Here is a 53083-nt window from a genome sequence, read left to right on the forward strand (position 1 = left end):
GGACGCGCTGCGGGCGGCGATCCGAGATCTGGTCGAGCGGCACGAGGTGCTGCGGACCAGCTATCCGGAGCGCGACGGGACGGGCAGCCAGCGGGTGCACGCGCTGTCGGAGCCGGGCGCGGTGCCCGAGCTGCCGGTGCTCGACGTCGCCGAAGCCGAAGTCCTCGAGCACACGGTGGCCGCGGTGGTCGAGGGCTTCGATGTCACGGCCGCGCCGCCGCTCCGGTTGCGTCTGCTGCGTTCGAGCGAGTCCGAGCACGTGCTGGTCGGCGTGGTCCACCACATCGCCGCCGACGGCTCCTCGATGGGCCCGCTGACCGCCGATCTGATGAGCGCGTACTCGGCCAGGACCGAGGGCCACGCTCCCGCTTGGCAGCCGTTGCCCTTGCAGTACGCGGACTACACGTTGTGGCAGCGCGAGATGCTCGGCGCCGAGAGCGATCCGGACTCGACGCTCGCCCGCCAGCTCGGTTTCTGGCGGCAGCGGCTGGCGGACCTGCCGGAACGGCTGGACCTACCCGCCGACCGGCCGCGCCCCGCGGTGTTCTCCGGTCGCGGCGCCACCCACGAATTCAAGATCGACGCGGCGGTGCACGCCGCACTGGACCGGCTGGCACACCGCCACGACGCGACGTTGTTCATGGTCGCGCACGCCGCGTACACGGTCTTGCTGGCCCGGCTGTCGAACACCCGCGACATCACCGTCGGCGCGCCGGTGGCCGGTCGTGGCGAGGCCACGGTGGACGGCCTGATCGGCATGTTCGTCAACACCCTCGCGCTGCGTACCGAGATCGACCCCGGCCACAGCTTCACCGAGCTGCTCGAGCAGGTGCGCAGGCGGGATATCGAGGCCTTCGGCCACGCCGACGTGCCATTCGAACGCCTGGTGGAGGAGCTCGACCCGGTGCGGTCGAGCGCGCATCACCCGCTGTTCCAGACCATGCTGACCTTCCAGAACTTCGCGCCGACGACACTGGAACTGCCCGGGCTGCGGGTTTCCGCGGTGGACTTCGCGCTGCCGCTGGCGAAATTCGACCTCGAGCTGACCATGGTGCCGCACGAGGACGAGCGGACGCCGCTGGGCATCTCGGCCGCGTTCACCTATTCCACCGACCTGTTCGACGAGGCCACGGTGGCGGGATTCGCCCGGCGGCTGTGCGTGATCCTCGCGGCCGTCGCGGATTCGGCGGATCGGGCGGTCGGGGAGATCGACTTGCTCGATTCCGCGGAGCGCGCCGCGATCCTGGCCGGGTGGAACGACACCCGGCACCCGATCGCGGCGGGGCTGGTGCTCGACGGGTACCGGCGTGCGGTAGCCCGGCACCCGGACGAGATAGCGGTCGTCCACGCGGATACGCAGTTGACCTACCGCGAGTTCGACGAGCGGGTCAACCGGCTCGCCCGGGTACTCGCCGATCACGGCGTCGGCGCGGAAACCCTTGTGGCGCTCGCGGTCCGGCGGTCGGTGGATCTCGTGGTCGGCATGTACGCGATCCTCACCGCCGGTGGCGCGTACGTACCGCTCGACCCCGATCACCCCGCCGAGCGGATCGCGCACGTGCTCGAGGTCGCGAAACCGGTCTGCGTGCTCACCACTTCCGCCGACGCGATCCCGATACCCGATCATGTCGCCGTCCTGTCCCTGGACGCCCTCGGCGCGGACCAGCGCTCGGGAGCTGCGATTCGTTCCGACGAACTGAGGCGGGCGGTGCTGCCGCAGCACCCCGCCTATGTGATCTTCACGTCCGGTTCGACCGGGCGTCCGAAGGGTGTGGCGGTCTCGCACGCCGCGATCGACAACCAGATCGAGTGGATGCTCGCCCAGTACCCCATGGGCCCGCGGGACGTATACCTGCAGAAGACCGCGGCGACCTTCGACGTCTCCTTGTGGGGCTACCTGATGCCGTTGCGCGCGGGCGCGAAACTCGTGCTCGCCGACCACGACGGGCATCGTGACGCCGCCTACCTCGCCGCGGCCGTCGCCGCGCACCGTGTGACGGTCACCGATTTCGTGCCCTCCATGTTGACCGAGTTCGCCGCCCATGCGACGGCGGAAAGTCTCGCGACACTGCGGGATCTGTTCGTCATCGGGGAAGCTCTGCCGCCGGAGACCGTGCGCGCGGTCCGCGCGGTCTCCGGCGCACAGGTGCACAACCTGTACGGACCCACCGAGGCGGCGGTCTCGGTGACGTACCGGCCCGCCGGAACGGGCGACGATGTGACGGTGCCGATCGGGCAGCCGCAGTGGAATACCCAGGTATACGTGCTGGATTCGCGCCTGCGGCCGGTTCCGGCCGGGGTACCGGGCGAGCTGTACCTGGCCGGCGAACAGCTGGCCCGCGGATACGTGCGGCAAGCGGCGCTGACCGCGGACCGTTTCGTCGCCAACCCGTTCGGCCGCGGAACCAGGATGTACCGCACCGGCGACCTGGCGGTCTGGCGTGCGCCTCGCGCGGACGAGCCGCAACGCCTGGAATACCTCGGGCGCACCGACTTCCAGGTGAAATTCCGCGGCCAGCGCATCGAACTCGGTGAGATCGAGACGGCGCTGCTCGCGCAGCCGTCGGTGAGCCAAGCGGTCGCGGCGGTGGTGGCATCGCCGTCGGGAGATCGGCTGGCGGCCTATGTCGTCGCGCGTCCGGGGCAGGTCATCGATCATGGCGAACTCGTTGCCGGGATGTCGGCGGTCCTGCCCGCGTACATGATCCCGTCCGCGCTGGTGGAGCTGGCGGCGCTGCCGCTGAACGCGAGCGGGAAACTCGATCGCACAGCGCTGCCCGAGCCCGCCATCGAGACCACGGCGTTCCGAGCGCCGCGCAACCCCGCCGAACAGGCCGTCGCGCAGGTGTTCGCCGAACTGCTCGGCGTCGAGCGAGCGGGCATCGACGACGACTTCTTCGCGCTCGGCGGCAATTCGCTGCTCGCCACCCGGGCCGTCGCACGGGTCAACGAGGCGCTCGGATCGCGGGTCACCGTGCGGGATCTGTTCGAGGCGCCCGCGGTGTGGGCACTCGCCGCGCGGGTGGTCGCCGGTGGGACGGGCGTGGCTCGCGCGCCCTTGGCGCGAGTGCGACGACCGGATCGCATCCCGCTGTCGCCTGCGCAGCAGCGGATGTGGTTGCTCAACCGCATCGAGCCGGACTCGCCCGCCTACAACATGCCCTTCGCCGTCCGGCTGACCGGCACTCTCGATCTGTCCGCGCTGCGCCACGCGCTCGCCGACGTGATCGAACGGCACGAGGTGCTGCGCACCCGCTACCCGGTCGACGCCGACGGGCAGCCGTATCAGGAGATCCTTCCGACCGATGCGGTCCTTCCCGACGGCATCGTGATCGAGCACGGTGTCACGGATGCCGCGGCCATGGTGGACGCGCTGATGTCCGCGGGCTTCGACGTGACCGCGGACGCGCCCGTGCGCCTGCGGCTGTTCACCTCGGGCCCAGATCATCTGCTCGTCATCGTGACCCACCACATCTCGGCGGACGGGTCGTCGCTCGCGCCGCTGGCCCGCGACCTGGTGACCGCCTACGTGGCCAGGCTCGGCGGCGGCGCGCCGGACTGGTCGCCGCTGCCGGTGCAGTACGCCGATTACGCGATCTGGCAGCACGGCACGATCGGATCCGAGGACGACGAGTATTCCGTTGCGGCGCAACAGCTGTCGTATTGGCGCGGGCAGCTGTCCGGGCTCACCGGACCGCTGGAACTGCCAGCCGATCGCCCGCGCTCGTCGACAGCCTCGACGCGCGGCGCGTCGACCGGCTGCACGATCCCGGCGCGGGTACACGAGCGGCTGACCGGCATCGCGCGCGAGCACAACGCGACGCTGTTCATGGTGGTGCACGCGGCCCTCGCCACGCTGATCGGACGCCTCTGCGGCGCCACGGACGTCGTCATCGGGACCCCGGTGGCCGGGCGGGGCGAACATGCGCTGGACGACTTGGTCGGGATGTTCGTCAACACGCTGGCGTTGCGCGTCGACGTCGACCCCGACGTGCGGTTCCACGATCTCGTCCAGCGCTCCCGTGAAGTCGCCGTCTCGGCCTTCGCCAACGCGGACGTTCCTTTCGAGCGAGTGGTCGAGGAGGCCGATCCCGCGCGCAGCGGAGCGCGCACCTCGCTGTTTCCGGTGATGCTGTCGTTCCAGAACCTCGAGCAGCCCACCCTGGAGTTGCCGGATCTGACGGTCACCGCCGTCGACAACGGCGAGATCACGGCCAAATTCGATGTGCAAGTGGTCGTCGAGCCGCGGGCGTGCGGCGACGGCCGGACGGAATCGGCGGTGACCTTCACCTACGCCACGGACCTGTTCGACGAATCGACCGTCCGCGCCTTCGCGCGCCGGTTCGAGCGCATCGTGTCCGCGGTCGCCGAAGATCCCTCGGCGCGGGTGTGGGACATCGACATCCTCGACGAGAGCGAACACTGCCCGGCGGTCGCGCACGAGGCGCGGGCCGGGACCGAACCGGTGGCGACCCTGCCCGAGCTGATCGGCGAGCAGGCACGGCGCAGGCCGGAGGCGGAGGCCGTCCGGTTCGGTGCCACCACACTGAGTTTCGGCGCGTTGTACAAGCGCGCGAATCGAATCGCCCGCGCGCTGATCGCCGCCGGAGCGGGGCCGGAAACCCTGGTCGCCGTGGCGATCCCGCGCACCGAGGACCTACCGGTCGCGTTGCTCGGAGTGCTGGCCGCCGGTGCCGCGTACCTGCCGATCGACCTCGGCTATCCGGCGCAGCGGCTGGCGTTCGTGCTCGCCGACGCGGCACCGGTGTGCGTGCTGACCACCGCCGCCGAGCGCTCCGCCATCCCGGACACCGACCTGCCCACCGTGTTGCTGGAGCAGACGGCGGAGTTCGCCGACGATCCGATCACCGACGCCGACCGGGCGTCGCCGCTGCTGCCGGACAATCTCGCCTACGTCATCTACACGTCGGGTTCGACGGGCGTGCCGAAGGGTGTCGGCGTGACGCATCGCAATGCGGTGCGACTGTTCACCGAGGCGCGGCCGCTGTTCGAATTCGGCGAGCACGACGTCTGGACGTTGTTCCACTCCTTCGCGTTCGACTTTTCGGTGTGGGAGCTGTGGTGCGCGCTCGTGACCGGCGGCACCGTCGTCGTGGTCGACTACGCGACCTCGCGCTCACCGGAATTGTTCCGCGAGCTGCTGATTCGCGAGCAGGTGACGGTGCTGAACCAGACGCCGTCGGCATTCTGTCAACTGGTCGAAGCCGATCGGGACGCCTCGGCCGCGTCCGGCGAATTCGCGCTGCGGTATGTGATCTTCGGCGGTGAGGCGCTGGATCTGCGGCACCTGCGACGCTGGCGTGAGCGTCGTCCGGGGGAATCGCCGCGACTGGTCAACATGTACGGCATCACGGAGACCACCGTGCACGTCTCCTTCCTGGACGTCGGCGCGGAGCTGATGGAAAGCCCGGCCAGCCTGATCGGACGAGCGCTGCCCGGGCTGGACACGCACGTGCTGGACATTCGTCTGCGACCGGCGCCGGTCGGTACGCCCGGTGAGATCTATGTCGCGGGCGGTCAGCTCTCCCGCGGCTACGTGGGGCGGCCCGGGCTCACCGCGACGCGGTTCGTCGCGAATCCCTTCGGGCCGCCGGGATCGCGGATGTACCGCTCGGGTGACCTCGCGCGCTGGAACCGGTTCGGCGGCGACGCCGGCCTCGCCTACTCCGGTCGCGGCGACCAGCAGGTGCAGTTGCGCGGGTTCCGGATCGAACTCGGGGAGATCGAATCGGCGCTGGTGCGGTGTTCCGGCGTGCGTCAGGCCGTCGCGCTGGTCCGGACCGATCCGACGCTCGGTGACCAGCTCGTGGGTTATGTCCTGCCCGAACCGGGGGCGCGGCCGGACCCGGCCGAGTTGCGCGAACAGGTGGCCGAACACCTGACCGGCTACATGGTGCCCGCCGCGATCGTGGTGATCGACGCCATCCCGTTGACCCCCAACGGCAAGCTCGACAAGCGGGCGTTGCCCGCGCCGGCGTTCCGCGCGCGCGAGTTCCGCGCTGCTGTCACTCCCGTGGAGGCGACCGTCGCGGCCGCCTTCGCCGCGGTGCTCGGCGCCGAGCGCTTCGGCATGGACGACAACTTCTTCGAGCACGGCGGCAACTCACTGCTCGCCGCGAAGCTGACTCTGCGGCTGTCCTCCGCGCTGGGCACCCGGATTCCGGTGATGCGGGTGTTCACCGCGCCCACACCCGCGGAACTGGTCGCCGACCTGGCCCGCCGGGCGAGCGGCGAAGTCCAGACCGAGGCGGCCTTCGACATGCTGCTGCCGCTGCGTCCCGGCGGTTCGGCCGCGCCGCTGTTCTGTGTGCATCCCGTGTCGGGCATCTCCTGGTCGTATGCGGGCCTCGCCGCCTACCTCGACCCGGAACGGCCGCTCTACGGCCTGCAAACGCCCGTGCTGGCCGGCGATGAGGTGATGCCGGATTCGATCGAGGAATGGGCCCGCCGCTACCTCGAGCTGATCCGCGCGAAACAACCGACCGGTCCTTACCATCTGCTCGGCTGGTCCTTCGGCGGCGTCATCGCGCACGAGATGGCGGTCCAGCTGCAACGCGAAGGCGAGCCAGTCGCGCTGCTCGCGGTGATGGACAGCTACATGGCGGATCCGCCCGGCACGCCGCCGGGTGACGCGGGCCAGGTCCCGGTGGCCGAGTTGATCGGCGGCCTGCTGGGTGAGCAGGCGGGCGACCTCGGCAACGTCGCGGAGGTGGACTGGGTCGCGCTGCCGCAGAAGATGACCGAACTTCCGGAGCCGTTCGCGTCGTTCGGCTCCGACCGCGTCACCCGGATCCTGGACGCGGCGGTGCACTCGGTCGCGCTGCGCGGCGCCTACGTCCCGCCGGTGTACCGGGGAGATGTCCTCTATTTCACCGCCGCGCTCGACGATCCGACCGGCTGTGTCGGCGCGTCGATCTGGAGCGAGGTCGTCGACGGCCGCGTGCACAACCATCCTGTGTCGACGACGCACTGGCGAATGACCGTCGCGTCCGGCCTGGCCGAGATCGCCGCGGTGCTGACCCGCGCGTGGCGAGCGGGCGAGCCGGGCGGTGAGGACTCGGTCAGCCGGTGAACCAGCGGTGCAGCCGGGCCTCGGCGGCGGCGGCCTTCTCCCGGGCGAGTTCCACCGAGGGCACGCTGAACGGTGCGACCGGCGCGGGACCGGAGAGGAAATCGGCCTCGACCTTGCCGACCAGCCCGCCTCCGAACTCGATATGGCAGGTGCCCCGCCCGCGATACTGTTCCTGCGGCGCCGAGCCGCCGAACCCGGCCTCGATGCCCGCGGCGACCGTGCGGGCGGCGTCCTCGGCGAACACGCCCGCCCGCGGAACCGGCGCGTCGGCGCAGTCGCCGAGGGCGTAGACGCCCGGATACGGCGTCTCGAGGGTGTGCGGGTCCACGGCGATCCAGCCGTCGGTCCCACCCTCGGTGAGCCCCGACACCTCGACGACCGCGGGAACCCGGTGCTTCGGGATTCCGATGAACAGGTCGTAGGGCACCTCGCCGGTCCTGGTGACCGCGATGTGGCGGTCCGGGTCGAGCGCGTGCACCCGGCGCCCGGGCGAATAGGCGATGCCACGCCGCGCCAGCGCTTCGACGATGGCGGCGGAGGTTTGCGCGGACACCGGAATCGGTGCGTCCATGGGGGTGAAGAACTGCATGTGGGTACGGTTCCGGATTCCGCGCCTGGTGAGCGCTTCGTGCAGGAGCATCGCGCCTTCGTAGGGCGCGGGCGGGCACTTGAACGGGACGCTCAGCACCGCGAGGACGACGGCTCCGCCGTCGAAACCCGCCAGGCGTTCGCGCAAGCGACGGGCGCCGTCGATCGAGTAGTACTCGTAGCCGTCCTCGACGAAGCCGGGGGTGGCGCCGGGATCGTAGTCGGCGCCCAGCGCGACGACGAGGATGTCGGGGTCGTACACCGCCTGGTCGGTACGGACGCGGCGTGCTCTCGGGTCGATCTCGGTGACCTCCTCCTGTCGGAATTCGACGCGCGGATGGGTGAAGCGGGAATACGGCACCCGCGCTGTCTCCGGGGGCAGGTCACGGAACAGAATGTCCAGTTTGGCGAAGCCGAAGGTGAAGGAGTCGTTTCGGTCGATGATGACGACACGGAGTTCGTCGGCCGGCGAACCCGACAGACGGGTGGCCAGCTCCAGCCCTCCGAACCCCGCACCGAGAATGAGTACGGTTCGCATACGCCGATTCTTCCCCTGGTGACGCCGCCGAGTCGAGGGTTGCTTCCAAGCCTGCCGACGGCCGAGTCCCGGTCCGGCGACGGGCGCGCCGTGGCCGGAGTGCCCTGCGTTCGGTGACCTTCGGCCATCATCTGAACCGACGCTTCGCGCGATGCTGGAGAGACGAAGCGACTCGAATGAGCATCCCCATGACAGAACTACGACCCCTCGATTCCGGCTTCATGGAACTGGAGGACTCCGACCGGCATATCAGTCTCGGCATCGGCGCGGTGGCGATCATCTCCGGTGCCCCACCGAGCAGGTCCGAGCTGAGCGGCGTAGTCGCCAAGGGCGTGCAGCGGAACGCGCGCTTGCGCCAGAAGGTGCGGCGGGCGCCGCTCGACCTGGCCACGCCGGTGTGGGAGGACGACCCCAATTTCGATCTCGCACACCATATTCGGTGGACCGCACTGCCCGCGCCGGGTGACGAGGCCGCGTTGTGCGAATTGGTGGCGACGGAACTCGAGGAGCGACTCGATCGCGACCATCCGCTGTGGCAGTGCGTCGTCGTCGAACACCTCGCGGCGGACCGCTGGGCACTGCTGGTCAAAGCGCATCACAGTCTGGTGGACGGCGTATCCGGCATCTCGGTGTTTCGAAGTTTCTGCGATGCCGTGGCCGAGGAGCCGAACGATCCGGTGACCGAGCCACCGAGCCGTACCGAGGTGCGCCGGCCGGATCTGGTTCGAGAACTGTCGCGGCTACCCGTCGTCGTGCCGCGGTCGGTGGTCGCCATGACGCGCGGTCTGGCGCCGCTGCTGTCCGCCGTCGTGTCGCCGGCCACCGAGTGCTCGCTGAACGGCCCCATCGGACGCCAGCGCCGGTATGTCGTGGCCCGGGCCGCCCTGTCGGATGTCCATGAGATCGGCGCGGTGTTCGGCGTCACGGTCAACGATGTCGTCCTTGCCGCGGTCGCCGCCGCTTATCGTGAACTGTTGGTCGGCCGCGACGAACGGCCGTCTCCGGACAAACTGCGTATCCTCGTCCCGATCTCCATGCGCTCCGAACAAGCGAAATACACACTGGACAACCGAGTTTCGGCGGTGCTGCCGTTCCTGCCGATCGAGGTCGCCGACCCGGTGGAGCGGCTGAGGGCGATCCGGGAACGGATGAACCGGCACAAGTCGGGAGGCGAAGCGCAGGCGGAGAAATCGGTGCTCGCGCTGGCGGGCTTGCTGCCGTTCGCGCCCCTGGCGTGGAGTCTTCGTCTGCTGGCACGGTTTCCGCAACGAACCGTGGGGGCGCTGGTGACGAATGTGCCCGGCCCGCGTGAACAGCTGACCGTGCGCGGGCGTGTGGTGTCGGAACTTCTGCCTGCCATGCCGATCGCCATGCGGTTGCGCACGGCGGTCGCGGTCCTCAGTTACGCGGGCCACCTGACCTTCGGTATCACCGGAGACTATGACACCGCTCCCGATATCGCCGTGCTCGCCGAAGGCATCGAGCGGGAGATCCGGCGGCTGCGGGAGCGGGCCGGGATCCGGCGAGCGTCCCGGCCCGAGGAGATCCGACCGTGACGCGCCTTCACGGCGGTGCGGCCCGAGCCGCCGGGACCGGCTGCGCGAAGAGGACGGATCGGGGACTTTCTGCCCTGTCCGGCAGTAGGACTCGGTGATGATATGGGAGGCCGTGGTGTCGAGTGAAGACCGGAGAGCGAAGTTGTTGCCAGGTGGATGCACGCGCGATGTGCCCCGGCCCGAGATCATGATCGCCTCGAACGGCCGTGTCGCTGACCGCGGCGTAGCGGGCCGCACAATGGTCGAGATCGACCGCGAGGAGGCGCTGCGGCTGCTGGCCGGCGTCGCCTACGGACGCGTGGTGTTCACTCGCGACGCACTGCCCGCGATTCGCCCGGTCAACCATTTCGTCGACGGCGGTGTGGTCATCGTGCGTACCCGGGTCACCTCACGGCTCACCGACACCGTTCGTGCCGATCCGTCCGTCGTCGTGGCGTACGAGGCCGACGACATCGACGCGGTGAGCCATGTGGGCTGGTCGGTCGTCGTGACCGGTCTCGCGCGTACGGTCACCGACCCCGAACGGATCGCGCGCTATACGCGGCTGCTGCGCCCGTGGGCCGATGGGCTCATGGACACCGTCATCGCTATCGAACCCACGATCGTGACCGGTGTCAGACTGCTCGGCGAGCAGGGATAGGTCGCCGTAGCGAAGCGCAACGGGTCGGTGACCCGAAGCCGGTCACCGCGAGCAATTGCGGGTCCGCGGTGGACGTCTGTGATCAAATGAGGTGGATGTTGCGGCGTTCCCTTCCGACCTTCGGCGGTCGTCCGACGGCGGGGGCGCGTGGCCGATTCGGCCACCGGACCAGAACACCAGGCAGGTGGCCCGGCAAGTCGCCCGCCGACAGATCGCCGTCGCCAGGGCGCTGCTCGGTTCCGGCACGGCGACCGCCGCCGTAGCCGAGTGGCTCGGGCCCCGGCTCTCGGCCGAGACCGGGACGGAACCGAGACATGAGCATCGAGAGTTCTTCGGTATCGCAGGCCAGGCCGAACTCCGTTCTGGTACTGGGTGTACTGGCTGCGGGCCAATTCCTGATGACGCTCGACAGCTCGGTGATGAACGTGTCGATGGCGACCGTGGCCCAGGACGTCGGTACGACGATCACCGGAATCCAAACCGCGATCACCCTCTACACGTTGGTGATGGCGACGCTGATGCTGACCGGCGGGAAGGTGGGCTCCATCCTGGGCCGTCGCCGGGCGTTCGGCCTCGGGCTGGTGATCTACGGCGCCGGTTCCTGCACCACCGGCCTGGCGCCGAATCTGCCGGTTCTGCTGTTGGGTTGGTCGCTGCTCGAGGGGATCGGAGCGGCTCTGATCATGCCCGCGATCGTGTCCCTGGTCGCGGCGAACTTCGCGCCGGAACGCCGCGCGGCGGCCTATGGATTGGTGGCGGCGGCCGGCGCGATGGCGGTCGCGGTGGGGCCGCTGCTCGGCGGCGCGGTGACGACATACGCGTCCTGGCGGTACGTGTTCTTCGGCGAGGTCGTGATCGTCGTACTGATCCTACTGGTGCTCCGCAGGATCGAGGACGCCCCCGCGGAGCAGGTACGGCTCGATCTGGTGGGCTCGCTGCTGTCGGTGGCCGGTCTCGGCATGGTCGTCTTCGGCGTCCTGCGGTCGAGCACGTGGGGCTGGGTGCGGGTGAAGCCGGGCGGTCCCGCCGTGCTCGGGCTCTCCCCGGTCATCTGGCTGCTGATCGCCGGACTGCTGGTCTCGTACCTGTTCCTGCGGTGGCAGACCCATCTGGTCGACACGGGCCGGGAGCCGCTCGTCGATCCGGGATTGCTGCGTAATCGGCAGCTCACCGGCGGTCTGAGCATGTTCTTCGCTCAGTTCACGGTGCAGGCGGGGGTGTTCTTCGCGGTTCCGCTGTTCCTGTCGGTGGTGCTCGAACTCAGCGCCGTGGAAACGGGCGTGCGGATCCTGCCGCTGTCGGTGGCGCTGGTTCTGGCGGCGACGGCGATTCCGAAGTTCCGGCCGCGGGCGAACCCGCGGCGGGTGGTACGGCTGGGGCTGGGCTCGATGATCACCGGCATCCTGATTCTGGTCGCCGGGATGGACCCCGGAGCGAACGCCGGGGTGGTCTCGATTCCGATGCTGCTGATGGGACTCGGACTGGGCGCTCTGGCCTCGCAGTTGGGGGCTGTCACCGTCTCGTCGGTGCCCGATGCGCAGAGCGGCGCGGTCGGCGGGCTGCAGAACACCGTGACCAATCTCGGCGCATCGCTCGGCACCGCCTTGATCGGCTCGGTGCTGATCGCGACCCTGACCTCGTCGGTCGTCGCGGGCATCGAAAGCGATCCCGCGGTTCCCGCGTCGGTGCAGCAGCGGGCGACCACCGAACTCGCGGGCGGCGTGCCGTTCCTGTCCAACACCCAACTAGAGGATGCCCTCCATGCCGCCGGAGTGCAGCAGTCCACCGCGGACGCCGTCATAGCCGTCAACACCGAGGCGCGGCTGGAAGCCTTGCGGGTGGCGTTGGCCGTGACTGCCCTGCTCGCCATCGCGCCGCTGTTCGCCACCGGCAGGTTGCCACTGCGGCCGGCCGCGCGGAGCCGGGATGACCCGGCCGAGACCGACGAATCGTAGAAGCAGCCTTCGGCAGAGGTCCGACGGCCCGCCCGGTGAATGACCTTCGTCTCTGCCGCCTTCGTGGGGGACGCGAGATGCTCGATGCCGATGGCAGCGGCGGCGCGGACGACCGAGGGGATGCCTGCGGCGCCGCTCTCGACGGAGGGAATCTTCATGACCACCGAAAGCACCTCGCGCGAAACGAATCTCGCCTTTCCCATCTTGGCGGCCGTCGACGGCTCGGCCAGCTCGTACCAGGCGGTCGCTTGGGCGGCGGTCGAAGCCGCGCTGCATCACCGCTCGCTGCACATCGTCACTTCGATGGCGATCCAGACCGGTTTCGGCCCCGAGATGTCGCTCGGAGAAGCCGATCTGGAATGGTTGCGCGCCGACGGCGAGCGCATCCTCACGGAGGCGGCGCGGGTGGCGCGCACGGCGGTGCCGGGCGCCGAACCCGCCATCACCACCGAGGTGACTTTCGAACTGATCATTCCCATGCTCATCGAAAGGTCCGCGCGAGCGTGGATGCTGGTGGTGGGCAGTCGCGGGATGGGTGCTTTCCAGCGGGGACTGCTCGGCTCGGTGAGCACCGCGGCCACCCATCACGCGCGGTGCCCGGTCGCGGTGGTCCATGGCATCGCGGCGATCGACGCCGTGTCGGCCCGGCAGCCCGTGCTGGTGGGCGTCGATGGGACCGACAACAGTGTGGCCGCCGTCGAACTGGCGTTCGAGGAGGCGTCACGCCGAAAGGTCGACGTGGTCGCGCTGCACGCGTGGAGCGACACCAGCGGTCCGGACGCACCGGTCCGCGGCTGGGACGGCGCCCGCGAGTCGGCGGAGGCGGTGCTGGCCGAGAGTCTGGCCGGTTGGGCCGATCGCTACCCGGACGTCGCGGTACGTCGCGTCGTCACGGCGGGCCGGCCGGGCCGATCGTTGCTGGACGAGTCGGCGAACGCACAGTTGGTTGTGGTCGGCAGTCACGGCAGAGGAGGGTTCGCCAGCATGCTGCTGGGCTCGACGAGCAACACCCTGCTGCACTCGGTAGAGGTGCCTTTGATCGTCGTTCGAACGCGGTGAAGCTCGTTTTCGAGCCGCGATGACCAGCACTGACCGCGCGTCGGTCGCAGTGCTGTCTCTGTTGGGTCAATCCGGTGTTCCCATCGCTTGCCCGTGGTTGTCTGGATACCTCACTGCGACATCATGGCGATCGGGGCCACGTGCCCGCTCACGTCCGGATCGGGCGCTGGAGAACCTGCCATGCGGTCCCAGCCGAGAAAGGACCAGCGGGACATGGCAACGACGGAATCAGCGCGGGACCGCGTACGTCAGGCCGGCTCGGAGAGGCGACCGGTCTGGTACGCGCAGGACGCGGACGCGGTGCTGGCGGCTCTCGGCTCGGACCGGCAGTCCGGCCTGACCGCACTCGACGTCGAGGAACGGCGAAAGCGATACGGCCCCAACGAGCTCGCCGCGGAACCCGCGCCGTCGGTCTGGGCGATGGCGTTGCTGCAGACGAAGGATCCGATGAACCTGATGCTGCTGGTGGTCACGGTGGTCAGCGTGATCATCGGCGAGATTCCGACGGCGATCGTGGTCGGGGTGCTGGTCGGGCTCAATGTCGTGCTGGGTACCCAGCAGGAGGTCAAGGCGCGGGCCAGCGTCGACGCGCTGGCGAAGATGCAGACGCCGCAGGCGCGGGTTGTGCGCGACGGGTCGCTGACGCGCTGTGCCGCGACCGAGCTCGTGCCGGGCGACATCGTCGAACTGGAGGCAGGCGACATCGTCCCCGCGGACGGCAGGCTGTTGAAATCCACCACCCTCGAGACCCAGGAAGCGGCGCTGACGGGGGAGAGCGCGCCCGTCGCCAAGGACGCCCACACGCTCGGCGCCGCCGACGTCGCCCTGGGCGACCGGGCCGACATGGTCTTCCAGAACACATCGGTGACGCGCGGCACCGCCGCCATGGTGGTCACCGAGACCGGCTCGGACACCGAGATGGGCCGGATCGCGTCGATGCTCTCGGCGGTCGCCCCGAGCAAGTCGCCGTTGCAACGCGAGCTGGATGCGCTGACGAAGGTGCTGGGCGCGATCGCCTGGACGGCGGTGGCGATCATCGTGATCATCGGGGCGATCCGCGGGCAGAGCATCACGGCGGTGCTGTTGCTCGGGATCTCGATGGGCGTGTCGGCGATCCCGACCGGCTTGCCCACATTCGTGCAGGCGATGCTGGCCTACGGGGCGCGCCGGCTGGCCGAGGCCAAGGCCGTCGTCAAGAACCTCACGGATGTCGAGACACTCGGCGCGACGAGCGCCATCAACTCCGACAAGACCGGCACGCTGACGATGAACCAGATGACGGTGCGGTCGCTGTACTTCCACGGCCGGTGGTACACCGTCGAGGGCCAAGGGTACGACAAGTCCGGGGCGATCACCCACGCCGCCGGGCAGGCGGCGCCGGATTTCACCCTGCTGGCCTACGGGCTGTGCCTGGACAGCGACGCCACCGTCGCCGACAGCGGGGAGGTCGTGGGCGATCCGACCGAGGCGGCGCTGGTGGTGCTGGCGGCCAAGCTCGGCGTCGACGCACCCCTGACCCGCCGAACCTACCCCCGGGTCGCCGAAGTGCCGTTCGATTCGGCCTACAAATTCATGGCGACGTTCCACCACCTGGAAGTCGACGGGAGCACCCGCTTCGTCGAATTGGTCAAAGGCGGGCCCGACGTCGTCCTGGACCGGTGCGCGACCGCGTACCGTCCGGGCAGGCGAGCCGTGCCGATCGACGACATGCGGCACGAGATCGCGGCCGCGAATCGCGCCATGTCGGAGAAGGGGTTGCGCGTGCTGGCCTTCGCCGCACGCTTGCTCGACGAGCAGGAGGAAGCCGCCGTTGCCGACCCGATGTCGTTCGTCGGGGAACTCACCTTCGTCGGCATGGTCGGGATCATCGATCCGCTGCGGCGCGAGGCGATCGAGGCGGTGCGCACCGCGCGTGCGGCCGGCATCGAGGTCCGCATGATCACCGGAGATCACGCGATCACCGCGTCCGCGATCGGGGCCGAACTCGGCCTCGGGCCCGGTGCGATCGGCGGCGGCGAACTCCAGGCGATGACCGACGAGCAGTTGTCGGCGGCCCTGCCGAATCTGCACGTGTTCGGGCGGGTCACCCCGCAGGACAAACTGCGGCTGGCCGACCTGATGCAGCGCGGCGGTGACGTGGTGGCCATGACCGGCGACGCGGTCAACGACGCCGCCGCGCTGAAGAAGGCCGATATCGGCGTGGCGATGGGATCGGGCAGCGAAGTCACCAAGCAGGCGGGCAAGATGGTGCTCACCGACGACAACTTCGGGACCCTGATCACCGCGATCCGGCTGGGGCGCGGCATCTACGACAAGATCGTGTCCTATATCCGCTATCAGATGTCCAAGCTGTTCGCGCTGGTGGCGCTGTTCCTCGTCGCCAGCGTCTTCGACATCAACGACGGGGTCGCGCTGACCCCGCTCATGGTGCTGTTCCAGCACTTCTTCATCACCCTGTTCCCGGTCGCCGTGATCATGCTGGATCCGCCGCCGCCGGACCTGATGAACAAGCCGCCCCGCGACCCGGCGAAGCCGATCGCGAACCGGAATTCGTTCGTGCAGTGGCTGGCCTACGGTGCTCTGCAACTGGCCGTGACGCTCGCCGCGATGCTCCTCGCGCCGGGGGAGATGAGCACGACTACGGCGAGTGTCCCGATGACCATGGCGTTCGTGGTGCTGTCGTTCGGTTCCATCCTGAGCGGCCTGGTCATGCGCCGCGACCCGGAGTCCGGTGTCACCGCACCGGTTCTCGGCGCGGTGAAGATCCTGTCGATTCCGGTCGTGGTCACCGTGTTCGCGGTCGAGATCGGCTTCCTGCAGGATCTGCTGATGACGAGGTCGCTGACGGGTGGTCAGTGGCTGGCCTGCCTGGGCTGGTCGCTCGTGGTCCCGATCGTCATCGAAGCAGAGAAGGCGGTGCGACGTCGGCGTCGATCCGGCGCGCCCGCGCCGATCCCCACAATGGCGGCGGTCGGTCCGGGACGGGCGAGTGAACGAGCGGTGCTGCCGGACATCGCGTCGTCCCGGTGATTGTCCATACGCCGGGTCCTGGCCTGCGGCAGGCGACACCACGCCAATTTGCCGAACTCTCCTACCAAGAATTTTTGCGGCCGTATCCGGTGGACCAGCACACGGCTGCGGCGCCGCCCCGATTCCCTTGCGGGCAAAATGTCTTCAGCGTTGTGCCGGTGTGCGTCCGGCGCGGCGGTCGTGCCGATTGCACCGGCATGGTCGCCGATCGCCGGTGCCTGCCCGGCCTGCCATCGGCCGTTCGAATCCGCGGCCTGACCGGGACGATGTCGCCGTGGGCGCTGATCGACCGCCGTCCGGCCGTGCGTGAAAGCGTCGTGGACGCTGAACTTCTCGGGGGGACCGCCTCTGTCCGGCAGCGATCTTCGGCGCACCCGGAAGCGTGGAGACAATTCATCGCCCGATATGAGCGCGCTGCCGAACGGAAGTATGTGCTGCGAGACGGTACCCGGGACAGATTGTTCGGGTGTAGCGGAATGGGCACTCATATGGAATTGTCGGCACGCCGCGTCGATTGATGGAAGTGGTGTCTATTGGCGATCACAAGTGAGATTGCCAGTTTATTGCTATAACCGCCTACCGGTAATTCATTGTCGATCGAAGGCATAGGAGGGGAGGTACTGCGGCCCCTCGCTCGGCCGTCTGGGCGGCCGCGGACATACCGGCTTGATTCCGCCCCTGACCCGGCATGTACTATGCCCGATCGCAGGTGTCTCTCCTCGGTTACATGGCCCTGAACCAGGATCTTCTTCGGGGATGCGCGATCGAAGTAGTGGCGCCGTCCGAGATGTGCCACGGGTCCGCGTCGCTGGAATCGGGATCCGAAACACCGGCTTCCGTGCGGGGTCGAGAGGTTTGATACGACTAGACTCAGCCAGGCTGCTGTCAGATAGCTTGTCCCACCAGAGTGTCGATGCTCCACCACAGATTCAAAAGTTCTGTTTTCAGATTTTGAGACGACTGGAAATGCCGACAAACAGGAGGTGTGGGAGCCGCCGTAGCGGCCACAATGGTGTCCGATTCGGATGCCGGGAACCGGCTGATCGAGCTACACGCGAAACCTGAACGGCGCGGCGAACAGCAGGGGTACGCCGCTTCTCAGTAGACCAAGTGCATATGTAAGCCAGATTTCGGACGCGGTGAGCCTGCGTGGTTCCGCCATGCCTTCGCGCGTCCGGGTAGGAATAAGGGGTCATGCGATGCATCTGAAGTCAGACGGAACCGCCGATGGCGAACCGGGATTGATTCCGCTCTCGAGCGCGCAGTACGGCATGTGGCTCGCGGATCATGTGCCCGGTGGACCGGCTGTCAACATCGCACACTACGTCGAGATCGATGGCCCGGTGGACCACGACGCGTTCACCCGCGCGGTGAACGACGGCGGTCACGAAACCGAGTCCCTCGTGGTGCGGGTGATCGAATCCGACGGACGCCCTTATCAATTCGTGGACCGCGGCATCATCTACGACGAGCCGGTGCTGGATTTCAGCGATGCGGAGGATCCGGTCGCGGCGGCGATGGAGTGGATGCGCCGCGACTACAACACGAAGGCGGTCGATCTCAGTCGCGACCGGCTCACCCGGACCAGGCTGATCCGGGTCGGCGAGGACCACTACTTCTGGTACGGCCGCGCGCATCATCTGGTGGTCGACGGGTACGGCGCCTTCAACAGTCTCACCCGAATGGCCGAGCACTACAACGCGCAGCTGGAAGGCAGGCCACCGACGCGGCTGGACGCGGCGAGTCTGCACGACATCGTCGAAGCGGAGCGCGTCTATCGAGCCGGCTCGCGGTACCAGGCGGACAAAAAGTATTGGCTGGACAAGGTTTCCGATCTGCCGACACCGGTGAGCCTGTCCGGCCGAACGGCACGTTCCGGCAAGGTGGACCGCGTCGCAGGCCTGCAGCTCCCGGCGCACCTGTCCGACCGGCTCGACCGCTTCGCCGATGAGGTGAACGCATCCGCCGCGCAGGTGGTGATAGCGGCGTTCGCGGCGTTTCTCGCCCGGATGACCGGCACCGAGGATGTCGCGCTGTCGCTTCCGGTGACCGCCCGGGTGACCAAGCGCCTGCGCAACTCCGCCGCGATGTTGGCCAACATGGTGCCGATTCGTTTCGCCGTGCGCCATTCGACCACCGTGGAGGAGCTGGTCCGCGCCTCGGTGTCGGAGCTCGTCTCGGCCATGCGCCACCAGCTGTACCGGTTCGAGGATCTGCGCCGCGACTCGGCCGCGATCGATTCGTCGGCGAACTCGTTCGGCCCGATCGTGAACATCTTGTTCTTCGACTCGGAGATTCGCCTCGGCTCGGCCGTCGGCCGCTACCGCGCGCTGACCTCGGGCGCGCTCGACGATCTGCAGCTCAACCTGTACCGCTCGGGCGCGGACGCGCCGCTGCTCATCGAGTTGCACGGCAATCCGAACCTCTACGGGCAGGACGAACTCGAGTCGCACGCCGACCGGTTCCTGGATTTCCTGCAGCGGATGATGGACTCGTCCCTGGACACCCGCATCGGTGACATCCAGCTGGTCGGCCCCGCCGAGGAATTGCGCATCGTCGAGGAACTCGCCGGTCGCGACGGTGAATCCCCTTCGGCCACACTGGTGGATCTGCTGACCCGGCAAGCGGCGGCGACTCCGTCCGCGGTGGCCGTGACGTCCGAGGCGACCACTCTCACCTACCGCGAGCTCGACGAACGATCCACCCGGTTCGCCCGCGGGCTCATCGCACTCGGCGCGGGACCGGAAGCACTGGTGGCCATCGCGATGCCACGCGACGCCGACCTGATCGTCGCCGTGCTCGGCGTGCTGAAATCGGGCGCGGGGTACCTTCCGCTGGACACCGCCCATCCGGCCGAGCGGCTCGAATACGTACTGGACGACGCGAACCCGATCGCCGTGGTGACCACGCGGGGCATGCGCGAGCACGTGCCGGGCGATCCCGGCCGCGTCGTGCTGTTCGACGACGTTCTCGCCGCGGAGCAGGCCGCCGACCCGATCACCGATGCCGATCGGACCGGCCCGTTGCTTCCCGATCACCTCGCCTATGTCATCTACACGTCCGGGTCGACCGGCCGACCGAAGGGCGTATCGATCACGCACCGTGCCGTGTCCACCTACCTGGTGAACTCGTGCGCGGAGATCGGGATTCGATCCGACGACGTCTGGACGCTGTTCCACTCCTTCGCCTTCGACTACTCGGTCTGGGAGATCTTCGGCGCGCTGGTCACCGGCGGCCGGATCGTGGTCGTGGACAGCCTCACCACCCGTTCGCCGGACGACGTGGTGCGCCTGGCGGCGCGGGAGAAGGTCACCGTCTTCAGCCAGACGCCGTCGGCGTTCTATCAGTTCGCGGCCGCGCGCCAGCGGTACGCGCACGCGGGAGAGCCGGAAGGTGAACTGTCGCTGCGGCTGGTCGTCTTGTCCGGCGAAGCTCTCGATCCCGCCGGGCTGGCCGACTGGTACGAGCACAACCCGGACCTGCCGGTGCTGGCCAACAGTTACGGCATCACCGAGACCACCGTCTTCGTCACCTACACCGCCCTCACGCCGGACGTCGCCGTCCCGGGCGCGCCGAGTACGGTCGGCCCGGCATTGCCGGGCCTGCGAACCTATGTCCTGGACGAGCGGTTGCGTCCGTGCCCGCTCGGCGCGTGGGGCGAGATCTACGTCGCGGGAACGCAGCTGGCTCGCGGCTATCTCAACCGACCGGCGTTGAGCGCGGGACGTTTCGTCGCCGACCCCTTCGGCGGTGCGGGCAGGCGTCTCTACCGCAGCGGCGACGTGGCGCGCTGGAATCACCGGGGCGAACTGGAGTATCGCGGCCGCGCCGACCAGCAGGTGCAGTTGCGCGGGTTCCGGATCGAGCTGGACGAGATCCGCAATGCCCTGCTGGCCCACGACAGCGTCGCCGCGGCGGTCGTCGTGGTGCATCTGCCCGGCACGGAGGCGGCACGGCTGGTGGGATACGTCGTACCCGCCGTCGGCGCCACCTGCGAGCCGGACGATTTGCGCACCCACGTCGGCGGGATGCTGCCGGAGTACATGGTGCCGTCGAGCGTCGTCGTGATCGACGCGGTGCCGCTGACCGTGAACGGCAAAGTGGATCACCGGGCACTGCCCGAGCCGGTGTTCGATTCGGCCGCGGCCTACGTCGCTCCCCGCACGGTCGTCGAGGAGTCGATCGCGGACGTCTTCGCCGAGGTGCTCGGCACCGACCGGGTGGGCGTGTTCGACAGCTTCTTCGACCTCGGCGGCAACTCGATCACCGCGACCAGCGCGGCGGTGCGCATCGCGGAAGCGACCCGGTGCGATGTGTCGGTGCGCGACCTGTTCGTCAAACAGACCATCGCGGAACTCGCCGCGCACATCGAGGACGGACACCGTTCCGGCAGGCCCGTGCTGCGGGCGGCGGGCAGACCCGATCCCATTCCGCTCGCGCCGGCGCAGAACAGGATGTGGCTGGTCAACCAGACCGACCCGACCTCGGCCGCCTACAACATCCCGCTGATCGTCCAGCTCACCGGACGTCTCGACGTGGCGGCGCTGCGTGCCGCGCTGACCGACGTGATCGATCGGCACGAATCGCTGCGCACCGTCTACCCCGCGGTGAACGGCGAAGGGACACAAGTGATTCTGCCTGCCGACGAGGTTGTCGCGGGGCTCGACCTGACGCCGCGGCCGACCGACCCGGACGAGATCGAGGGCCGAATCCGCGACCTGGCTTCGGTCGGGACCGATCTGCGCGAACGCGCTCCGATCCGGGCGGCGCTGCTCGCGACCGCCGACCGCACGCGGCATGTCCTGGCCGTGGTTCTGCACCACATCTGCTGCGACGGATCGTCGCTGCGGCCCCTCGCGGCGGATGTCGCCGTCGCCTACGAGGCGAGGGCGCAGAAGAAGATCCCGGACTGGGAACCGCTGAGCGTCCAGTACGCCGACTACAGCGTCTGGCATCGCAGCCTGCTCGGCGACCCGGACGACCCGGATTCCCGGGCGGCCCGCCAATTGCGGTACTGGTCGCAGCGTTTGGCGGGGATGCCGCCGGTGCTGGAGCTGCCGGCCGACCGGCCGCGTCCGGCCCGCCGGACCATGCGCGGCGACGTCGCGGACACGGTGATCCCCGCGGAGACCTTCGCCGGAATCGAGCGGCTGGCGCGCGCGGCCAACGTCACGACGTTCATGGTCGTCCACGCCGCCCTGGCCGTGCTGCTGGCGCGGATGTCGGGCTCGGCGGACATCACCATCGGCACGCCGGTCGCCGGTCGCGGCGAACGCGCGCTCGAGCCGCTCATCGGCATGTTCGTCAACACCGTGCCATTGCGTACCGAGGTGTCCGCCGAGGAGTCGTTCACCGAGTTCCTCACACGGGTCAAGGGCATCGACGTCGACGCCTTCGCCAACAGCGACCTGCCCTACGAACGTGTTGTGGACGAACTGCATCCGAAGCGGTCCCCGGCGTACGCGCCGCTGTGCCAGGTGTATCTCGCGTTCGAGAACATGGACCGGGCGAACTTGGAGCTGTCCGAGCTCACCGTCGAGCTGCTGGACCCCGGCGCCGAACCGGCGAAGGTGGACATCATCGTCACCGTCGCCGAGAACACCGCCGCGGGCGGCGATGTCGCGCTGCGCGTCAACTACGCGACAGACCTGTTCGATCGGGAGACCGTCGAAGAGCTCGCCGAACGACTGAATCGGGTGCTCGACGCGTTCGTGGCGAATCCACGGGCCCGAGTCGGCGACGTGGATTTGTTGTCGGGAGTCGAGCGTCTGGGATTGGTCCCTGCCTCCGGTGGTCGTGCCGAGCCGCCCCGGGTGCTGGCGGATGTGTTGCTGGTGGGTGAACGCACCGCGCCTGCCGTGGTGGCGGGGGATCGCGTGCTCTCCTACGGGGAGTTGGACGACTGGTCGAATCGTCTCGCACGGGTCCTGATCGACTGGGGGGTGGGGCCGGGGGATCAGGTCGCGCTGGCCATGGGGCGGTCGGTCGAGTTCGTGGTCGGTGTGTGGGCGGTGGCGCGGGCAGGCGCCGCGTTCGTGCCGGTCGATCCGCGCTATCCGAGCGAGCGGGTCGCGCACCTGGTCGCGGACGCGAATATCGAGGTCGGGCTCACCGTCGAGGCGTCGTGCGGCATGCTTCCCGGTCACGTGCGGCAATTGGTTCTCGACCATCCTGGCACCGAGGCGTTCCTCGCGGCGCAGTCCCCGGCTGTGGTGACCGACGCGGAACGGGTGCGGGCCTGCCGTGTGGCCGACGCGGCCTACGTGGTGTACACCTCGGGCTCGACCGGCAGGCCGAAAGGCGTGGCGGTCACTCACGAGGGCTTGGCGAATTTCGCGATCGAGCAGCGCGAGCGGTATCGGGTGGATCGCAGGTCACGCGTGTTGCAGGTGGCGGCGCCCGGCTTCGACGCGGTGATGCTCGAGTTGCTCATGGCGCACGCCAACGGCGCGGTGCTGGTCGTCTCGCCGCCGGAGGTGTTCGCCGGGGCGCAGCTGGCGGAATTGATTCGCGCACAAGAGGTCTCGCACGCGTTCGTGACGCCCAGTGTGCTGGCGACGATGTCGCCCGCCGGACTCGATTCGCTGCGGGTGCTGGTGGCGGGCGGAGAAGCGGTATCGGCCGAGACGGTTTCGGTATGGGCGCCGGGGCGTCGGCTGCACAACGGGTACGGGCCGACCGAGACCACGATCATGGTGGCGATCAGCGATCCGCTGTGCGTCGGCGACCCGGTGACCATCGGCGGCCCGATCCGCGGCGTCGACGCGGTGGTTCTCGACGAGCGGTTGCGGCCCGTCCCGGTCGGGGTGACCGGACAGCTGTACGTCTCGGGCGTGCAGCTGTCGCGCGGGTACCTCAATCGTCCCGCCTCGACCGCCGCCACGTTCGTCGCCAACCCGTACGGTCCCGCGGGCACCCGCATGTACGGCACGGGTGACCTGGCGCGCTGGACCGCCGACCACACCTTGGAGTACCTGGGGCGCACCGACTTCCAGGTCAAGATCCGCGGACAGCGCATCGAACCGGGCGAGATCGAAGCCGTCCTCGCCGGGCACCCCACCGTCGCGGCAGCCGTCGTGGTGGGCGTGCACGCCGAGACCGGGTCGCGCCTGGCGGCGTACGTGGTGCCCGCCGACGGCGTGGTCGATACCGCGGAACTGACCAGGTATGCCGCGCAACGCCTGCCGTCGCACATGGTGCCGGACACGGTCATGGTGCTCGACACGCTCCCACTGTCGTCGGTGGGCAAAGTCGATCGCGCCGCCCTGCCGGAACCGGAATTCGCCCCCGCCGTGGAGTTCGTCGCGCCGCGCAACGCCACCGAGCAGATCGTGGCCGACATCTGCGCGGGCGTGCTGGGCGTCGAACGCGTCGGCGTGCTCGACGGTTTCTTCGATCTCGGCGGCAACTCGCTGTCGGCCACCCGCGCGGCCGCGCAGCTCAGCGGTGCGTTCGGCGTCGAGGTGCCGCTGCGCGCGATCTTCGAGACGCCGACCATCGGGGCGCTGGCGGAGCGCCTGCGCAGTGCCGACGCGGCGACCAGGGCGCCGCTGGTGCCGCAGGAGCGCCCGGACCGGATCCCGCTCTCACCGGCCCAGGCCAGGATGTGGTTTCTCAATCAGTTCGACACGAGCTCACCGGTGTACAACATCCCGCTGGTCGTGCGGATGTCGGGAGACCTCGACGTGGCCGCGATGCACGCGGCGATCGCGGATGTGCTCGAACGGCACGAGGCGCTGCGCACGGTGTACCCGGACAGCGACAGCGGGCCGCATCAGATGATCGTGTCGGTGCCGACGGCGCTGCCGCCGCTGACGCCGGTGGCGGTCACGGCCGGTGCGGTCGAGGCGCGCGTCGCCGCCGAGGTCGCTGTGGGCTTCGACGTCACCACCGAGGTTCCGTTCCGGGTCGCGTTGTTGCGCAGCGCGGCCGACGAGCATGCCTTGGTGCTCGTGGTCCATCACATCAGCTTCGACGGGTCCTCGCTCGCGCCGCTGGCCGCGGACCTGATGGCCGCTTACCGTGCCCGGGTCGGGAACGAAGCGCCGCAGTGGGCCCCGTTGCCGGTGCAGTACGCGGATTACGCGCTGTGGCAACGGAAGCTGCTCGGCAGCGAGGACGATCCGCACAGTCCGACCGTCGCCCAGACCCGGTACTGGATCGCGGCTCTCGCCGATCTGCCCGAGGTACTGGATCTGCCCACCGACCGTACGCGGCCCGCGAAGCAGTCGTTCCGGGGCGCGACGGTCTCGGCCACCCTTCCCGCGGATCTGCATCGCGAGGTGATCGCGCTGGCCCGCAGCCACGACGCGACGGTCTTCATGGTGATGCACGCGGCCTACGCGGCACTGCTGGCGCGGTTGTCCGGTACCGGGGACATCGCGGTCGGCACACCGATCGCCGGTCGTGGCGAGCCGGGATTGGACGGCCTGGTCGGGATGTTCGTCAACACGCTGGTGTTGCGGACGTACATCGAACCCGGCGCGTCCTTCGTCCGGATCCTGGACCAGGTCCGGGCCACCGACCTGGCCGCCTTCGAGAACGCCGACATCCCGTTCGAGCGTCTGGTCGAGGTGCTGAATCCGCCGCGCTCGACGGCACACGCGCCGTTGACGCAGGTGGGCTTCTCGTTCCAGAACATCGAGATCCCCACGGTGCGGTTCGAGGGCCTGACGGTCTCGGCGCGGATGGCCGATCCGAGCGTGGCGAAGTACGACCTGCACCTGAATCTGGTCGACGCCTTGGCGGCGGATGGCGAGCCGGGGGACATGGCGGTCGAATTCGGCTACGCGACGGATCTTTTCGACGAGGCGACGGTCGAGTCGATGTTCGAACGCTATCTGCTGTTGCTGCGCGCGATCGTCGGTGACCCCACCCGCGCCATCGGCGACATGGAGCTGCTGACCGCCGAAGAGGCGCACCGGATCGCGGCCCGGTCGAGCGGCGTGCGGACGCAGGCTCCGTCAGCGACGATCGCGGACCTGTTCGCCGCACAGGTGGCCGCGACGCCGGAACACCCGGCGGTGCTCGACGCCGCCGGTGGTGCCCGGCTCGACTACCGGGAATTCGGGGCACGGGTGAATTCGCTGGCCCGCGCGCTGATCCGGCGCGGCATCGGACCGGAGACCATTGTGGCGGTGGCGATGCGCCGCTCGGTGGACCTGCTGGCCACGCTGTACGCCATCCACGCGGCGGGAGCGGCCTACTTGCCACTGGACCCGGACCATCCGGCCGACCGGGTGAGCTCCGTCCTCTCCGCCGCGCGTCCCGCCGCGATTCTCACCCGTACGCCCGACCGGGCGAGTCTGCCCGGCGACGTGCCGGTCTGGACGCTCGGCGAGCTGGAGGCCGAGCGCCTGGACGCGTCGGCGCTGACCGATGCCGATCGGATCCGGCCGCTGCGCCCGGACGATCTGGCCTACGTCATCTACACCTCCGGTTCGACGGGTGTGCCCAAGGGCGTGGCGGTTCCGCACGCCGCGGTGGTGAATCAGCTGCGCTGGATGCGCGATCACTACCGGCTCGGTGGCGGCGACGTCATGCTGCTGCGCACCCCGGTGACGTTCGACCTCTCCGTCTGGGAGCTGTTCTCCGCGCCGACCTGCGGCGCTGCCTTGGTGGTCGCCGGTCCCGACGCGCACGGCGATCCGCGCGAGATCGCCCGGCTGATGGCCGAGTATCACGTGACCACGGTGGATTTCGTCCCGTCGCTGCTCGCGGCGTTCCTCGAGGTGGCAACTCCGGATCAGTTCCCGGACCTGCGGCGCGTACTGTGCATCGGTGAGGCGTTGTCCGCAGAGATCGCGCGCCGCTTCCGGGATTTCAGCGACGCCCGCATCGACAACCTGTACGGCCCGACGGAAGCGGCGGTCAGTGTCACCGCGCACCGGATCGACGTGGTCGAAGGCGCGACCTTGCCGATCGGCGTGCCCGAGGCGAATGTCACGGTGCACGTGCTGGACTCGCGGCTGCATCCCGTGCCGGTCGGCGTCACCGGCGACCTGTACCTGGGCGGCGTGCAGCTTGCCCGCGGGTATCACGAACGCCCGGACCTGACGGCCGCGACGTTCGTCGCCGACCCCTCCGGCGCCGCGGACGGCGCGCGTCTCTACCGCACCGGTGACCTCGTGCGCTGGGACGGCGACGGCAACCTGCGCTATATCGGCCGCGCCGACACGCAGGTGAAGGTGCGCGGCCTGCGGATCGAACTCGGCGACATCGAAGCGGCGCTGCTCGCGCACGAGCAGGTGCGCGCGGCCGTCGCGCAGGTACGCGGCGACGGCGGCGAGCAGCGGCTGGTGGCCTACGTCGTCGCGGATGGCGCGCTCGACGCCCGGCAGGTCCGGAATTCGCTGCTGGACCGGCTGCCCGCCTATATGGTGCCGTCGTCGGTGACCCGGATCGACTCGATTCCCCTCAATGCCAACGGCAAGGTGGAGTATCGAGCGTTGCCCGAGCCGGACCCGAGCGCCCAGGACACCGAGTTCCGGGCGCCGCGAGGTCTGATCGAACAAGCGATCGCCGCGGTCTTCGCGGAACTGTTCGACCGCCCCGAAATCGGCGCGGACGACGATTTCTTCGAGTTGGGCGGCAACTCGCTGGTCGCCACGCGCGCGCTGAGCCGGATCGGGGACGTCGTGGACGTGACCATTCCGGTGCGCGCGATCTTCGAGGCGCCGACCGTGTCGGGGCTGGCCGAGCGCATCGCCCAGTTGCGCGCGGTCCCGAGTCTGCCCGCGCCGACGCGGGTCACGCGGCCGGACCGTATCCCGCTGTCGCACGCGCAGACCCGGATGTGGTTCCTCAACCAGTACGACCCCGCCGCGCCCGGATATGTCGTGCCACTGGCGATCCGGCTGGAAGGCGCGCTCGATCCGGCCGCGTTGACGGCCGCTGTCGGCGATGTGCTCGAGCGGCACGAGAGCTTGCGCACGATGTATCCCGCGGTCGACGGCACGCCCACCCAGGTCGTGCTGAACGCCGAAGACGTGCTCGCGACCTGCGATCTCACCCCGCAGGCCGTCGGCGAGCGGGAACTGCCGCACCGGCTGACCGAATTCTGCGGCACCGGATTCGACGTGGCCGAGGGTGTGCCGCTGCGGGTGGCGCTGTACCAATTGTCCGACGAGGCGTGGACGCTCGCGCTGGCCGCGCACCACATCAGTTGTGACGGCTTCTCGGTGGCCCCGCTGGCGGCCGACCTGGTGACGGCGTACCGGGCGCGCTCCGGCGGTACCGCGCCGGATTGGGCGCCGCTGCCGGTGCAGTTCGCCGACTACGCCTTGTGGCAGCGAGCGGTCCTCGGTTTCGCGGACGACCAGGACTCGCCGGTGGCCCGCGACATCGCTTACTGGCGAACGCAACTCGCGAGCGTACCGGAGCTGCTCGAATTGCCGACCGACCGGCCGAGGCCGATCGAGCAATCCCAGCGCGGGGCGGTGATCCAGGTCGCCATACCCGGTGAACTGCAAGGCCGGGTGGAATCGCTGGCACGGCGCTCCGGTGCCACCACGTTCATGGTGGTGCACGCGGCCCTGGCGGTGCTGCTGTCGAGGCTGTCCGGCAGCGACGACGTCACCGTCGGTGTGCCGCACGCGGGCCGGGGCGACCGGTCGCTGGACCACCTGGTCGGCATGTTCGTCAACACCTTGGTGCTGCGGTCGCGGGTCACGCTCGACCAGACGTTCGCGAGTCTGCTGGACCAGGTGCGGCGCACCGACATCGAGGCGTTCGATCACGCCACCGTGCCGTTCGAGCAACTGGTGGACGCGCTGAACCCGGTGCGATCGACCGCGCATACGCCGTTGTTCCAAGTGCTGCTGGCCTACCAGAACATGACCCGGGCTCGCGTCGAACTGCCGGGACTCACCGTGGAGAACGTGGATCCCTGCGACAGCGCGGCGATCTACGACCTGTTGCTGATGATCAGCGAAGGCCACGGCACGCACAACGAGCCGACCGGCATGACGTTGCGCCTGACCTACGCCACGGATCTGTTCGACGAGGACACGGTGCGCGGCTTCGCCGACCGGTTCGTCCAGGTCCTCGACGCCGCGGCCCGCGATGCCGAGACCACCGTCGGAGAGATCGGCCTGCTCGACGAGGCGGAGCGGTCCCGAGTGCTGGAGCGGTGGAACGACACCGGTGGCTCCGCCGCACCGGGCCGGACGCTCGTCGACGTCTTCGACGAACAGGTCGCGCGCACCCCGGACGCCACGGCGCTGCGGCTTCCGGACGGAAGTACGTCGACCTACCGGGATTTCGACGCACGCGTCAACCGGCTGGCTCGCTGGCTCATCGGGCGCGGTGCCGGGCCGGAGACGATCGTGGCGGTGGCCGTCCGCCGATCGGCCGAGCTGGTCACGGCACTGTACGCGGTCGTGAAGGCGGGCGCCGCGTTCCTGCCCATCGACCCGGATCACCCGAGCGCGCGGATCGCGCACGTCCTCGGCGCGGCCGATCCTCTGCTGGTGCTCACGACCGCGGACGACGGCCAGGGCCTGCCCGACGGATTCGAGTACGCGCGGATCGACCGGCTGGACGTGACCGGTCTGTCCGGCGCTCGGATCACGGACGGGGAGCGCCGCACACCGCTGCGGCCGAACCATCTGGCTTATGTGCTGTTCACCTCCGGGTCCACCGGGGCGCCCAAGGGCGTGGCGCTGACCCATGCCGCCACCGTGAGCCAGCTGGCATGGGCCCAGCAGCGGTGGCCGCACGGAACGTCCGACGCGGTGCTGCACAAGACGCCGATCACGTTCGACATCGCCGTGTGGGAATTGTTCTGGCCGTTGCAGACCGGCGCGCACATCGTCGTAGCCGAACCGGGCGGACATCGCGATCCCGTTCACCTGGCGAAGGTCATCGCACGGCACGAGATCACCACCGTGCACTTCGTCCCGTCGATGCTCGATGTCCTGCTGGAATCGGCCGGGGTCGCGGAACTGCCCTCGATCCGGCGGGTGTTCGTCGCGGGTGAGGCGCTGGCGCAGCGCACGGTCGACGCCGCGGCGCACGTCTTCACGCACGCGGAGCTGGTGAACTGGTACGGGCCCGCGGAGGCGGAGGTGGTCACCGCGCAGCGGTGCGCGCCGGGTGCGTCGGCCGTCGCGGCGGTGCCGATCGGAGCGCCCGCCGGCGGCATGAAGGTCTACGTGCTGGATTCGCGGTTGCGGCCGGTGCCGGTCGGGGTCGTCGGGGAGCTGTACGTCTCGGGTGTCCAATTGGCGCGCGGATACCACGCGCGCGCCGATCTCACCTGCGGCGCCTTCGTCGCCAACCCGTTCGGATTTGCGGGACAGCGGCTGTACCGGACCGGTGACCTGGTCCGGTGGCGCAAGACCGGCGAGCTGGAATACCTGGGGCGCGGCGACTTCCAGGTGAAGGTGCGCGGTCAGCGGGTGGAGCCCGGTGACATCGAAGCCGCGCTGCGCGCCTGCGGGCAGGTAGCGCGTGCCGTGGCCATCGTGACGACGGAGCGCATCGTCGGTTACGTGACGTTGGCGCCGGGCGCGGTCACCGACGGCCGCGCGATCCGCGAAGAGCTGACCCGGACGCTGCCGTCCTACTTGGTTCCGGACGTCGTGCAGGTGCTCGACGCGATGCCGCTCACCGCCAACGGCAAGCTCGACCGGTCGGCGCTGCCGCGGCCGGTGTTCGACGACGGCGCGGACTTCGTCTCGCCGCGCACCGACGGCGAGGTGGTGCTGGCGCGTCTGGTCGCCGAACTCACGGGCGCGGAACGGGTGAGCGTGACCGCGAATCTCTTCGAGATCGGTGTCAACTCGCTGTCGGCCGCTCAGCTCGCGGCGCGGGCCCAGGCGGTCGTCGGCGTCGATGTCGGTATCAAGGACGTCTTCGATGCGGCGACCATCGCCGCGCTGGCGGAGCGGATCTCGGCACGGACCGGATCCACCGCTGTTGCGCTGACCGCGCGGCCACGCACCGGCGCGGTCCCGTTGGCGGCGGCGCAGCGGCGGATCTGGTTCCTCAACCAGTTCGACACCTCCTCGGCGGCCTACAACATCTGCTTCGCGGCCCGCCTGACCGGGCCGCTGGACACCGAGGCACTGCGTGCCGCGTTCCTCGATGTGGTGACCAAGCACGAGCCCTTGCGGACGGTGTATCCGCTCGTCGACGGCGAGCCCTGCCAGGTGGTGCGGGAGATCGCGACGATCGCCGCGGACATGGCCTTCGAACCGGAGCCGGTCGTCGGCGAGACGGAACTCGCCGACCGCATGCGGAACGCGGTCGAGGCGGGATTCGACATCGCCGAATCGGTACCTGTGCGGGCACGGTTGTATCGCACCGCGACGCGGGAACACGTGCTGGTGGTGGTGGTCCATCACATCGCCGCCGACGGGGCGTCGATGGCTCCGCTCGCCCGCGACGTATTCGCCGCGTACCGGGCGCGGGTGGGCGGCCACCCGCCCCGGTGGGAATCGCCGGTGGTCCAGTACGCCGACTACGCGATGTGGCAACAGGAGCTGCTCGGCTCCGAGGACGATCCGGCGTCGCTGATCGCGCGGCAGATCGATTACTGGACCGACGCTCTGGACGGTTCCCCGGAGCTGCTCGCCCTGCCGACGGACCGGCCACGCCCCGCCACCCTCTCGACCGACGGCGGCAACGTCCGGTTCGAGCTGCCCGCGCGGCTGCACGACGACATCGTGCGGCTGGCCCACCGCGAGGGCGTCACGGTGTTCGTCGTCCTGCACGCGGCCCTGTCGATCCTGTTGGCGCGCACCGCGCACAGCGACGACATCTCGGTCGGCACGCCGGTCGCCGGTCGCGGCAGGCCGGAACTCGACGATCTCGTCGGCATGTTCGTCAACACCGTGGTGCTGCGGACCCGCATCGATGAGGATCGCTCGTTCCGGGAGCTTCTCGCCGTAGTGCGCGATGTCGACCTCGAAGCGCTCGCTCACGCCGACCTGCCCTACGAGCGGCTCGTCGACGTCATCGGCCGCCCGCGTTCGACGGCGTATTCGCCACTGTTCCAAGTGATGTTCGGGTTGCAGAACACCGGAGCGGCCCGATTCGAGCTGCCCGGAATCGACGTCGAGATCATGGACCCCGGCATCGCGCAGGCCAAAGCCGACCTCACCGTGCTGGTGACCGAGCGGCGCGAAGGCGATCGGCCCGCCGGAATCGACGGCGAGATCATCTACGCCACCGATCTTTTCGTCCAGTCGACCGCGCATGCACTGGCGGAGAGGTTCGTCCGCGTCCTCGAGGCGGTCACCGCCCATCCGGCGCGGGCGATCGGCCACATCGATCTGTTGAGCGCCGCCGACACCGAACGCTTGGTGCCCGCGCGGGGCGGCGACGACGCGCGGCCTTGCTTGCTGCCGGATCTGCTGGCGACGGCCGTGGCATCGGCTCCGGCGGCGGTGGCCCTGATCGGGGACGGCGAAGCCCTCACGTACGCGGAGCTGGACGTCAGGGCCAACCGGCTCGCTCGTCACCTGCTCGCCCAGGGAGTCGGGCCGGGAGTGTTCGTGGCGCTGGCCGTGCCACGCTCGATCGAGTATCACGTCGCCATGTGGGCGATCGCGAAGACCGGCGCCACGTTCGTCCCGGTCGATCTGCGCTACCCCGCCGAGCGGATCGCGCACATGGTGAGCGATTCCGGCGTCAGCGTCGGGCTCACGCTCGCGACCGCACGCGGGGAGCTGCCGGACGCGGTGCGCTGGCTGATGCTCGACGATCCGCGCACGGCGCAGGAGATCACGGCGCGGTCCGGCGAGGCGGTGACCGATGCCGATCGCGGGCGTGTGCTGCGGATCGAGGACGCCGCCTACCTGATCTACACGTCCGGTTCGACCGGAACACCCAAGGGTGTCGTGGTCACCCATGCCGGGTTGGCGAACTTCGCGGCCGAGCAAACCGAACGCTACCGGGTCGACGGCACGTCCAGGGTGCTGCAAGTGGCGGCGCCCGCGTTCGACGCGGTGCTGCTCGAAGCGCTGATGGCGCATGCGGCGTGCGCGGCGTTGGTCGTGTCGCCACCGGAGGTGTTCGGCGGGCCGGATCTGGCCGCGCTGATCCGGACGCATCGGGTGTCGCACGCGTTCCTGACGCCGAGCGTGCTGGCGACCATGGCGCCCGCCGGTCTCGAGTCGGTGCGGATGCTCGCGGTCGGCGGCGAGATGGTGCCCGCGGAGCTGATCGCCACCTGGGCGCCAGGTCGCCGGTTGCACAACATCTACGGCCCGACCGAGACGACCATCGTGATCACGATGAGCGATCCGGCGCGGCCGGGCGATCCGATCGTGATCGGCGGCCCGATTCGCGGCGCGGAGGCCTTGGTGCTGGACGCGCGCTTGCGCCCGGTGCCGGTCGGAGTCGCGGGGGAGCTGTACCTGTCGGGTGCACAGCTGGCGCGCGGCTATCTCAACCGGCGTGCGGTCACGGCCGGTGCGTTCGTCGCGAATCCGTACGGTGGGCCGGGCGGGCGGATGTACCGCACCGGGGACATCGTCCGCTGGACGACGCGGCGCACGCTCGAATACGTCGGCCGCAGCGACTTCCAGATCAAGATCCGTGGCCAGCGCATCGAACTCGGTGAGATCGACGCGGCGCTGCTCACGCATCCGGCGGTGGCCGCCGCGGTGACCGTCAGCCGCACGGGGCCGGGCGGGCACCCCGTGCTGGCCGCGTACATCGTGACCGAAGCCGCGACGGTCGCCGACCCGGAGACCGTGCTCGAACACGTCGCGTCGGTATTGCCCGCGCACATGGTGCCGTCGGTGCTCACCGTGCTCGATCGCATGCCGATCACCTCGACCGGCAAGGTGGATCGGAAAGCATTGCCGGAGCCGGTCTTCGGCGCCGATGGAGATGACGCGGAGGCGGCGTCCACCGATCTGGAACGCACCGTCGCGGCCGCGTTCGCGGATGTTCTCGGCGTCGCGTCGGTCGGTGTCTCCACCTCGTTCTTCACCCTCGGCGGCGATTCGATCCTGTCGATCCAGCTGGCTTCCCGGTTGAAGTCGGCAGGTGTCGTCGTGACGGCGCGGGACATCTTCGAGCAGAAAACCGTCCGTGGCCTGGCGCGGGTCGCCGCGGCCGCCGAACGGTCTTCGCTCGCGGAGTTGCCTGGTGGCGGCGGGGGCGAGATCCCGTTCACCCCGGTGGTTTCCTGGTTCACCGAGCGTCTCGGCGCCGCTCCTCGGTTCGCTCAGTCGATGCTGGTGCGCTTGCCGCGCGACGCGCGAGTCGAGGACGTGACCGCGACGGTGCGGGCGGTGCTGCGACAGCACGACATGCTGCGCGCGCGGCTGCGCGACCAGTGCTTGGAGGTGCCGCGGCCGGAGGCCGCGGATGCCGCGGACGTGGTGCTGACCCGCACCTTCCGCGCGGATGAGACCCCGGGCACTGACGGTTTCACCGCGGTGGTGGAAGCGGCGCTGGCCGAGGCGTCGGACCGCCTCGACCCGGCGGCGGGCCGGATGGTGCAGGTCGTGTGCCTGCTGCCCGAACCGGGCCTCGACGCCGAGGCGCGGGCGCTCGTGGTCGTCCATCACCTCGTGGTCGACGGTGTGTCCTGGCGAATCCTGATTCCCGACTTCGCGACAGCCTGGCAGCAGGTCACGCGGGGACGGACGGTGGAATTGCCCGCGCAAGGGACATCGATGCGCCGATGGGCGCACGCGCTGGCCGATGCCGCCGCGGCCCGTGCCGGGGAGTTCGACCTGTGGCACCGGATGGGTGCGGCGCCGGATCCGCTGCTCGGCAGCGCGGTGCTCGATCCCGCCGTCGACACCCAGTCGACCGTGCGGCATCTGACGGTGTCCCTCCCGGTGGACGTCACTTCGGCATTGCTCGACGCGGTGCCGAAGGCCGCGCACGGCAGCGTCGACGACGCGTTGCTGGCCGGCCTGGCCGTGGCGGCGACGCGCTGGCGCCACCGGCGCGGTATCGCGCACGCGGGTGTGAAAGTCCTCTTGGAGGGGCACGGCCGCGCGGAACAGATCGCCGAGGGAGCGGATGTCTCCCGCACGGTGGGCTGGTTCACCAACACCTACCCCGTGGCGCTCGACCTGAGCGGGGTGAATGCGGATGATCCGCGTGCCGCGGTGAAATCCGTGAAAGACCAGTTGCGCGTGATCCCGGACAAGGGGATCGGCTACGGCCTGTTGCGTTACCTCCACGCCGACACCCGCGACCGGCTCGCGGCACTGCCGGAGCCGCAGATCGGTTTCAACAATCTCGGCCGGGTCGGCGTCGACCTCACGACGCTGTCGGACCTCGCGTGGATTCCGACCGACGAGCCGTTCGACCGGTGGTCGGCCTTCGATCCCGACATGCCCGTGGCGGCGGCCGTCACGATCGACGCGAACATCGTGGACACCGAAGCGGGACCGCGCCTGTCGGCGCGGATCGGCTACGCGTCCCGGCTGTTCGAGCGCGACGACGTGGCCGAACTCGCCGACGAATGGATCGGCGCGGTGACCGGGATCGCGACCGCGGCCCTCGCGGACGAGGACTGGGGCTTCTCACCCGCCGACGTTCCACTCGTCGAGGTCACACAATCCGACCTGGACGGGTTCGCCGACCGTTACGGAGCGCTCGGCGATGTCTGGTCGCTGGCGCCGCTGCAGGCGGGACTGCTGTTCCATGCCGAACTCGCCGCGGGTGACCTCGACGTCTACACCGCGCAATCGACGCTCGCCCTCGCCGGTGTGGTCGATGCGGATCGGCTGGAGCGCTCCGCCGCGGCCTTGCTGGAGCGTCATCCGAATCTGCGAGCCGCCTTCGTGCGCACGGCCGATGGCACTCCGGCGCAGGTGATTCCGGCGGCCGCCGCCGTGCGCTGGCGGCGGGTCGATCTGCGCGACGGCACGACGACCCCCGAGGAGCTGATCGCGGCCGAGCGGGCGGTCCCGTTCGATCCCGCCGATCCTCCGCTGCTGCGGTTCCTGCTGATCGCCGTGGCGCCACAGGACTTCCGGCTGGTGCTGACGGCACACCACCTGCTGTTGGACGGCTGGTCGTTGCCGTTGCTGTGGCGCGAGTTGATCGGCCTCTACGCGGTGAGTGCGCGGGCCGAGCTGCTGCCCGCCGCGGCGTCGTACCGCGGCTACCTGGAATGGCTGGATCGGCGCGAGCCGTCGACCGGCATCGAGGTGTGGCGGGAGGTCCTGCGCGATTTCACCGAACCGACGGTGATCGCCGACGCGCGCACGCACACGACGGTCGGCATCCCGGTCGACCTGGCGGTGGTGCTGGATCGTGCCGTCACCGCGGAACTGGTGGAATTCGCTCGGGCACGGGCGGTGACCATGTCGACGATCGTGCAGTTCGCCTGGGCGGTGGTCCTGGGGAACCTGCTCGGCACCGAGCGTGTGGTGTTCGGCAGCACGGTGTCGGGACGTCCCGCCGACCTGCCCGGCGTGGAATCGATGATCGGCTTGTTCATCAACACGATCCCGGTAGCCGTGCACCTCCCGCGAACCTGGACCATCGAGGACGCGCTGCGGCGGTTGCAGGCCGACAACGCCCGCCTGCTCGATCACCACGACGTCGAACTGTCCCGGATCCTGGCGGACACGGGCGCTGCCCAGCTGTTCGACACGCTGGTCGTCTTCGAGTCGTATCCGGTCGACAGCAGCGGCCTCGGCGACGCGGACATCGACGGCATGCGGGTGGTCGCGGCCGACGGAAGCGACGCAGCGCACTATCCGATCACGGTGCAGGCGCACCAGACCGATCAGCTGCACGTCATGATCCGCTACCAGCGGGCCCGCGTGGACGACTCGACGGCCGCCGGTCTGGCCGCCCGGCTGGAGACCGTGCTGCGCGCCATCACGACCGATCCGGGCGCGCGGCTGGGCGCGGTCGACCTGCTGACCGCGGCCGAGCGCCGTGACCTGGTACCCGCCACCGGCGGACCCGCCGCAGCGCCCCGGGTCCTCGCTGAGCTGTTGGCCGCCGGTGTCGCGGTGGATCCCGAAGCGGCAGCGATCGTTTCGGACGGGCACACGATGTCGTACGCCGAGTTGGACGCCTGGTCGAACCGTGTCGCGCGCGAGCTGATCGACTGGGGTGTCGGCCCCGGCGACCAGGTGGCGTTGGCGATGGCCCGATCGGTGGAACTCGTGGTCGGCATGTGGGCGGTCACCAAGACGGGCGCCGCGTTCCTGCCCGTGGATCCGCGCAACCCCGCCGAACGCGTCGGGCACATGGTCGCCGACTCGCAGGTGCGGGTCGCGGTCACGGTCGAGGCGTGGCGAGAGCTGGTTTCCGGCCCCGTCCGGCGGCTGGTACTCGACGATCCGGAAACTCGCAAAGCGATCGAGGCGCGGTCCTCGGACGCGGTGACCGACACGGATCGAACACGGACGCCGCATGTTCGCGACACCGCGTACGTGCTGTACACCTCGGGCTCGACCGGGACGCCCAAGGGCGTCGCGGTCACCCACGAGGGGCTGGCCAATTTCGCGACCGTGGAACGTGACCGCTTCGGCGCGGACAGCCGGTCGCGGGTACTGCACGCGTCCGCTCCCGGTTTCGACGTCGTGGTCCTCGAGTTGCTGCTGGCCCACACCAACGGCGCGGTACTCGTGGTGGCGCCGCCGGAAGTGTTCGGCGGCCCCGAACTGGCGGAATTCATTCGGCAGCAGCGCGTCTCGCACTGCTTCCTGACGCCGAGCGTGCTGGCGACGATGCCACCGGAGGGGTTGGATCGCCTGCGGGTACTGATGGCCGGTGGCGAGGCCGTGACGCCGGAGATCGTCACACAGTGGTCGCCGGGCCGGCGACTGCTGAACGGGTACGGCCCGACCGAAACGACGATCCTGGCCGGAATCGGTGGCCCGCTGCATCCCGGTGCGGCCGTCACGATCGGTGGTCCGATCAGCGGCGTCGAGGCCGTCGTGCTGGACGCCTGGCTGCGGCCGGTGCCGGTGGGCGTGGTCGGCGAGTTGTATCTCGCCGGTGTGCAACTGGCCCGCGGATACGTGAACCGCCCGGTGGCGACGTCGAACGCGTTCGTCGCGAACCCGTTCGGTGCGCCGGGATCCCGCATGTACCGCACCGGCGACCTGGCTCGCTGGACGCCGGAGCACACCGTGGAGTACCTCGGTCGTCGCGACTTCCAAGTCAAGATCCGCGGTCAACGGATCGAGCTCGGTGAGATCGAGGCCGTGCTGGCCGCGCAACCCGGCGTGGAACACGCGGTCGTCGTGCTGCGCGAAGACGAGCGCGGCGTCGGCAGACTCGTCGGCTACCTGGTCGGCGCCGAGAACCTGGATCCGGAGGAGATCAGGGCGGCCGCGCGGCTGCGGCTGCCCGCGCACATGGTGCCCGACATCTGCGCGGTGCTCACCGAATTCCCCCTCACCAGAACCGGAAAGCTCGACCGCCTGGCACTGCCCGCGCCGCGGTTCTCGGCGGCACGGACCTGGACCGCACCGGGTACGGAGACCGAGCGGCAAGTCGCGGAAGTCTTCGGAAGCGTCCTCGGCATCGACCGGGTCGGAGCGGGCGACAGTTTCTTCGACCTCGGCGGCAACTCGTTGTCGGCGACGCGGGTGACCGCTCAGTTGGGTACCGCGCTCGGAGTGAGCGTGGGCGTTCGCGACCTGTTCGAAGCGCCCACGGTTGCCGGACTCGCCGCCCGTCTGGACGCCTCCGAGCGGACGGTCCGCGCGCCACTGGTGCCGCGCACCCGCTCCGGGCTGGTGCCGTTGTCGCCGGCACAACAGCGGATGTGGTTCCTCAACCAGCTCGACACCTCCGTCGGCGCGTACAACATCCCGCTGGTGATCCGGTTGACGGGCGAACTCGACATCGACGCGTTGCGGCGCGCGTGCGAGCTGGTCCTCGATCGGCACGAGTCACTGCGAACCAGATTCCCGATGACCGACGGGACGCCACATCAGGTCGCGGTCCCCGTCGAAGAGGTCACGATCGGGCTGACCGCCGTACCGATCGAGGCGGATCGGCTGATGGAGCGAGTGCTCGCCACCGTCTCGGCGAGCTTCGATGTCACACAGGAGCCTCCGCTGCGCATGGCGTTGTTCCGGCTCGGAGCCACCGAGCACGTCTTGGTCATCGCCGTGCACCACATCTGTGCCGACGGGCAGTCCATGATGCCGCTCGCGCGAGACGTGGCGGTGGCCTACCAGGCGAGCAGACAAGGGACACAACCGATCTGGCCCGCTCTCGCGGTCCAGTACGCGGACTACACGCTCTGGCAGCGCGATGTACTCGGTGACGAGCGCGACCCGGGCTCGGTCATGTCCCGGCAGTTGCGCTTCTGGAAGGACACTCTCGCCGGGCTGCCCGAACTGCTCGAACTGCCCACGGACCTGCCGCGTCCGCCGGTGGCGTCGATGCGTGGCCGGACCGTGGATTTCGAGATCTCCGCCGCGTTGCGGGAACGAATCGGCGCGCTGGCGCGCGCGGCGAACGCGACTGTCTTCATGGTCGTGCACGCCGCGCTGGCCGTCTTGCTGTCGCGGTCGGCCGGTGTCGGCGATGTCGCGGTGGGTGCTCCGGTGGCCGGACGCGGGGAGCGTGAACTCGACGATCTGATCGGCATGTTCGTCAACACCCTCGTGCTGCGGTCACGGGTGTCGTCGCGTCAGTCGTTCGCCGAGCTGCTCGCGGCGACGCGGGAAACGGATCTGGCGGCGTTCGCCCATGCCGACGTGCCGTTCGAGCAGGTGGTGGAGGCGATCAATCCACCGAGGTCCACGGCCCATCTGCCGCTGTACCAGGTGACGCTCGATGTGCAGAACCTGAGCAAGGCCGCGTTGGAACTGCCGGGCCTCACCGTCGAGCCGGTCGAGAACGGCTTCGAACCGGCGCAGGCCGACCTGAACCTGAATCTCGTCGAAGGCTCCGGCGCCGGTGGGCAGGCGGAGGGCATCCGAGGTCGCCTGACCTACGCCACCGATCTCTTCGTCGAGGAGACGATGACCCGGTTCGCGGCGGCCTTCGTGCGGATCCTGGAGCAGGTGACCGCCGATCCGGAGGTCGCCGTCGGTGACATCGACCTCGTGGGCCCGCAGCAGCGTCGCGAGCTGCTCGGCGCGGCCGGTGTCGCCGGGGTCGCGGTGCCGGACACGACCCTCGCGGAACTGTTCACCGTCCAGGCCGTCGCGCGACCGGACGCGGTCGCGGTGACCGACGGCGAGTCGCAACTGACCTACGCGGAGCTGGATCGGCGCTCCGCCGCGGTGGCCGCTCGGCTGGCGGAGCGGGGAGTGGGTCCGGAATCGCTGGTGGCCGTGGCGTTGCCGCGGTCGGCGGACCTGGTCGTCGGCCTGCTCGGCGTCGTGCGCGCGGGTGCGGGATATCTGCCGCTGGATGTGGCGTATCCGCCTGAACGATTGCGCTTCATGCTCGACGATGCTCGTCCGGCCGCGGTTCTGACCTCGGCGGACCTGTCCGCCGCGGTGCCGGAGTGCGCCGCGCCGGTACTGCTCATCGAGGAGTGCGCGAACGACGACGCGGCGGCCTTCGATTCGGTGGTGTCGCCTGCGCGGCCGGGCAACGTAGCCTACGTGATCTACACGTCGGGATCGACGGGCCGCCCGAAGGGCGTGACGGTCGGCCACCGGGAAGCGGTCACCCTGTTCACCAATGCGGCCGAGCGATTCGACCTCGGACCCGACGACGTGTGGACGATGTTCCATTCCTACGCCTTCGATTTCGCGGTGTGGGAGATCTGGGGCGCGCTGCTGTCCGGCGGCAAGGTGGTCGTGGTCGACTACGACACCTCCCGGTCACCGGAGGCGTTCGTGGACGTCGTGGCGCGGGAGGGCGTGACCGTGCTGAGCCAGACGCCGTCGGCATTCTACGGATTCGTCGACGCGGAGCGCCGCTATCGCGAATCCGGCTGTCCGGCAGGAGATCTCGCGTTGCGTTATATCGTCTTCGGTGGCGAGGCGCTGGACGCGTCGCGGTTGGACGACTGGTTCGCCGCGCACGCGCCGGGCATGCCACGGCTGATCAACATGTACGGCATCACCGAGACGACCGTGCACGTCACGTTCTCCGAAGTGACGCAGGCGAGCTCGGCCGGGATCGGTGTGCCGCTGCCCGGGTTGCGGGCGTACGTTCTCGACGACCGGCTGCGTCCGGTGCCGATCGGTATCACCGGAGAGATCTATGTGGCCGGTGGGCAGCTTTCCCGGGGATATCTGGGGGCCGCGGCACTGACCGCGGGCCGATTCGTGGCGAATCCCTTCGATCCCGACGGCGCCCGGCTCTATCGATCCGGGGATGTCGGTCGCTGGCGGAAGTCCGCGAGCGGGCTGGAGTTGGCGTACGCGGGCCGGGCCGACGCGCAGGTGCAGTTGCGTGGTTTCCGCATCGAACTCGGCGAGGTGGAGTCGGCGCTGTTGCGCCATCCGCTCGTCACCCAGGCCGCGGTCACGGTGCACCGGCACGATCGCGGTGTCGATCAACTAATCGGCTACGTCGTCGGCGTCGACGGCGAGCGGATCGATCCGGCGGAGGTCCGCGAGGCCGCCGCCCAGGTGCTGACCGGCTACATGGTGCCCGCGACGATCATGGTGTTGCCCGCGCTGCCGTTGACGGTCAACGGCAAGCTCGACCGAAAAGCGCTGCCCGACCCCGAGTTCGACGAGTCGAAGACCGCGTTCGTGGCTCCCAGGACCCACACGGAGAAAGTGATCGGCGACGTCTACGCGCAGGTCCTCGGCGTCCAGCGGGTCGGGGCATCGGACGGCTTCTTCGATCTCGGCGGCAACTCGCTGCTGGCCACCATGGTGGTGACCGAGTTGCGCGGCCGCGGCGTGACGATCCAGTTGCCGTGGATGTTCGACGACGCGACGCCGCAAGCCCTGGCGGCCCGGGCCGACGGCACGGCGGGCGGTTCGGGGCTGCAAGTATTGCTGCCGCTGCGCGCGCACGGCCCGAAGCCCGCGGTGTTCGCGGTGCATCCCGCGGGCGGGCTGGCGTGGTTCTACGGCGGAATGGTCGAACATCTGGACAAGGACCGGCCGGTCTACGGCTTGCAGGATCCCCATGTCGTGGCGGGCGAACCCGGTGCGCGTTCCGTCGACGAACTCGCGGAACGCTATGTCGCCGAGATCCGCCGAGTGCAGCCGAGCGGGCCGTATCACCTGCTGGGGTGGTCGCTGGGCGGTGCGATCGCGCATGCCGTCGCGGTCCGGCTCCAGCGGGAAGGACAGCAGGTCGGCATGCTGGCCATGATGGACAGCGCGGTCGGCGACTCCGAGGCGCTGGCCGCGGCGATGAGCGGCACCGCGGACGAGCCCGCGCCGAGCGAACTGATGGCCGATCTGCTCGGTGGCTGGCGTGAACTGTTCGACCTCGGCGCCGAGGTGACCGCGCAGACCCACGAGCAGGCCTGGGCGGTGATCCGCGATCAGGTGACCGCCACCGGGATGTTCACCGCCGAACAGGTCGATCGGGTGATGGAGAGCTTCCGGACCGCGAGCGATATCGCCAGGGAGCATCGGCCGGGTGTCTTCGACGGCGATCTGATCTTCTTCACCGCAGGAAAAGACCGCACGGACCACGACGCCGTCGTGCGGACGTGGCGGCCGTTCATCACCGGCGATCTGCACAACACGGTCGTCGACGCACGACATCTCGAGTTGACCCATCCGCACGCACTGGCCGTCATCGGCCCGATCCTCGAAAGGTTCGCGAACGCATGCTGAAGACTCTCGATCAACTCCAGCAACTCCGGCTCGAGGACGGCAGGACGGTCGCCTGTACCAGTCCGGCCGAGGCGCGGATGTTGTGGGGCGAGATGTCGACCGACGGCTTCTATCGGCTAGCGGCCGCGCTGCTGCGTCCCGGGGACATCGCACTGGACATCGGCGCGAACATCGGGCTGAGCGCGATGATGTTCGCCGAGACCTGCCCCGGCGTCCGGGTGATCGCCGCCGAGCCGGCCCCGGCGACCTTCGACTGTCTGCAGCGCAATATGGCCGCTCATGTGCCGGACGGCGTGCCGTTGCAGGTCGCGGTCGGCGCGGCGCCCGGCAGCGCGCCGTTCACCTGGTACCCACGGGCGTCGGCCAATTCGGGTCTCTACGCCGACCGCGCGGCCGACGACCGGGCCACCGAGATCTATCTGCGCAACAGCGGCCTGAACGACGAGGCGATCGCTCTCATCACCGCTGGGCTGCACGAGGGTGAGCGAATGGAGGTCGAAGTCACCACCGTTTCGGCGATACTCGACGAGCACGGCGGGAACGCGGAGGTCGGCTTGCTCAAGGTCGACGTCGAGCGAGCGGAGCTCGATGTCCTGCGCGGCATAGCCGCCGCGGACTGGCCGCGTATCCGTGCCGTCGTCGCCGAGGTGCACGATCGGGACGACCGCTTGGCCCAGTGCCGCGAATTGTTGAGCGGACACGGTCTGTACGCGCGAACGCGCCAGGACCCGAGCCTGGCCGGAACCGAACTGCACGAGATCTACGCCGTCAGACCGGAGAGCGTCTGACGGTCCCGCGCCGTCTTGCTCCATCTCGGCACGGGTCCAGCCTGCGGATACTCTCCCAGGCTGTTCCCGTGCCGGATCGCCGCCTTCCCGCGCGCTGTCGAGAACAGCCGGATCCCACGGTCGCGGGTGTGGCGACGACCCGGGTGCTAGAAAGCGCGGCGGGCACGGTGTCGGTTACTGCCGAGCCATGTGCATGCGCATCTCGCTCTTGGCGTCCGTCGTCAGTTCTCCGGACAGATCCACGACGACCGTGCGCAACGTGCCGGTGAACCGGAAGGGCGGCCGGTAGTCGGGCACCACCGCGGAGCCCGGGTTGGCGCCGCAGGTCATCCCACCGGGGTTGAACGCGACCGGCGTGATGAACGGGAAATCGGCTTCGCCTGCCGGGCTGCGGTCGATGTAGAGCCGGGCGGTGCCAGGGGTGCCCTTGCCGTTGCCGAAATCCGGTGCGCCGGTGGGTTCGAACTCGAAGCGCAATTCGTGGCGGCCTTCCGGGATGGTTCGTGTCGAGGCGACGCGGTGCACGGTGCGCCGCACGTAGTTGTGGGCGTAGTGCAAGTGGCCGTCTGCGACGAAGAAGGTCCAGCCTCCGGCATTGGTGCCCTGGCACAGCAAGACGCCCTCGGCGCCGCCGGACGGGATCTCCACTTCGGCGGTGACGCTGTGCGGGCGGTTCAGCACCCGCGGCGAGACGGCCGCAGGCAGCGTCTCGGTGTCCGGGCGCAGGGTGTATCGGGTCTGCGCGGGCGTGATCTGCGGGCGCTCGGCGAGCAGGCGTTGCAACCCGCTGCCGTCGATCGGCAGCACGTCGTAGCGGCCTGCTTCCACATACCACAGGGCGATCATCTCGTTGAGCTTGTCTCGACGTTCAGCGGCGAGGTCATGGGTCTCGGCGAAGTCCTCGGCGACGTGGTAGAGCTCCCAATCGTCGGCGTCGAGCCGGCCGAGGTCATCGGCCGTGATCGGCGTGCCGAACGGCCGGTCCGCTTCGGCGAAGGACGGGCCCGGCCAGGGGCACACGGCCCGCCAGCCGTTGTGGTCGATGGCTCGGTGGCCGAGCATTTCGAAATACTGCGTGTGGTGCCGGGTCGCGGCGGTGGAATCGTCGAAAGTGTGGGCGAAACCGACACCGTGCAAGGGGGACTGGGATACGCCCCTGATGGTGACCGGCGGTTCGAGGCCGAAAGCGTCGAGAACGGTGGGAACGACGTCGATCAGGTGCGCGTACTGGGTTCGGATCTCGCCCTGTGCGGTGATGCCCCGAGGCCAGTGGACCAGGAAGGGATCGCTGACGCCGCCGCGGTAGGTTTCGCGCTTCCACCGCCGGAAGGGAGTATTGCCCGCCCAGGTCCAACCCCACGGATAGTGGTTGAACGTGGTCGGACCGCCCAGCTCGTCGATGGCGCGCAGGCTGTCCTCGATCGGTTCCGGGGCGTTGTTGAAGAATTGCAGTTCGTTCGTGGTTCCGGTGACCCCGCCCTCCGGACTGGCGCCGTTGTCGGACACGAGCATGAGCAGGGTGTTGTCGAGCTCCCCGATCTGGTCGAGGAAGTCGAGCAGTCGTCCGATGTGGTGGTCTGTGTGGGTGAGGAATCCGGCGTAGACCTCCATCATTCGTGCCGCCAGGCGGCGTGCGTCGGCGGACAGCGCGGCCCATTCGGGCACATCCGGATCACGGCGGGAAAGCCGCGCGTCCGGTGGTACGATACCGAGCTCGCGCTGCCGGTCGAACGTGTATTCGCGATAGGCGTCCCAGCCGCCGTCGAATCGGCCGCGGTAACGGTCCGCCCACTCCCTCGGCACGTGGTGCGGCGCGTGTGTGGCGCCGGTGCAGAAGTTCAAGAAGAACGGCTTGTCCGGAGCGACCTGTTTGGCACCGGCGATGAAGGAGATCGCCTTGTCCACCAGATCGGCGGTCAGGTGGTAGCCGTCTTCCGGGGTGGCGGGCGGCTCGACCTGATGGTTGTCGTGGACCAGATCCGGATACCACTGGCTGGTGTCGCCGCCGAGGAAGCCGTAGAACCGCTCGAAGCCCCGCCCGAGCGGCCAACGATCGTAGGGGCCTGCGGCGGATTCCTGCTCCGACGGCACCAGATGCCATTTGCCGACCATGTAGGTGTTGTAGCCGCGCTGTAACAGCATCTCCGAGAGGAATCCGTTCTCGAATGGAATATTGCCGTTGTAGCCCGGATACCCGGTGGCGATCTCCGTGATGCCCGCCATGGCGTTGGCGTGATGATTACGCCCGGTGATGAGACAGGAACGCGACGGTGAGCACAACGCGGTGGTGTGCATATTGTTGTACAGCAGTCCGCCTGCGGCCAACGCGTCGAAATGCGGCGTGGAAATGGGACTGCCGTAACACCCGAGCTGTCCGAATCCGGTGTCGTCGAGCACGATGAACACCAAGTTCGGTGCGCCGGGAGCCGCCCGTACCGGTTGCGGCCATGCGGGTTTCGACACATCCGTCGTTCGCCCGATGATTCCGGGAAAAGCCGTTCCCCGTTTGTATTCTTCCAGTGACATCTACCCGCCCTCCGTCCTGCGGATGGACTGGACACCGCCAGCCTGGTTGTCCGAATGAACGCGTGCGATGCCACTGCGTCGACGAGCGGTGCCGCGGTGGCACTGCGCAATCAAGTACTGCCGCGGAGCCGGGTGGGTCCTCATCGTCGGAAGTCGACGCCACCGGAGCGTCCGATATCGGTTCCTCGCCCATCCGCTATCGCGACGTGAGTCAAATGCTAGACGACGCGGGCGCGACTGTCAGTGGCGGAAGCCGACCGGCCGCCGCATCGTCGGATGCGGCGGCCGGTGCGACGGTGATCGCCGAGGGTGTCAGAACGCGGCTTCGTCGAGATCCATGACGCTGATGTCGACGTCGGAGATGACCGACCATTCCGCGCTGAGGTGCGGCAGGACAGTTTTGGCGAAGAACGACGCGACGGCGATCTTGCCCTCATAGAAAGCGCGGTCTCCGCCGCCCGGCTCGGCATCCAAGGCCGCGGCGGCGATCTCGGCGGCGACGATCAGACGCCAGGCGATGAGGAGATCGCCGACGGCGAGCAGGAACCGGACGGAATTCAGTCCGATCTTGTACAACTCGGTGGGTTGCTGCTGGGCGGCGATCAGGTGCTGAGTGAATCGGCCCGCCATGTCCTGGACATCCTCCAGCGCGGTGGCCAGCAGCACCTTCTCGGTCTTGAGCCTGCCGTTGCCCACGCCGGATTGCGCCGTGTCCCGGATCTTGCCCGCGATGTGCGCGAGCGCGACGCCGCGATCGCGGGCGATCTTGCGGAAGAAGAAGTCCTGCGCCTGGATCGCGGTGGTGCCCTCGTACAGCGAGTCGATCTTCGCGTCGCGGATGTACTGCTCGATCGGGTAGTCCTGCAGGAAGCCCGAACCGCCCAGGGTCTGCAGCGACTCGGTCAGGTACTGGTAGGCCCGCTCCGAGCCGACGCCCTTGACGATCGGAAGCAGCAGGTCGTTGACCCGCGCGGCCAGCTCGGCATCCGCCCCCGAGATGTGCTGCGCGATAACGTCGTTCTGGTGACCGGCGGTGTACAGGTATACCGCGCGCAGGCCTTCGGCGTAGGCCTTCTGCATCATCAGCGACCGGCGCACGTCGGGGTGCCGGGTGATGGTCACCTTCGGTGCGGACTTGTCCGCCATCTGGGTCAGATCGCTGCCCTGCACCCGGCTCTTCGCGTATTCGAGGGCATTGAGGTAGCCGGTCGACAAGGTGGCGATGGCCTTGGTGCCCACCATCATCCGAGCTTCCTCGATGACGTGGAACATCTGCGCGATGCCGTTGTGCACCTCGCCGACCAGCCAGCCCTTGGCCGGGATGCCGTGGCCGCCGAAGGTGAGCTCACAGGTGGCGGACGCTTTCAGGCCCATCTTGTGCTCGACGTTGGTGACGAAGACGCCGTTGCGGTCGCCCAGCTCACCGGTCTCGTGGTCGAAGTGGAACTTCGGTACGAAGAACAGCGACAGGCCCTTGGTGCCCGGTCCCGCGCCCTCGGGGCGAGCCAGCACCAGGTGGGCGATGTTGCCGAACAGGTCGTCGGCGTCGGCGGAGGTGATGAACCGCTTCACGCCCTCGATGTGCCAGGTGCCGTCTTCCTGCTCGATCGCCTTGGTGCGACCGGCGCCGACGTCGGAACCGGCGTCGGGCTCGGTCAGCACCATGGTGGCGCCCCAGTTGAGTTCGGTGATGAATCGCGCCCAGCGCCGCTGCTGCTCGGTGCCGATGCCGTCGATGATGTGGGCCATCATCGGCCCGGTCAGATACATGTAGGCCGCGGGCTGCGCCCCGAGCACGAATTCGCTGATGGCCCAGCTGACCATCGAGGGGGCGGGCACTCCGCCGACCGCCTCGGACTTGCCGACGCGCCACCATTCGGCGTCGTACCAGGCGCGCACCGCCTTCTTGAACGACTTCGGCAGGCTGACCGAGTGGGTGGCCGGATCGAAAACCGGCGGGTTGCGGTCGGTTTCGGCATACGGTTCGGCGACCGGCCCTTCGGCCAGGCGCGCGGCCTCCGCCAGCATCGATCGCACGGTGTCGCCGTCCAGGTCCCCGAACGCTCCGGTCCGCAGGATGTCGTCGAGTCCGTACACCTCGAACAAATTGAACTCGAGGTCACGCACGTTGCTCTTGTAATGGCTCACGAGCCAGGGCCTTTCGAGAAACGGCCGGTGTACCGGCGAGGGATTCGGCGGGCGCACGGATAGGTGCTCACCCACGGCACACTGTGCGGCACCGATGACGCGAAAGCAATCTTATGTTAATAACCACTAAGTAGATGGTCGGATGTCCAACGGCATTCAATCCGCTGCTAGCACGTAATTGGCGCAGCTAAGTTAATGCTCGCTAAGTGGTATAAATCACTGCGAGGGGGTGCGGCCGGGATTTCCCGCCGTTTCGATCCGCTCCCCGATGGCTACGAGGACGTCGACGAGATCGGCGCGCCGCCGGAAGCGGGGATTGCGTACGGCATCGATGACGACGGTGACGATCGCGCGGCTGAGCACCCGCGCGACGGGCGCGGATAGATCCGGCCGCACCGCCTGCAGCATGCGGGCCCACTGGGCGATGCCGTCGAGGCGCACCCTCCGGTAGCGCTGCACCCCGTCGCCAGGAAGATGCCGGGTCTCGCTGACCGTGATCGCCAAGAGGTCGGGTTCGTCGACGCCCAATTGCGCGAAGCTGCGCATGAGCGAGCGCAGGGACTCCTCGGCGCTGCGTCCCTCTGCGATCGCCCGGGCGAGCAGCAGTCGGAGCCACTCGTCCTGGCGCCGGACGATCTGGTCCAGCAACTCCGCCTTGCTGGAGAAATGGTGATACAGGGCGGGTCCGGTGACGCCGACGGCCGCACCGATGTCCTCGATGCCCACCGCGGCGTAACCGCGGGTGCTGAACAGCCGCGCCGCCTCGGCGAGCATTCGCTCCGAGCGCAGCGCTCGGTCCAGTGCGGTGTTGCCGATCTCGGTGCGCGGTGGCCGGCTCGGCGCGTGGCCGTTCGGGTGTTCGGGCATCCGGGTCGTGATCACCGCCGCGACGGCGGCGTCGAGCACTTGCGCGGCGGCCGGCGCGGGCAACTCGGCGCGGTGATAGGAGGGGCTGACCGCGATCGACAGCACGCACCAGCTCAGCAATTCGACATCGGCCGTGCTCAGTTCGGGTCGGCGTAAGTGGATCGTGTGTCGTAGGTAGCGGGTGAGCCGTGCGGCGCGGACGAGCACCGCGGTCTTGTCGGCGGCGGTCAGATTGCGGAACTCCAGTTGCCACAGCCGCGGCAGGCCGCGCAACTCCAGCGCGACCCGGACCAACTCCGCCGTTACCGCGCCGCCGGAGTCATCGGCGCGATATGCGGCGTCCAGCCGGTTCAAGGTGTCGTCGAGGCCGACCAGCAGGCATTGGCCCAAAAGTTGCTGTTTGTTGCGGAAGTGTCGATACAACGCCGTCGCCGAGATGCCCACCGCAGCCGCGATGTCGGCCATCGTCGTGCCGTAATAGCCGCCGTGCGTGAAGGCGTCGACCGCGGCGGCCAGGATCATCTCGCGTCGATGCGGTGGTCTCCGCCGTGGTTGTCCGCTGTTCGCCTGTGTGCCCATCGCGGTCAGTGTCGCGCATCGGGCGGTCCGCACCAGCTATCGGGCCGCCCCCCGGGGTCGACCCGATAGCTGGTGGGCCGTGGGGATCTGTCGCGGCCACCGGTCCGTATGACGATTTCGTCACGGGCCACGCCGATGTCCTACTGTCGAGTAGGCTTCCCGCAGCTATCACCAGCCCGGGGATCGTTGTCCCACCAGGTAAGCAGAGGGAGCCCGCCCGTGAGCGCTGACACCGCGGACGCCACAGCACTGTCCACCATCGCGGCCCGGCTGCGCATTGCGACGACCGTCATCCTGCGGCGCGCCCGGAGAGATCCCGACGAACGGCGGCTGTCCGCGACGCAGTGGGCGGTCCTGGGACGGCTGCACCGATACGGCGCCATGGCCGCGGTCGACTTGGCGCGGCTGGAGATGCTGCGGCCGCAGACGATGCGCAACGTGGTCGACGGCTTGCGCGACCAGGGTCTGATCATCGGTGTGCGCGACCCGAACGACGGACGCCGGGTGAATCTGACTCTCACCGACGAAGGCCGCGCGTGGGTGTGCGGACATCAAGCGTCCGCGAACGACGCGCTGGCGCAAGCGTTGTCGGAGAGTTTGCGGACGGGTGAGTTGCACAAGGTCGGCGAGGCGCTGGATCTGCTCGAGCGCATCGCTTACGGTGACCGGGGAGCGGATGCGCTGATCGCGGGCGGTCTCGGCGCCGGGTCACTGGTGGCCGATTCGCGATGACTCGGCCGCCGCCCGGCCGGGGTCGGCGGGCGGCGTGAGCGCCCGGGTCCAGAGATCGATGATCGCCCGGCCGCATTCGTCGGCGGTGCGGCCGGGCGGCGGATCGAGGACCGCGCCGTGGATCTGCGCCTCCACCGCCTGTACGAGCAGCAACGCCGTCAACCCCGGGTCGTCGCCGCCGACCTCGAGGCGGCGCAGATGGAATTCCACTTCGTCGGCGAGGACCCGTTCGAGTTGTCGGAGGCGTTCGACACCCGCGGCGGTGCGAGGGGCCTGATCGAAGAGCAGCCGGTGCATCTCCGGTTGAGCCGTGTGCAACCGCGTCACGGCGACGACCAGTTGCCGGATGGTGTCGACCAGAGGCGGCTGTTCGGCACGCAGGCGCCCGGCCGTTTCCAGCAGCGCCTGGGAAGCGTGCCGCAGGTGCCGTTCGGCGAGTGAGTAGAGCAGTGCGTCCTTGTCGGGGACGTAGTGATAGAGGGTGCCGATGGAGACGCCGGCGAGTTCGGCGATCTTGTTGGTCGTCGTCGCGGCGTAACCGTGCTGCTGGAAAAGTCGAGCAGCGGCGTCGAGGATCGCGTCGAAGGTGAACTCCGACCGCTGCTGGCGCGGGATTTTCCTGGGTGTCGACATGGCGTCCTGAAGTCGAGTTGGCAAAACCGAGGATTGCTCGAATTATTGTCACATGCACGCTTCTTACCTCGCCTTTCTCCCCGACGACCTACGCCGGAGCTGGGATTTTCGGCCCCAGTCGAGCACTTGGTCGTGGCGCGGCCATCAAGTCCACATCGAACGGGTCCACCGGCCGGACGCGGACGTTCGGATGATCTTGATCCACGGCGCCGGTGGTCATGCCGCGGCGATGTGGCCGTTCGCGGCGCTGGCGGCGGCGCGCGGTTTCGACGTGCGGGTCCCCGACCTGCCCGGCTACGGCCACACCCGCGTCCCGTCGTCCCGCGCGATCCGGTATGCGGACTGGGTGGACTGCGTCGACGATCTGGTCCGTGCGGTCAAGGCGGCGGATTCGCGGCCGTTGGTGCTGGTGGGGGCGAGCGTGGGCGGGATGCTGGCGTACACGGTGGCGGCCCGCACCGGCATGGTGGACGCGCTCGCGGCCACTTGTCTGCTCGACCCACGGCTGGCGCGAGTTCGCGCGGCGGTCGCCCGTCGCCCGTGGCTGGGTCGGTACGGAACACGGTTGCTGGTGCCCGCGATCGACGATCTGCGAATCCCGATGCGGTTGCTCGCGAATATGTCCGCGATATCGAACGATCCCGAGCTGACCCGGGTCGTCTCGGCCGATCCCCACGGCGGTGGCGCCTGGATGCCACTGGGATTCCTGCGAACCTATCTGCGGTCCGATCCCGGTCTCGAACCGGAGGATTTCACCTCCTGCCCCGTATGGCTGGTTCACCCCGGCGCCGATCGGTGGACGCCCTTGGCGCTGAGCCAGTCGTTCTTCGATCGGATCGCCGCTCCCAAACGCCTGGTCGTGCTCGACGCGGCGGGGCATTTTCCCGTGGAGACGCCGGGCATCCACCAGTTGGTCGACGCGTTCGCCGAGATTCGTGACCGGTTGGTCTCCGGTCCCGTGCCGGCCGGGACGTGAAGTCGCGTACGCGCCGACGCCCGTATGGTCACGTGAGCGGCTCGTGATGCGCTCCGAGCCCGCACCGGCGGGGTGGGTAAGGTCTGAAGCGTCGTGGAACGGACGCCACGATGCCGCCGCCGAACAGCTTCGCGCGGACGCGCCGCCCTGCCGAACGAAGAGAGCTGATTGATGCCGACCTCTACAGCGCGCGCACAGATCGGGGTCACCGGTCTGGCGGTCATGGGTAGCAACATCGCACGGAACTTCGCCAGGAACGGCTATACCGTTGCGCTGCACAACCGCAGCATCGCCAAGACCGACGCACTGCTCGAGGCCCACGGCGACGACGGCGACTTCGTGCGGACCGAAACGATCGAGGAGTTCGTCGCCGCGCTGGAGAAGCCGCGCCGGGTGCTCATCATGGTGAAGGCAGGCGCCGCGACCGACGCGGTCATCGAGGAACTCGCGGACGCGATGGAGCCGGGCGACATCATCATCGATGGTGGAAACGCCCTCTACACCGACACCATTCGGCGGGAAGCCGCGATGCGCGAGCGCGGGCTGAACTTCGTCGGAGCGGGGATCTCCGGGGGCGAGGAGGGCGCCCTCAACGGCCCCGCGATCATGCCCGGCGGCCCCAAGGAGTCCTACGACTCGCTCGGGCCGCTGCTGGAATCCATCGCGGCGAAGGTCGACGGAACGCCCTGCTGCACCCACATCGGCCCGGACGGCTCCGGACATTTCGTCAAGATGGTGCACAACGGCATCGAGTACGCCGACATGCAGTTGATCGGTGAGGCCTACCACCTGTTCCGCGACGCGCTCGGTTTCGACGCCAAACAGATCGCGGACGTATTCACCCAGTGGAACTCCGGCGACCTGGAGAGCTACCTGGTCGAGATCACCGCCGAGGTGCTGAACCAGGTCGACGCGAAGACGGGCAAGCCGCTGGTCGACGTGATCGTCGACGCGGCGGAGCAGAAGGGCACCGGGCGCTGGACGGTGAAGTCCGCGCTCGACCTCGGCGTGCCGGTGACCGGAATCGCCGAAGCGGTGTTCGCGCGGGCGCTGTCCGGTTCGCGCGAGCAGCGAAAGGCCGCGCGGGGTCTGGCTTCCGGACGGCTGGCCGACAAGCCCACCGACGTGGAGCGGTTCACCGAGGACATCCGGCAGGCGCTCTACGCCTCGAAGGTGGTCGCCTACGCGCAGGGCTTCGACCAGATCGCCGCGGGCAGCGCCGAATACGACTGGAACTTGCGCCCGGGTGATCTCGCGACGATCTGGCGTGGCGGCTGCATCATCCGCGCCCGGTTCCTCAACCGGATCAAGGACGCCTACGACGAGAACCCGGCGCTGCCGAGCTTGCTTCTCGCACCGTACTTCCGTGAGGCGATCGAGACGGCCATCGACAGCTGGCGCCGCGTCGTGGCCACCGCGACGCTGCTCGGCATTCCGGTGCCCGCGTTCGCTTCGTCGCTGTCCTACTACGACGCCCTGCGCGCCGAGCGTCTCCCGGCCGCGCTCACCCAGGGGCAGCGTGATTTCTTCGGTGCGCACACCTACGAGCGGGTGGACGCCGAAGGCAAGTTCCACACGCTGTGGAGCGGGGACCGCGGCGAGGTTCGCGCCGACTAGCTGTGATGTCCAGGGAGGTTGTCCGGCCTACTCACTGTGGTGAGTCCGGCTGACAGGTGAAGGCCTCCGGCTGTGAAGTGGAGCTGTCTAG

At 69.1% G+C, this 53083-nt stretch carries 16 protein-coding genes (1 of these 16 cut by a window edge); 11 read left to right on the forward strand and 5 right to left on the reverse strand.

All coding sequences use genetic code 11. The features are described 5' to 3' along the window. Positions 1-7093 carry the 3' portion of an amino acid adenylation domain-containing protein gene (locus AB0L97_RS21940; protein ID WP_364432363.1) on the forward strand. Its footprint begins 2015 nt before the window's first position, so only the last 7093 of its 9108 coding nucleotides appear in the window; its start codon lies off the left edge, out of view; the stop codon is at positions 7091-7093. Here the strand turns inward: AB0L97_RS21940 and AB0L97_RS21945 are convergent. Beyond that, positions 7083-8219, reverse strand: coding sequence for an FAD-dependent oxidoreductase (locus tag AB0L97_RS21945; RefSeq protein ID WP_355075329.1), 1137 nt, complete (start codon positions 8217-8219; stop codon positions 7083-7085). The genes AB0L97_RS21940 and AB0L97_RS21945 overlap by 11 nt on opposite strands. 188 nt (positions 8220-8407) lie before the next feature. On the opposite strand from AB0L97_RS21945, the gene AB0L97_RS21950 reads away from it, so the two are divergent. The 7 genes from AB0L97_RS21950 to AB0L97_RS21980 all read left to right on the forward strand — a co-directional run bounded on the left by AB0L97_RS21950 (position 8408) and on the right by AB0L97_RS21980 (position 42914). Then, the gene (locus tag AB0L97_RS21950; protein ID WP_364432367.1) at positions 8408-9775 is read left to right on the forward strand and encodes a wax ester/triacylglycerol synthase family O-acyltransferase; all 1368 of its coding nucleotides are present in this window, start codon (positions 8408-8410) and stop codon (positions 9773-9775) included. Positions 9776-9962: 187 nt separating this feature from the next. Beyond that, positions 9963-10415 carry a pyridoxamine 5'-phosphate oxidase family protein gene (locus tag AB0L97_RS21955; RefSeq protein ID WP_355075549.1) on the forward strand — a complete coding sequence of 151 codons (453 nt, stop codon included), beginning with the start codon at positions 9963-9965 and terminating at the stop codon, positions 10413-10415. Positions 10416-10729: 314 nt separating this feature from the next. Further along, complete coding sequence (locus tag AB0L97_RS21960; RefSeq protein WP_364432370.1) at positions 10730-12370, forward strand: MFS transporter; 1641 nt, start codon at positions 10730-10732, stop codon at positions 12368-12370. Positions 12371-12526: 156 nt separating this feature from the next. Continuing rightward, entirely contained in the window at positions 12527-13429 is a 903-nt protein-coding gene (locus tag AB0L97_RS21965) for a universal stress protein (protein ID WP_364432373.1), read from the forward strand. Between the two features lie 213 nt (positions 13430-13642). Further along, the gene (locus AB0L97_RS21970) at positions 13643-16459 is read left to right on the forward strand and encodes a cation-transporting P-type ATPase (protein WP_364432375.1); all 2817 of its coding nucleotides are present in this window, start codon (positions 13643-13645) and stop codon (positions 16457-16459) included. Between the two features lie 1199 nt (positions 16460-17658). Continuing rightward, on the forward strand, positions 17659-42126 hold the full coding sequence (locus tag AB0L97_RS21975; RefSeq protein ID WP_364432377.1) for a non-ribosomal peptide synthase/polyketide synthase: 24468 nt from the start codon (positions 17659-17661) through the stop codon (positions 42124-42126). After that, complete coding sequence (locus AB0L97_RS21980; protein WP_355075341.1) at positions 42120-42914, forward strand: FkbM family methyltransferase; 795 nt, start codon at positions 42120-42122, stop codon at positions 42912-42914. Before AB0L97_RS21975 ends, AB0L97_RS21980 begins: the two co-directional genes overlap by 7 nt. A 174-nt stretch (positions 42915-43088) precedes the next feature. Here AB0L97_RS21980 and AB0L97_RS21985 read toward each other — a convergent pair whose 3' ends face one another. The 3 genes from AB0L97_RS21985 to AB0L97_RS21995 form a co-directional block, all read right to left on the reverse strand. Further along, complete coding sequence (locus tag AB0L97_RS21985; RefSeq protein ID WP_364432381.1) at positions 43089-45440, reverse strand: arylsulfatase; 2352 nt, start codon at positions 45438-45440, stop codon at positions 43089-43091. Positions 45441-45752: 312 nt separating this feature from the next. Next, positions 45753-47588 carry an acyl-CoA dehydrogenase gene (locus AB0L97_RS21990; RefSeq protein ID WP_364432384.1) on the reverse strand — a complete coding sequence of 612 codons (1836 nt, stop codon included), beginning with the start codon at positions 47586-47588 and terminating at the stop codon, positions 45753-45755. 216 nt (positions 47589-47804) lie between these two features. Next, positions 47805-49034, reverse strand: coding sequence for a TetR/AcrR family transcriptional regulator (locus AB0L97_RS21995; RefSeq protein ID WP_355075346.1), 1230 nt, complete (start codon positions 49032-49034; stop codon positions 47805-47807). 219 nt (positions 49035-49253) lie between these two features. Here AB0L97_RS21995 and AB0L97_RS22000 point away from each other — a divergent pair, with 219 nt between their 5' ends. Further along, entirely contained in the window at positions 49254-49766 is a 513-nt protein-coding gene (locus AB0L97_RS22000; RefSeq protein ID WP_355075348.1) for a MarR family transcriptional regulator, read from the forward strand. Here the strand turns inward: AB0L97_RS22000 and AB0L97_RS22005 are convergent. Beyond that, positions 49743-50399, reverse strand: coding sequence for a TetR/AcrR family transcriptional regulator (locus tag AB0L97_RS22005; protein ID WP_356965770.1), 657 nt, complete (start codon positions 50397-50399; stop codon positions 49743-49745). The two genes, AB0L97_RS22000 and AB0L97_RS22005, sit on opposite strands and share 24 nt — an antisense overlap. 190 nt (positions 50400-50589) lie before the next feature. On the opposite strand from AB0L97_RS22005, the gene AB0L97_RS22010 reads away from it, so the two are divergent. Both AB0L97_RS22010 and gndA read left to right on the forward strand, forming a co-directional pair. Then, positions 50590-51375, forward strand: a complete 786-nt coding sequence (locus AB0L97_RS22010) for an alpha/beta hydrolase (protein WP_364432390.1) — start codon at positions 50590-50592, stop codon at positions 51373-51375. A gap of 171 nt (positions 51376-51546) precedes the next feature. Further along, the gene (gene gndA / locus AB0L97_RS22015) at positions 51547-52992 is read left to right on the forward strand and encodes an NADP-dependent phosphogluconate dehydrogenase (protein WP_364432393.1); all 1446 of its coding nucleotides are present in this window, start codon (positions 51547-51549) and stop codon (positions 52990-52992) included. The last annotated feature ends 91 nt before the right edge of the window (positions 52993-53083 follow it).

It is taken from the genome of Nocardia sp. NPDC051911, assembly GCF_040681035.1.
Lineage (GTDB): Bacteria > Actinomycetota > Actinomycetes > Mycobacteriales > Mycobacteriaceae > Nocardia > Nocardia sichangensis.

Bases quoted from the DNA above. Each gene is read 5' to 3' on its own strand.
- AB0L97_RS21945 (WP_355075329.1), bottom strand. From the start codon at position 8,219: ATGCGAACCGTACTCATTCTCGGTGCGGGGTTCGGAGGGCTGGAGCTG.
- AB0L97_RS21950 (WP_364432367.1), top strand. From the start codon at position 8,408: ATGACAGAACTACGACCCCTCGATTCCGGCTTCATGGAACTGGAGGAC.
- AB0L97_RS21955 (WP_355075549.1), top strand. From the start codon at position 9,963: ATGATCGCCTCGAACGGCCGTGTCGCTGACCGCGGCGTAGCGGGCCGC.
- AB0L97_RS21960 (WP_364432370.1), top strand. From the start codon at position 10,730: ATGAGCATCGAGAGTTCTTCGGTATCGCAGGCCAGGCCGAACTCCGTT.
- AB0L97_RS21965 (WP_364432373.1), top strand. From the start codon at position 12,527: ATGACCACCGAAAGCACCTCGCGCGAAACGAATCTCGCCTTTCCCATC.
- AB0L97_RS21970 (WP_364432375.1), top strand. From the start codon at position 13,643: ATGGCAACGACGGAATCAGCGCGGGACCGCGTACGTCAGGCCGGCTCG.
- AB0L97_RS21975 (WP_364432377.1), top strand. From the start codon at position 17,659: ATGCATCTGAAGTCAGACGGAACCGCCGATGGCGAACCGGGATTGATT.
- AB0L97_RS21980 (WP_355075341.1), top strand. From the start codon at position 42,120: ATGCTGAAGACTCTCGATCAACTCCAGCAACTCCGGCTCGAGGACGGC.
- AB0L97_RS21985 (WP_364432381.1), bottom strand. From the start codon at position 45,440: ATGTCACTGGAAGAATACAAACGGGGAACGGCTTTTCCCGGAATCATC.
- AB0L97_RS21995 (WP_355075346.1), bottom strand. From the start codon at position 49,034: ATGGGCACACAGGCGAACAGCGGACAACCACGGCGGAGACCACCGCAT.
- AB0L97_RS22005 (WP_356965770.1), bottom strand. From the start codon at position 50,399: ATGTCGACACCCAGGAAAATCCCGCGCCAGCAGCGGTCGGAGTTCACC.
- AB0L97_RS22010 (WP_364432390.1), top strand. From the start codon at position 50,590: ATGATCTTGATCCACGGCGCCGGTGGTCATGCCGCGGCGATGTGGCCG.
- gndA (WP_364432393.1), top strand. From the start codon at position 51,547: ATGCCGACCTCTACAGCGCGCGCACAGATCGGGGTCACCGGTCTGGCG.